This window comes from Kitasatospora sp. NPDC087314 (assembly GCF_044744365.1).
Classification (GTDB): Bacteria; Actinomycetota; Actinomycetes; order Streptomycetales; family Streptomycetaceae; genus Kitasatospora.
In genome coordinates this window covers 1-56,097 of record NZ_JBIUYE010000006.1, presented here as the reverse complement: position 1 = coordinate 56,097, position 56,097 = coordinate 1, and the positions used below count along the sequence as shown (strand labels likewise).

The 56,097-nt window shown below is 70.5% G+C and carries 55 protein-coding genes and 2 pseudogenes; 29 read left to right on the top strand and 28 right to left on the bottom strand.

Going from position 1 to position 56,097, the window contains the following annotated elements; all coding sequences use genetic code 11:
- Positions 1-830 precede the first annotated feature (830 nt).
- On the top strand, positions 831-1,307 hold the full coding sequence (locus ACIO5E_RS14315; protein ID WP_400667188.1) for a hypothetical protein: 477 nt from the start codon (positions 831-833) through the stop codon (positions 1,305-1,307).
- A 30-nt stretch (positions 1,308-1,337) separates the two neighbouring features.
- Positions 1,338-1,844 carry a hypothetical protein gene (locus ACIO5E_RS14310; RefSeq protein ID WP_400667186.1) on the top strand — a complete coding sequence of 169 codons (507 nt, stop codon included), beginning with the start codon at positions 1,338-1,340 and terminating at the stop codon, positions 1,842-1,844.
- Positions 1,845-1,908: 64 nt separating this feature from the next.
- Here ACIO5E_RS14310 and ACIO5E_RS14305 read toward each other — a convergent pair whose 3' ends face one another.
- From ACIO5E_RS14305 to ACIO5E_RS14295, 3 genes are all read right to left on the bottom strand, one after another.
- Entirely contained in the window at positions 1,909-2,688 is a 780-nt protein-coding gene (locus tag ACIO5E_RS14305) for a hypothetical protein (RefSeq protein ID WP_400667184.1), read from the bottom strand.
- A gap of 33 nt (positions 2,689-2,721) precedes the next feature.
- On the bottom strand, positions 2,722-3,087 hold the full coding sequence (locus tag ACIO5E_RS14300) for a hypothetical protein (protein WP_400667182.1): 366 nt from the start codon (positions 3,085-3,087) through the stop codon (positions 2,722-2,724).
- Between the two features lie 328 nt (positions 3,088-3,415).
- The gene (locus ACIO5E_RS14295; protein WP_400667180.1) at positions 3,416-4,135 is read right to left on the bottom strand and encodes an IS6 family transposase; all 720 of its coding nucleotides are present in this window, start codon (positions 4,133-4,135) and stop codon (positions 3,416-3,418) included.
- Positions 4,136-4,278: 143 nt separating this feature from the next.
- Between ACIO5E_RS14295 and ACIO5E_RS14290 the strand changes: the two genes are divergently transcribed.
- The 3 genes from ACIO5E_RS14290 to ACIO5E_RS14280 are packed head-to-tail and all read left to right on the top strand — an operon-like array spanning position 4,279 to position 6,247.
- The gene (locus tag ACIO5E_RS14290; protein ID WP_400667178.1) at positions 4,279-5,043 is read left to right on the top strand and encodes a tetratricopeptide repeat protein; all 765 of its coding nucleotides are present in this window, start codon (positions 4,279-4,281) and stop codon (positions 5,041-5,043) included.
- The gene (locus tag ACIO5E_RS14285; RefSeq protein ID WP_400667176.1) at positions 5,024-5,848 is read left to right on the top strand and encodes a hypothetical protein; all 825 of its coding nucleotides are present in this window, start codon (positions 5,024-5,026) and stop codon (positions 5,846-5,848) included. The genes ACIO5E_RS14290 and ACIO5E_RS14285 overlap by 20 nt, the downstream gene beginning before the upstream one ends.
- Positions 5,849-5,905: 57 nt before the next feature.
- The gene (locus ACIO5E_RS14280; protein WP_400667174.1) at positions 5,906-6,247 is read left to right on the top strand and encodes a hypothetical protein; all 342 of its coding nucleotides are present in this window, start codon (positions 5,906-5,908) and stop codon (positions 6,245-6,247) included.
- A gap of 257 nt (positions 6,248-6,504) precedes the next feature.
- Here the strand turns inward: ACIO5E_RS14280 and ACIO5E_RS14275 are convergent, their stop codons facing one another.
- Entirely contained in the window at positions 6,505-6,909 is a 405-nt protein-coding gene (locus tag ACIO5E_RS14275) for a hypothetical protein (RefSeq protein ID WP_400667172.1), read from the bottom strand.
- Positions 6,910-6,953: 44 nt separating this feature from the next.
- Positions 6,954-8,300, bottom strand: a complete 1,347-nt coding sequence (locus ACIO5E_RS14270; protein WP_400667170.1) for a serine/threonine-protein kinase — start codon at positions 8,298-8,300, stop codon at positions 6,954-6,956.
- An 862-nt stretch (positions 8,301-9,162) separates the two neighbouring features.
- On the opposite strand from ACIO5E_RS14270, the gene ACIO5E_RS14265 reads away from it, so the two are divergent.
- A complete protein-coding gene (locus ACIO5E_RS14265; RefSeq protein WP_400667168.1) occupies positions 9,163-9,480 on the top strand; it encodes a hypothetical protein in 318 nt (105 codons plus the stop codon).
- Between the two features lie 613 nt (positions 9,481-10,093).
- Here ACIO5E_RS14265 and ACIO5E_RS14260 read toward each other — a convergent pair.
- Complete coding sequence (locus tag ACIO5E_RS14260) at positions 10,094-10,552, bottom strand: transposase (protein ID WP_400667166.1); 459 nt, start codon at positions 10,550-10,552, stop codon at positions 10,094-10,096.
- 175 nt (positions 10,553-10,727) lie between these two features.
- Positions 10,728-11,108 (bottom strand): annotated as a pseudogene (locus ACIO5E_RS14255) (transposase); the annotation flags it as partial.
- 435 nt (positions 11,109-11,543) lie between these two features.
- Here ACIO5E_RS14255 and ACIO5E_RS14250 point away from each other — a divergent pair.
- Entirely contained in the window at positions 11,544-12,389 is an 846-nt protein-coding gene (locus tag ACIO5E_RS14250; protein ID WP_400667165.1) for a replication-relaxation family protein, read from the top strand.
- A gap of 254 nt (positions 12,390-12,643) precedes the next feature.
- Here the strand turns inward: ACIO5E_RS14250 and ACIO5E_RS14245 are convergent, their stop codons facing one another.
- The 3 genes from ACIO5E_RS14245 to ACIO5E_RS14235 all read right to left on the bottom strand — a co-directional run bounded on the left by ACIO5E_RS14245 (position 12,644) and on the right by ACIO5E_RS14235 (position 15,282).
- Positions 12,644-13,525 (bottom strand): TniQ family protein, encoded by an 882-nt coding sequence (locus tag ACIO5E_RS14245; RefSeq protein ID WP_400667924.1) that lies wholly within the window; start codon positions 13,523-13,525, stop codon positions 12,644-12,646.
- Between the two features lie 240 nt (positions 13,526-13,765).
- Positions 13,766-14,368 (bottom strand): TniB family NTP-binding protein, encoded by a 603-nt coding sequence (locus ACIO5E_RS14240; RefSeq protein WP_400667922.1) that lies wholly within the window; start codon positions 14,366-14,368, stop codon positions 13,766-13,768.
- The gene (locus ACIO5E_RS14235; RefSeq protein ID WP_400667163.1) at positions 14,317-15,282 is read right to left on the bottom strand and encodes a hypothetical protein; all 966 of its coding nucleotides are present in this window, start codon (positions 15,280-15,282) and stop codon (positions 14,317-14,319) included. Before ACIO5E_RS14235 ends, ACIO5E_RS14240 begins: the two co-directional genes overlap by 52 nt.
- Before the next feature lie 20 nt (positions 15,283-15,302).
- Here ACIO5E_RS14235 and ACIO5E_RS14230 point away from each other — a divergent pair, with 20 nt between their 5' ends.
- Entirely contained in the window at positions 15,303-15,551 is a 249-nt protein-coding gene (locus tag ACIO5E_RS14230) for a hypothetical protein (RefSeq protein ID WP_400667161.1), read from the top strand.
- A 139-nt stretch (positions 15,552-15,690) separates the two neighbouring features.
- Here ACIO5E_RS14230 and ACIO5E_RS14225 read toward each other — a convergent pair whose 3' ends face one another.
- Positions 15,691-16,467 (bottom strand): TnsA-like heteromeric transposase endonuclease subunit, encoded by a 777-nt coding sequence (locus ACIO5E_RS14225; protein WP_400667159.1) that lies wholly within the window; start codon positions 16,465-16,467, stop codon positions 15,691-15,693.
- 38 nt (positions 16,468-16,505) lie between these two features.
- On the opposite strand from ACIO5E_RS14225, the gene ACIO5E_RS14220 reads away from it, so the two are divergent.
- Positions 16,506-16,808: a hypothetical protein gene (locus tag ACIO5E_RS14220; protein ID WP_400667157.1), complete on the top strand. Its 303-nt coding sequence runs from the start codon at positions 16,506-16,508 to the stop codon at positions 16,806-16,808.
- 114 nt (positions 16,809-16,922) lie between these two features.
- On the opposite strand, the gene ACIO5E_RS14215 is transcribed toward ACIO5E_RS14220, so the two are convergent.
- The 4 genes and pseudogenes from ACIO5E_RS14215 to ACIO5E_RS14200 form a co-directional block, all read right to left on the bottom strand.
- Positions 16,923-17,711, bottom strand: a complete 789-nt coding sequence (locus tag ACIO5E_RS14215; RefSeq protein WP_400667155.1) for a hypothetical protein — start codon at positions 17,709-17,711, stop codon at positions 16,923-16,925.
- Between the two features lie 427 nt (positions 17,712-18,138).
- On the bottom strand, positions 18,139-18,726 hold the full coding sequence (locus ACIO5E_RS14210) for a hypothetical protein (RefSeq protein WP_400667153.1): 588 nt from the start codon (positions 18,724-18,726) through the stop codon (positions 18,139-18,141).
- Between the two features lie 410 nt (positions 18,727-19,136).
- A complete protein-coding gene (locus tag ACIO5E_RS14205; protein ID WP_400667920.1) occupies positions 19,137-19,409 on the bottom strand; it encodes a hypothetical protein in 273 nt (90 codons plus the stop codon).
- Between the two features lie 31 nt (positions 19,410-19,440).
- Positions 19,441-19,683: pseudogene (locus tag ACIO5E_RS14200) on the bottom strand (DUF4328 domain-containing protein); the annotation flags it as partial.
- 112 nt (positions 19,684-19,795) lie between these two features.
- Between ACIO5E_RS14200 and ACIO5E_RS14195 the strand changes: the two are divergent.
- Entirely contained in the window at positions 19,796-20,296 is a 501-nt protein-coding gene (locus ACIO5E_RS14195; RefSeq protein WP_400667151.1) for an HIT family protein, read from the top strand.
- Between the two features lie 687 nt (positions 20,297-20,983).
- Here the strand turns inward: ACIO5E_RS14195 and ACIO5E_RS14190 are convergent.
- Entirely contained in the window at positions 20,984-21,106 is a 123-nt protein-coding gene (locus ACIO5E_RS14190) for an ATP-binding protein (RefSeq protein WP_400667918.1), read from the bottom strand.
- A gap of 227 nt (positions 21,107-21,333) precedes the next feature.
- Between ACIO5E_RS14190 and ACIO5E_RS14185 the strand changes: the two genes are divergently transcribed.
- From ACIO5E_RS14185 to ACIO5E_RS14165, 5 genes are all read left to right on the top strand, one after another.
- Positions 21,334-22,359, top strand: coding sequence for a tyrosine-type recombinase/integrase (locus ACIO5E_RS14185; protein ID WP_400667149.1), 1,026 nt, complete (start codon positions 21,334-21,336; stop codon positions 22,357-22,359).
- On the top strand, positions 22,356-22,670 hold the full coding sequence (locus tag ACIO5E_RS14180) for a helix-turn-helix transcriptional regulator (RefSeq protein ID WP_266301128.1): 315 nt from the start codon (positions 22,356-22,358) through the stop codon (positions 22,668-22,670). Before ACIO5E_RS14185 ends, ACIO5E_RS14180 begins: the two co-directional genes overlap by 4 nt.
- Before the next feature lie 109 nt (positions 22,671-22,779).
- A complete protein-coding gene (locus tag ACIO5E_RS14175; RefSeq protein WP_400667147.1) occupies positions 22,780-24,303 on the top strand; it encodes a tyrosine-type recombinase/integrase in 1,524 nt (507 codons plus the stop codon).
- Between the two features lie 42 nt (positions 24,304-24,345).
- A complete protein-coding gene (locus ACIO5E_RS14170; protein WP_400667145.1) occupies positions 24,346-24,795 on the top strand; it encodes a DUF6228 family protein in 450 nt (149 codons plus the stop codon).
- On the top strand, positions 24,792-25,262 hold the full coding sequence (locus ACIO5E_RS14165) for a hypothetical protein (RefSeq protein WP_400667143.1): 471 nt from the start codon (positions 24,792-24,794) through the stop codon (positions 25,260-25,262). The genes ACIO5E_RS14170 and ACIO5E_RS14165 overlap by 4 nt, the downstream gene beginning before the upstream one ends.
- Here the strand turns inward: ACIO5E_RS14165 and ACIO5E_RS14160 are convergent.
- Both ACIO5E_RS14160 and ACIO5E_RS14155 read right to left on the bottom strand, forming a co-directional pair.
- On the bottom strand, positions 25,219-25,968 hold the full coding sequence (locus ACIO5E_RS14160; RefSeq protein ID WP_400667141.1) for an ATP-binding protein: 750 nt from the start codon (positions 25,966-25,968) through the stop codon (positions 25,219-25,221). The two genes, ACIO5E_RS14165 and ACIO5E_RS14160, sit on opposite strands and share 44 nt — an antisense overlap.
- On the bottom strand, positions 25,965-27,323 hold the full coding sequence (locus tag ACIO5E_RS14155) for a Mu transposase domain-containing protein (protein ID WP_400667139.1): 1,359 nt from the start codon (positions 27,321-27,323) through the stop codon (positions 25,965-25,967). Before ACIO5E_RS14155 ends, ACIO5E_RS14160 begins: the two co-directional genes overlap by 4 nt.
- A 429-nt stretch (positions 27,324-27,752) precedes the next feature.
- Here ACIO5E_RS14155 and ACIO5E_RS14150 point away from each other — a divergent pair, with 429 nt between their 5' ends.
- From ACIO5E_RS14150 to ACIO5E_RS14120, 7 genes are all read left to right on the top strand, one after another.
- Positions 27,753-28,082, top strand: coding sequence for a hypothetical protein (locus ACIO5E_RS14150; RefSeq protein ID WP_400667137.1), 330 nt, complete (start codon positions 27,753-27,755; stop codon positions 28,080-28,082).
- The gene (locus tag ACIO5E_RS14145; protein ID WP_400667136.1) at positions 28,079-29,743 is read left to right on the top strand and encodes an alpha/beta hydrolase; all 1,665 of its coding nucleotides are present in this window, start codon (positions 28,079-28,081) and stop codon (positions 29,741-29,743) included. The genes ACIO5E_RS14150 and ACIO5E_RS14145 overlap by 4 nt, the downstream gene beginning before the upstream one ends.
- 181 nt (positions 29,744-29,924) lie before the next feature.
- On the top strand, positions 29,925-30,377 hold the full coding sequence (locus tag ACIO5E_RS14140) for a hypothetical protein (RefSeq protein WP_400667134.1): 453 nt from the start codon (positions 29,925-29,927) through the stop codon (positions 30,375-30,377).
- 1,161 nt (positions 30,378-31,538) lie between these two features.
- Entirely contained in the window at positions 31,539-32,468 is a 930-nt protein-coding gene (locus ACIO5E_RS14135; RefSeq protein WP_400667133.1) for a hypothetical protein, read from the top strand.
- A 1,103-nt stretch (positions 32,469-33,571) separates the two neighbouring features.
- Positions 33,572-34,174, top strand: coding sequence for an RNA polymerase sigma factor (locus ACIO5E_RS14130; protein WP_400667131.1), 603 nt, complete (start codon positions 33,572-33,574; stop codon positions 34,172-34,174).
- Positions 34,171-34,893 carry a hypothetical protein gene (locus ACIO5E_RS14125; RefSeq protein WP_400667130.1) on the top strand — a complete coding sequence of 241 codons (723 nt, stop codon included), beginning with the start codon at positions 34,171-34,173 and terminating at the stop codon, positions 34,891-34,893. Before ACIO5E_RS14130 ends, ACIO5E_RS14125 begins: the two co-directional genes overlap by 4 nt.
- Positions 34,894-34,947: 54 nt before the next feature.
- Positions 34,948-35,112, top strand: a complete 165-nt coding sequence (locus ACIO5E_RS14120) for a hypothetical protein (RefSeq protein WP_400667128.1) — start codon at positions 34,948-34,950, stop codon at positions 35,110-35,112.
- 43 nt (positions 35,113-35,155) lie between these two features.
- Here the strand turns inward: ACIO5E_RS14120 and ACIO5E_RS14115 are convergent, their stop codons facing one another.
- The 3 genes from ACIO5E_RS14115 to ACIO5E_RS14105 all read right to left on the bottom strand — a co-directional run bounded on the left by ACIO5E_RS14115 (position 35,156) and on the right by ACIO5E_RS14105 (position 38,904).
- Complete coding sequence (locus ACIO5E_RS14115) at positions 35,156-35,422, bottom strand: hypothetical protein (protein WP_400667126.1); 267 nt, start codon at positions 35,420-35,422, stop codon at positions 35,156-35,158.
- A gap of 125 nt (positions 35,423-35,547) precedes the next feature.
- Positions 35,548-35,805 (bottom strand): helicase associated domain-containing protein, encoded by a 258-nt coding sequence (locus ACIO5E_RS14110; protein ID WP_400667916.1) that lies wholly within the window; start codon positions 35,803-35,805, stop codon positions 35,548-35,550.
- 87 nt (positions 35,806-35,892) lie between these two features.
- Positions 35,893-38,904 (bottom strand): NACHT domain-containing protein, encoded by a 3,012-nt coding sequence (locus tag ACIO5E_RS14105; RefSeq protein WP_400667125.1) that lies wholly within the window; start codon positions 38,902-38,904, stop codon positions 35,893-35,895.
- 214 nt (positions 38,905-39,118) lie between these two features.
- On the opposite strand from ACIO5E_RS14105, the gene ACIO5E_RS14100 reads away from it, so the two are divergent.
- Positions 39,119-39,313, top strand: a complete 195-nt coding sequence (locus ACIO5E_RS14100; protein ID WP_400667124.1) for a hypothetical protein — start codon at positions 39,119-39,121, stop codon at positions 39,311-39,313.
- 188 nt (positions 39,314-39,501) lie between these two features.
- On the opposite strand, the gene ACIO5E_RS14095 is transcribed toward ACIO5E_RS14100, so the two are convergent.
- Positions 39,502-39,996: a hypothetical protein gene (locus tag ACIO5E_RS14095; RefSeq protein ID WP_400667122.1), complete on the bottom strand. Its 495-nt coding sequence runs from the start codon at positions 39,994-39,996 to the stop codon at positions 39,502-39,504.
- Between the two features lie 138 nt (positions 39,997-40,134).
- Positions 40,135-41,397 (bottom strand): Helicase associated domain protein, encoded by a 1,263-nt coding sequence (locus ACIO5E_RS14090; protein WP_400667121.1) that lies wholly within the window; start codon positions 41,395-41,397, stop codon positions 40,135-40,137.
- A gap of 254 nt (positions 41,398-41,651) precedes the next feature.
- Between ACIO5E_RS14090 and ACIO5E_RS14085 the strand changes: the two genes are divergently transcribed.
- Both ACIO5E_RS14085 and ACIO5E_RS14080 read left to right on the top strand, forming a co-directional pair.
- On the top strand, positions 41,652-42,113 hold the full coding sequence (locus ACIO5E_RS14085) for a hypothetical protein (protein WP_400667119.1): 462 nt from the start codon (positions 41,652-41,654) through the stop codon (positions 42,111-42,113).
- Between the two features lie 762 nt (positions 42,114-42,875).
- Positions 42,876-43,672, top strand: a protein-coding gene (locus ACIO5E_RS14080; protein WP_400667914.1) for an IS5 family transposase whose coding sequence is annotated in 2 segments (ribosomal slippage) — positions 42,876-43,221 and positions 43,221-43,672 — 798 coding nt in all. Because the reading frame shifts where the segments join, the coding sequence is not laid out codon by codon here.
- Positions 43,673-44,211: 539 nt separating this feature from the next.
- Here ACIO5E_RS14080 and ACIO5E_RS14075 read toward each other — a convergent pair.
- From ACIO5E_RS14075 to ACIO5E_RS14065, 3 genes are read right to left on the bottom strand one after another with little or no spacing between them, the layout of a single operon-like run.
- Positions 44,212-45,588, bottom strand: a complete 1,377-nt coding sequence (locus ACIO5E_RS14075; protein WP_400667117.1) for a hypothetical protein — start codon at positions 45,586-45,588, stop codon at positions 44,212-44,214.
- 52 nt (positions 45,589-45,640) lie between these two features.
- Entirely contained in the window at positions 45,641-46,408 is a 768-nt protein-coding gene (locus tag ACIO5E_RS14070) for an AAA family ATPase (RefSeq protein ID WP_400667115.1), read from the bottom strand.
- Positions 46,408-48,006 carry a Mu transposase C-terminal domain-containing protein gene (locus ACIO5E_RS14065; protein ID WP_400667113.1) on the bottom strand — a complete coding sequence of 533 codons (1,599 nt, stop codon included), beginning with the start codon at positions 48,004-48,006 and terminating at the stop codon, positions 46,408-46,410. The genes ACIO5E_RS14070 and ACIO5E_RS14065 overlap by 1 nt, the downstream gene beginning before the upstream one ends.
- Before the next feature lie 280 nt (positions 48,007-48,286).
- Between ACIO5E_RS14065 and ACIO5E_RS14060 the strand changes: the two genes are divergently transcribed.
- Positions 48,287-48,469, top strand: a complete 183-nt coding sequence (locus ACIO5E_RS14060; protein WP_400667111.1) for a hypothetical protein — start codon at positions 48,287-48,289, stop codon at positions 48,467-48,469.
- Here ACIO5E_RS14060 and ACIO5E_RS14055 read toward each other — a convergent pair.
- A complete protein-coding gene (locus ACIO5E_RS14055) occupies positions 48,454-48,789 on the bottom strand; it encodes a hypothetical protein (RefSeq protein ID WP_400667109.1) in 336 nt (111 codons plus the stop codon). The genes ACIO5E_RS14060 and ACIO5E_RS14055 overlap by 16 nt on opposite strands.
- Positions 48,790-49,043: 254 nt before the next feature.
- On the opposite strand from ACIO5E_RS14055, the gene ACIO5E_RS14050 reads away from it, so the two are divergent.
- The 3 genes from ACIO5E_RS14050 to ACIO5E_RS14040 all read left to right on the top strand — a co-directional run bounded on the left by ACIO5E_RS14050 (position 49,044) and on the right by ACIO5E_RS14040 (position 53,237).
- Positions 49,044-50,231, top strand: coding sequence for a tetratricopeptide repeat protein (locus ACIO5E_RS14050; protein ID WP_400667107.1), 1,188 nt, complete (start codon positions 49,044-49,046; stop codon positions 50,229-50,231).
- Positions 50,232-50,275: 44 nt separating this feature from the next.
- Positions 50,276-50,947 (top strand): recombinase family protein, encoded by a 672-nt coding sequence (locus ACIO5E_RS14045; protein WP_400667105.1) that lies wholly within the window; start codon positions 50,276-50,278, stop codon positions 50,945-50,947.
- Positions 50,948-52,070: 1,123 nt separating this feature from the next.
- Positions 52,071-53,237, top strand: a complete 1,167-nt coding sequence (locus tag ACIO5E_RS14040) for an alanine--tRNA ligase-related protein (RefSeq protein WP_400667103.1) — start codon at positions 52,071-52,073, stop codon at positions 53,235-53,237.
- A gap of 257 nt (positions 53,238-53,494) precedes the next feature.
- Here the strand turns inward: ACIO5E_RS14040 and ACIO5E_RS14035 are convergent, their stop codons facing one another.
- Positions 53,495-54,616, bottom strand: coding sequence for an NADAR family protein (locus ACIO5E_RS14035; protein ID WP_400667101.1), 1,122 nt, complete (start codon positions 54,614-54,616; stop codon positions 53,495-53,497).
- Positions 54,617-56,097: the final 1,481 nt, after the last annotated feature.

The following is a 56,097-nucleotide window of genomic DNA, read 5'->3' as shown; positions in this document are numbered from 1 at the left end:
GCTCGGCGGAGACGGCGGGGCGCCCAGCGGGCGGGGGCAGTGTGGCGTCGGGTCCGCTCAGCCCTGGGGCGGACCCGGCAGCGGGGGGTTTCCCAGTGTCACGTCCCCCATCCGAAGGGCGGCCACCGACCCGTGATCGGCCCGAACGTCCACGCTCCCGCCCACCGCCACACCATGGTCTCCCGCCGACACCGCGCCGCTGGCAGTGTGCTCCTGGACCAGGGCCCGCAATTCTGCCGCAGCGTGCTCACGCTCTGCGCCGGCCACGCCCTCCAACAGGCTCTCGAACCTGGTCTGCCAAGCTACTTCCTGGCGTAGCCGTACCTGCTCGGCCCCGGCCGATGCCGACGCTTGCAACGCGCTGGCCGTACTGTCCAGCCGCTCCAACTCCACGCGCTCGCGCTCACCGTCTCCACGGCTCAGCAACCGGGCTACCCGGGCCCGCAGCCCGTCCCACGCCTGCGTCCCGGCTGCCTGGACCACAGCCGTCCCACCCGCCGTGGCCAACGTCACCAGCACCTCCTCCAGCATCCTTGCCCTCTCGCTCGCACCGATGTGATAGCCCTTCGACCCTAGCCCCGTGACGGCGCCCTTCGGGGCGACTTCGAAAAGACACCACGACCACTGCAGGGCTCGGACAGGGCAAGGGATCTCACGTTCCAAGAGCACCCCTGCCTCTCAGGCTCACCCGTCAAGGTCCGCGACAACGACCCGGCCCTCTCCGCCCAGGAGCCGGCCGACCTGCTCCGCACGACCCGCCGCCGTCCCGGCCCACCTCGGGTCGGGACGGCCGCCCGCACCTCGTTCCCGACTTCCGGAGGTACCGTGCGATGACCGACACCACCCGCCCAGACCCGGACCCCGCCGCCGCACCCGCGCGGCTGGAGCTGGCCTCGTGCGGCAGCCGGCCCGCGCCCGCCGACCGGGACCTGGGCCGCCCGATCCTCGACTCCCCGCTGGTGCGCGGCGCGATGTGGCTGGGCTGGACCGGCTACGACGGCATCCGCACCCTCCACCAGGGCGCCGGCCTCGCCCGCGGCTGGACGGAGCGCGACGTCGACGGCCTCGACAGCTGGGTGGCCCTGGTCGACGGCGGGTCGTCCTCGGCACCCGCCCGGGCCTCGCCGTGCGGGAGCCCGTCGTGCACGCCGAGGCATGGCAGGCCGGCGCGACACTGCACGCCGCCCTCGCCCAGCACCCCACCCGCCCCGACCACACCCAAGACGAGGACGAGCCCGACGACGACCAGGAGCACGCGCTGCTTGGCGACGTCCCCCACCGGGTCCGCCGCCGCGCGGCCGGGATGACCCTGGAGAACATCCAGCAACCTGAAGGCGATGGCGAGCTTGCCGACCTTCAACGACGCCGCCCACGACTACGGCCAGAAGGCCGCCGCCGACAGGGACACCCACCCCAACGCGTGGAGCGCCGTGGACTGGGACAACAGCACCAACTCCACCAACGAGACCTATGCGTACGCGATCTGCAGCGGCAGCGGGATCAACGTCAAGGTCCGCTTCACCGAGGCGCCCGGCCCCAGCACCGGAGGCACCGGCCAGAACACCACCGCCACCTGCGGCAGCGGCGACGGCAACCTGATCTCCGGCGGGCGCGGCCGTCAGCGGCGGCTCCGTCACCACCACCGACGTCACCGGCCCCGGCTCGGCCGGCGACCACCTCAACGGCAGCTACCCGAGCGACGCCGACGCCACCCGGCCGAGGACGGCACCGACAGCCCCGACCACTGGAGCGCCACCCTCCACGTCGGCGGCTCCCCGTCTCCGAACACCTACACGGACGTCTGGGCCCTCTGCCTGACCACCCACCCGGCCCAGGGGGACTGACCCCTTCGTGGTTGTGCGCAGGAAGTCGGCCCGGCCGACTTCCTGCGCACAAGTCCGGCCCTCGTCAGGCCGGGTAGACGATCGAGCCCAGCGGCGGGCAGGGGATCAGCATGGTGACGATGCCCGGACGTTCGACGAAGGCCCGGGCTGCGGCGGCCTGTTCGCGTCGGGTGTCCAGATCGTCGGCGTGCCAGGCGTCGTGCCTGGCACGGGTGTAGTCCCACGAGTCGTCGATGAGGCTGAGACTGACGTTGCCGGCGCTGCGCTGGAAATCCGCCTTCACGGCGGCCTGTCGCAGTGCGGTCTGCGTGGCGGCGAGGTCGAGGCGGGTGATCAGCACGCCGGGGGTGTTCGGCTCGCGGGTCGGCATGGGGGCGTGCGGGAACAGCGAGACCCCAGTGTCGAGGCGGCCGATGTTGTCGACGGTCGCCTGCTGGGCATCCCGCGCCATGATCTGTATCTCCCGGTGCAGCCAGAGGAACTCGTCGAGGTCGGCCGGGGTGACGCGCATCCGCTCGTACAGGGCCCGGAAGCGGGGGTCGCGGTGCAGCGGGCGCACAAGGGGCATGTGGAACGCCACGCAGTCGTTGAACCCGTTCGCCACGGCGGCGTCGAAGTGGAAGAGGCCCCGGTCCACCTGCCCCTGTGCGATGGCCAGGCCCCCGAGGCCCGAGTGCCCCGATGCGACGAGCCACCTGCCGTCGGGGCCGAGCGCCGTGGCGCGCGCGACGACGTCGTGGAGGCCGGCGACGACGTCGACGCCCCGTGGGGTAAGGCCATTGGTCATGACCGCTACCAGAAGATCGTGCACGCGGGCGGTCAGTGAGGTGACGCTGTCGGCCATGGATCTCCTCGGTGGTGGTGAGGGGGCAGGTACTCAGGCTTGGGTCAGCCAGCCTTCTTCAAGACCGTCGAGGACGAACCCGTTGTCGAAGCGCACCCGGTAGGTCGTCCGAGCGCTGGCTCCGGCGTCGAACGCTCCCAGCCGGGCGACGTTCTGGCGGAGGTCATCGATCAGGCTCGCCGCGAACGCGTCGAACCGGTGGCCGCGAACTTGCTGATCGAAGCTCGCGAGGTGGTCCTGGCCGGCACGGCCGACTTCCGTGGTTGAGCCCATGACCGTTCCCGCCAGCCCCTCGGCGAGGAACAGCGGGCCGGGAACGCCACCCCTGGTCACGGTGTCACCTGTGGTGACCTGCGCATCCCTGGTCAGCCTGACCCTCGTGCCGGCCTCGTACGGCATGGGCGCTCCCCCTCGTTCGATCTCGGGTTCGCAAGCGTAGTCGAATTGCCTTGGGGAGAAACGGTGTTCGGCAAGACGCGGGAGCTTCGTGATCAGCTGTCCGCGTTCGTTGACTGTGATCAGGCGTGGTGTGTCTGAGCTGGGGTTATCGGATGGGTCGCCGGTGTCTGTCCGTGGGGTTCTTGGGGTGCCGTCGGTGGGGGTTGCGGGTGTCGCGGACGGTGGGCGGACGGCGGGCCAGGAGGTGGTGCGGCGTTGTCACGTTGTTGGGTGCGAGAGTGCCTGAGGGTGTGTCGGGGTGTGGTGGGGCCGGGTTGCAACTGTGTGTTCAGGCCGTGGTGGGCGGGCTGGCGGCTCCGGTGACCTGCTCCCAGATGGTGAAGCGGAGGGTCGTCTCGGCTCGGTAGCCGGTGGCGGCCATCAGGTGGCGTCGGGGTCGGAAGTGGGGTGAGATGCCGCTGAACGCGGACAGGAACCGTTGGGCGGCGCCGGGTGAGCGGAAGCCCTTCATGGCGCGTTCGCGCTGGCGGGTGGGCTGGTGGGAGTTCTCGGCGCGGTTGTTCAAGCCCTTGTGCGAGCGGTGCTCGACCGAGGTCATGAGCTCGCGGTGGGCGACGCCGTAGCTTTTGAGCTTGTCCGTGACCAGCACCCGCGGCACACGGCTCTGCTTCTTCATGAGCCTGGCCAGGAACCGCTTGGCGGCCCTCGTGTCCCGCTTCGACTGGACCAGGATGTCCAGGACGTCGCCGTGCTGGTCGACGGCCCGCCACAGGTACCGCCGCTCGCCGTTGATCTTGACGAAGACCTCGTCGAGATGCCATTTGTCACCGGAGCGCGGCCGGCGGCGACGCAGCCCGTCGGCGTAGGCCTGCCCGAACTTCAGGCACCAGCGGCGGATCGTCTCGTGGGAGACGATGACACCGCGTTGGAGCATCAGCTCCTCGACCTCGCGGAAGCTGAGCGGGAACCGGAAGTACAGCCACACGCAGTGCGCGATGATCTCCACCGGGTACCGGTGGCCCCTGTACGACGGCGAAGCGCTCTCCACTACAGGCCCTTCCCAGCCACGACCAACCCGAAGATCATCTCACTCACCGATCAACGTGACAGCACCGTCCGAGGTTGTCCGGGACGGCCAGGACAACCCCGCGACCGTCGAGTTCCTCGCCACGCTCTGGGGGGAGTCCCGCAGTGCTCGCGGGACCGGCGACTACCGGAAAGCCGTCCGCCTGCTCGGACCTGGTCCAGAGGTGCGAGCGGGTCCTGGGCGGCGATCATCCTGACACCCTCGAGGCCCGGCATCAGCATGCCTGCAACGTCGGTGAGTCGGGTGACCGGGCCGGGGCGGTGCGTCTGCTCGCTGCCTTGGTCGTGGACCGCGAGCGGGTCCTGGGCGGCGATCATCCTGACACCCTCACGACCCGGCATCAGCACGCCTATAACGTCGGTGAGTCGGGTGACCGGGTCGGGGCGGTGCGTCTGCTCGCTGCCCTGGTCGTGGACCGCGAGCGGGTCCTGGGCAGCGATCACCCCTATGTCCTCATCAACCGGCATCAGCACGCGTACAACGTCGGACAAGGGGGAGACAGGGTGGGCGCCGTTCGGCTCTACGCCGAAATTGCGCAGGACGAAGCCCGACTAGGGGGCTCCGTCCACCCTCACGCTCTCCTGGCCCGCTCCCAACAGGCCTACAACCTTGGACGAGCGGGGTACTGGGCCGACGCTGCCCAGATCTACGCCAGGCTCGCTGCGGACTGCGCGCGGGTCTTGGGCCCCGACCACCCCGACACCCTCGTCAACCGCTATCAGCATGCCTTCAACCTCGGTAGGTCCGGCAAGGTCGCCGAAGCCGCAAGGCTTCTGCAAGGGGTTCTGCACGCCCAGACCCGGGTCCTCGGACCGAACCACCCCAACACCGTCGCCACCGGCCGGTGGCATGACCACTTCGCAGGATGAAGACGCCTGTCTTCGGCAGTCCGCGCGGGGACCGGCACGCCGGTCGTGCACCGGCGCCCGGTGGGGCGAGGACAGCCGCCACCTGCTCAGCCTGGTCGACGCGCTGCGCCGCAAGCTGACCGCCTTCCTGGAGGAGACCGAGAACGGCGACCCGGTCGCCGCGTTCCGCGAGCTGACCCTGCGACTGCCCGGCTACAGCTCGCGCGTCTTCGCCACCGCGCAGAACATCCGGGACAAGACCCGCTGGCCCGACCTCACCGAGTCCGAACGCGTCCGCCGGCGGATGCTTGAGCGGATCGACGTGTGGGGAGACGACGTCGACCCGGACGGCGCTTCCGCCTCGCGGGGCGAAACCCCGGACGACCACGGCGACCAGGAGCAGCCCGACCCGGTGCCCGCCGACGTCCAACCAGCCCGGGCCATACCACCCGCCGTACTGCCCCGCCGGCAGGACCACGACCCGCTGCGCCCGCCGCTGGAGCCGTACCTGCGCAACCTCGGCCGCTTCGACCTGATCCGCAACATCAGCACGCTGATGGGCGAGCCGGGCTGGGACCTCGCCGGCTGGACCCGCGCGCCCGGCCTGTTCTACATCCGCAAGGACGGGCGGGCGCTCGCCTGGACCGAGCACGGCGTCAACCGCCTGGACGGCTGGGGAGTGGTGATCGAGGGGTCCTTCCTCTCCTACACCGCCGACCAGCAGCGCCCGCTGGCCGCCGACACCGTCGAGCAGGCCGCCCTGCTCGTCCGCGACGCCCTGGCGGCGGGTTTGGTCGACGCCGACACCGCGCCGACGCACAGCTGACCACAGGCGCCCTGTCCCCGCGCATACCCCACCGCAGCTTCGGAGAGGAACCATCCCGTGCCCATCATCGGCCCCGGCCACGACGACCCCGAGTACGACAACTACGACCCCGCCTGGAAGACCCAGGACACCCCGTTCCGGCGATGGCTGCTGGAGAAACTCACCGAAGCCGGCAGTTCCGCCGACATCGCCGCCAGCTACGCCCCCGCCAACCGGTACCACGGTCTGGACGATCTGGACCTGGACCTTCTCGCCACTCTCACCGACACCACCACCGACGACGTGAAGGCCGCGCACAAAGCCGACCTCGACGAATGGGCGCGTGAGCAACAGCTACGAGAGCACCCCGACCTCGCCGTCCTGGACGCCGACCTGGACCGCATCCGACACCGCTCCTGACCTCGAGCCTGTTCTACGTCCGCGGTCGTCGAGGCCGCCCCGGGACCGGGCCGCCGGTCCCGCGCCGGTTCTCCGTAGGCACCACCGCAGGTGCCACCGAGGGCACCACCGCAGGTACCCCGCGACCTCCGCCCGTCGCCGAGCGTTTCCGCAGCTCAGAAGCAGTTCTCAGCCTGCCGGAAAATCAGACAACCCCCTCCTGTCTGTCCCTCTCCCCTGTTTGCTGGTGATGTGGTGGGTGCGGTTTGGGTGACGGTTCAGACGGCGGGGCTTCCGCCCTGCCGGGGGCTGTTGGTTGTGGTGCGTCCGGCGGTGCCGGCCGCGTCGTCCGAGTCCCGCCCGCCACCGGGGCGGACGGGACTCGTTGAACGGCCGTGAGTAACCCGTTGTCCGCCCGACGCGCCCTCGGCCCCGGCGCTGCCCGCGTCCTCGGCCCCCAGTGCCCCCAGAGCCGCCAGCAACCGCCCTGGGCGGGCCCAGCAGCCGTCCCGGACCCAGCGGCTCACCCGGACGTCCCGCAGACCGCCCAGCAGGCCGTCGATGCCATCGCCGCGCTGCGCCCACATCCGTACCCCGGCCGCCGTCCTGGAGAGCGCGCTCCACTCGCCCAGGTGCAGCCCCACGCCGACCCGCTCCTCCTGGAGGCCACCGAGGGGGAACATCCGGCCCCTCGCCGTAACCCGCTCGGTCGATCCCCAGCGCGCCGTCATACAGATCTGACGCAGAGCACCCAGTACGGTGGCGACGTGGACTTCAGGATCGAGGTGTCGGCGTCGACGACCGCTCCGGGGACACGGCCGCACTGGGCGTAGTCGCTGGTGCGGTCGATGCGTTCCACCACGACGTAGTGCCGGTTGCCGAACATCCGGAAGGGCAGTGCGCACGGTTCCGTCTTCGCCACGTCCTGGTAGCCGTATCCGTACTTCGCGCGGTCCGCCTCGGTATCGAACCAGAGGCAGTCGCCCGCTTGCGCATCCTTCAGATCGCCCCCGATGACGAACGTGTACATGCCGATGTATCCGAAGCCCAGCGCGATGGCGAGCACGACCGCAACGAGGGCGACGGTACTAGCCCTCCCGGGTGTGACACCCCGCCGGCGGGGTGAGGCGGCGGTTTGGGCGCGCGGGGCGGTGGGCGCGGGCCGGAGCGGCGGCGTGGCCGGTGTGGTGGGGAGATCGGTCCCTCTGTGCGGCAGTGGCGCGGGTACGAGGGAGGGGCCGAGCCGTCGCAGCGCCTCGGCCAAGTCGCCGGCGTTCGGGTAACGCTGCGCCGGGTCCTTGTGCAGCAGGGTGAGCACGAGGTCGTCCCAGGCGGGTGGGATGCCAGCGGCCACCGAGCCGGGGGCGGGCGGTTCCTGGGTGAGGTGCGCCGTGAGGTAGCCGACGGCGTCGGTGGCCTGGAACGGCAGCCGGCCGGTGATCAGCTCGAAAAGCAGGCAGCCGAGCGCATACAGGTCGCTGCGCGGTTCCGGGAAGCCGCGCGCCTGTTCGGGAGCCATGTACGGGGGAGTGCCGACGATGAATCCGGTCTGGGTGAGGCGGTCGGCGGTCGCGGAGGCGTCGGCGGTCCTCGCGATGCCGAAGTCGAGGACCTTCACGGCGCCGGACGGCGTGATGAGGACGTTGGAGGGTTTGATGTCCCGGTGCATGATCCCGGCGTTGTGCGCTTCGGCGAGCGCCTCGCAGATCCGTACGCCCCACCGTGCCGCGTCCGCCAGGGGCACGGCCCCACGGCGCACTATGGCGTCGAGGCCCTCGCCCCGGACCAGTTCCATCACGAGGAATGGGACCTCGTCGTTCTCGGGGCCGCTCTCGCCGAGGTCGTGGATGGTCACGATGCTGGGGTGCTGCAGCTGCGCGGTGATCCGCGCCTCACGTAGGAACCGCTCCCGGGCGTCGCCGCTGTGGCTCACGCCGCCGGCGAGCGAGGTGATCACCTTGACCGCGACCGCCCGGCCGAGCCTCTCGTCCCGCGCCTCCCACACCTGCCCCATCCCGCCCTCGCCGAGCTGCCGCACCAACCGGTAACGGTCCCCGAAGAGTTGTTCCCCCACGGTCGCGCCTCCCTCGCGTCGAGCATTCGCCCCCCACCGTCGGCGAACCGTCTCGATGGCGATAATGACGTACCCGTCAAGGCGCGCGCACGGCCGGGCGAGGCGAAAGAGCCCGCCGGAGATCCCCGAGTGTCTCCCCAGGGTCGTCCCCGGGTGGTGCCCCGGGGGGATCTCCTCACCAACGTTTCGACATTTCCCCAGCTCAGCCCGAAGGTTTTGGCCCCAGGGATTGCCGACGTCTGTCCCTCTGCCCTGGTTGCTGGTGGTGTGGTGGTGCGGTTTGGGTGACGGTCCGGACGGCGGGGCTTTCACCCTGCCGGGGGCTGTTGGTTGTGGTGCGCCCGGCGGCCGCACCCCAGCCGACCCGCAGCGGGCCGACCCCGGACTCGAACGGGCCGTGAGCAACCCGTCGCCAGCCCGGCGCGCCCTCAGCCCCGGCGCCGCCCGCGCCCTCGGCCCCCAGCACCCCAAGGCCGCCAGCAACCGCCCTGGGCAGGCCCGGCCGCCGCCCCGGAACAACCAGCCCGCCCGGACGCCCCACAGCCCGCCCAGCGGCCCGCCGAGCAAGCCGTCGACGCCAGCTGCTGCGCTGCGCCACGTCCGCACCCCGCCCCCGCCCCGCACCGCCGCCCGCCCTGCTGCGCCCGGTGCCGGAGCCGACGGCCAGCGGCACCGGCCAACCGGCCGCGTGAAGGCCGGCCCCTACCCGATCAGCGGCGGCGGTGACTGCCGGTCGACCGATCCCGCACGCGCGGTGTCTGACGGTGCGTAGATTGGCGGGATGGGACAGAGCCTGAGGTGCGGACGTTGCGGGAGCGGGGTTCCGAACGACCTGACGAGCGAGGAAGCCGCGGACTGGAACATGCGGTGGCAGAAGGGCCGCCCCACCGGGGTGATCTGCCCGGGCTGCCAGACGCCGTTCGACGCGGCGGAAGCCGAGGCCAACGCCGCGGAACTCCGCGTCGCGGCCGAGGCCGGCGGCCAGTTCGTCGCGGACCCCGTGATCTGCATGACCGGCACCATGACCGACCCCGGCAGCATCCTGTACGGCGAAGACCACCCCCACAGGGTGCTCCGGACCGGCCAGGCCGAGAACCTCGGGGCGATCGAGCACCTGCCCCTGGGCACACGCTGCGTACCCACCGTGGGCGGCGTACTGATCCACCCGACCCGCTCCTGAGACCTCGCGCCAGGTACTGTCCAACCAGCACCGCCCGGCCGCCCGGACGGCCGCCCGCCGGGGACCGGCGAGAATCGCCCCGCGACCCGTTGTCCCGGGCCCGGATCGGTCCAGCGGCACGCGTCCGATACCGCTTCCGGTCACCCCACCCCTTGATGGGGCATCAACGCACCCATGAGGGCCGGGCCTGTCAAGCGCGCGTAGGTTCTTGGCCTCGGGTTTCGTCCTGTTGTTGCCGGGGCTGCGTGGTCTTCGGGGCTTCCTCGTAGTCGCTGGTGCTGCCGCCGCGCGGGAGGAGTCCAGTTGGAGCGCCCGGAGCCCGACGAGGGACGAGCGGGCGAGGACGAACGAGCTGGACACCGATGCGCGGCGGCAGACAATGGACAGCCGATGAAGCGTGAAGTTCTTCTGGGATGTGGATCGTTGGCGTCCCCGGCAGGTGGTCCGCGTGTGGTGTCACATGCACCCATCCGGCGTCTGGCCGGTGTGGCCGGCGCCATGACCGTGGTCCGGGGACCGGGCTGCTCAGTCAGGTCATCGAGCGCGGCGGAGCCGTCTCATGCGAAATTGCGAGCGCACCCGGGGTCTGCGGGCGATCCGCACGGTGGCGGTTTCATCGGGCTGGTCGCTTGCGCTGGTCCCGCTCGAAACGAGGGTCGCGCAGGAGGTGGTAGGCGCGGGTGAGGAGCTTGCGGGCGATGGCGGTGGTGGCGATCTTCTTGCCGCGCCTGGCGGCGATGGCCTGGTAGGTGTCGGCGAAGACGGGGCTGCGCTTGGCGGTCTGGGCAGCCTCGCACAGGATCCAGCGCAGCCAGGCGGAGCCCTGTTTGGAGATGTGCCCCTGGTGGACGGTGAGGTCCGAGGCGCGGACGGTGGGGGTGAGGCCGGCCCAGGCGGCGAGCTTGCGGGCGGAGGGGAAGCGGGTGACGTCGCCGACCTCGGCGAGGATCACCAGCGCGGTGAGCGCGCCGACACCGGGCAGCTCCATGAGGGCCTTCACCCGCGGGTCGCCCCTGGCGTGCGCGGCGAGCTGCTTGTCGAGGGCGTCGATCGGCACCTGCAGGGCGTCCATGACCTGCAACAGGGTCGTCCACCACGCGACGGGAGGCGTCCGGGAGCTCCAATGACGCGAGCCAGTTGCGGCCGGGTCCGGTGAAACAGCTGCCGGGCCGGTCGTGGCCAAGGTCGGCCAGGACCGCGTGGACGCGGTTGCGCATGAGCGTCCGCAACCGCACCAGCTGGAAGCGGTGGCGGAGCAGGGCCCGCTGCTGGCGTACCTCCAGCGGGGCGATCCACGCCTCCGGCAGGAGGTCGGCCCGCAGCAGCCGGCCCAGGATCGCGGCGTCGACCTTGTCGTTCTTCAGCCTGGCCGAGGCGATCGCCTTGCACCGCAGCGGGTGGACCAGGTGCGGCTGGTATCCGTAGTCCTCCAGGAGTTCGACCAGCCAGCCCCAGCCGTAGGAGGCCTCGAACGCGACCGGGGTACCGATCGGCAGGTCCCCGATGACCCCGAGCACCGTCTCCACGCCGTTGGGGACGTTGCGGTTGACCCGCACCGCACCGTCCTCGTCGATCACGGCGATCTGGGACCTCTTGCGGTGCACGTCGATACCGACGTAGACAGACATTGAGGGCCTCCTTTCCGAGCCCGTGTACATACCCGGACGATAGGCACCGCCCGGATGAGCAGGGAAGGGGGGCCCGGCCCTCATATGGTCAGGTCAGGCCCCTTGTCCAGGCCCCCCAGAAACGCCGACAACCCTTCTGTCGCCTGGCGCGGCTCCATCAGGGTCTCGCTCCGCCACTCCGGCCCTTCGCCCAACCCCCGGGCCGTCCCCCCGGCCCCCAGGGGCGGTGCCCGGGGCTCGCGCCGCGGCCGGGCAGCCAGGCGTTTCGGTTGCTGCGGGGCGGCCGGGCCCGCGGGGCGGGCGGGCCCGCGGGGCGGGCGGTGGCCGGGCGGGCCGGTGCTGCGGGCGGGCCGGGGCGGGCGTGATCGACTTGTCGGCGCCGTGCGGTATGCAGAGCAGTCAGCAGCCGCACTGCAGACAGCGAAGGGGAGCGCCGTGAGCAGCCGCCCAACCGACCCGCCCGCACCCGATGCCCCAGACGGCCCGGACCCGGCCGCCGCGCCGCGCAAACGCGTCCGCAAGGCGTCCAAGACCAACCCGGGCGGCTCCAACAACAAGGTCCGCGCCGACGTCCAGCGCGCCATCGCCGTCCTGAAGATCGTCACAGGCCACCAGCTCTGGCGACTGCTGCGCCCGAACGCCCTGGAGAACAAGTTCGCCCGCGGCGCGCTGAACGATCTGGAGAAGAAGCGGCTCACCGTCAAGCACGGCACCGGCGAGGACGGCCGGGACATCTGGGGGATGACCACGGCCAGCCGCGACGCGGCGAAGGCGCTGTTCCTTAACGGCCGGGACATGGGCGGTATCGCCCGCAAGGCCGGAGCCAGCTCCGCCGCCGGACACGCCCTGGCCGTCAGCGAGACCATCATCGCCTTCATCGCCGGCGGCACCGGCCCAGGCATCCCGAAGGACAAGGTCAACGGCGACCGCACCGCCCCGGGCGTCGGACCCGGCTTCGGCCGGATCGACCAGTGGGCCACCGAGATCGAGCACCTCACCCCGCACAAGCCCAAGGTCCGCGCCGACGCCGTCCTCCAGGCCCCGGACCACCGCATCCCGGTGCTCCTGGTGGAAGTCGACCTCGACAACGAGTCCAACCCCATCGTCGCCAAGAAGATCGACGACTACCGCGGATTCTTCGAACACACCCACCTGCTGCCCAACCCGTACCCGCGCGGCAGCATCGGCCACCTCGAGTGGGGCAACCGCCCCGAGCACCGCGAGCAGCACTGGCGCCGCACCTACGCCGACACCGGCTGTGGCGGGTCGGTGGTTGGCTGAGGAGCCTTGTTCCCGGGCTGGGGGTTCATGGGTTGGTTGAGAAGGATCAGGCTGTGGTGGGGGCGTGTTCGGGTGGGGCTGGTTCTGCAGGGGTGTTGCCGGCTAGGTTGCAGGGTGGTGTGACCTGCTGGTTTTGGTGGTTGGTTGAGAACTTGCAGGTCGCGTGAGAAGTAGTGGGGATTCCCGCAGTCTGGATGAGAGCCCTGTATGTGCCGGGTGGGCTGGGGGTGGCTGGCGCCCGGTTGGCCTGGGGTTTAGTGGGTGCGGTGGCGGGTCCAGGTGGTGAGGAGATCACCGGGCAGCGGGGTGAGGTGGGGCAGGTCGAGCGCGGTGGCTGTGTGGTCGAGGAAGGCGTGGACGGCCGGGTGGGGGCGTCCGTGGAACGGTGCGGGGAACATGGCGGTGGTGGCCAGGGCCCGGGCGAGGGTGACGGTTTCGGGGTAGGTGACGGCGTCACGGGCCAGGAGTGCCCAGGAGCCGGTCACGGGCCGTACACCGGGGTTGGCGGCATGGAGGAGCCGTCGGCGGTGCTGCCAGCGGGCGGCGAGGGCGGTGTGGGTGGAGTGGTCGTGCCAGCGGGTGGTGATCGCGGCGGCCCAGGTCCACGCGTCCGCGGCGCCGGGCCGGTGTCGTAGGCGCCGGTGGCCAGCGTGGGCGTGGGTGAGTTCGGGGAGCGCGGCGGTATTGAGGCTCTGGTGGGGGCCAGCGGCCCAACGGTGGTGGCGCGGGCACAGGCGTGCGTGGTCGGGCAGGTAGGCGAGAGCGTGGTTGGTGGTGCCGCCCGTGCGGCGAAGCGTGCAGGAGGGGCAGGCCCGCATCGGTGCGTGGCGGGGGTCGAGCCTGTGCCAGGAGGCGTGGCCGCCCCCGTGGCCCGCGGGGGTGTGGCCGGGGTCGGCGGGGTCCGGGCAGGGAGATCCGAGATAGGGCAGCGCGTGGGTGAGGTGGTGGTGGGGGAGGCGGGTGAACGCCGCCAGGCGGTGCTGCGCCGGGTGGTCGAGGTGGAGTTCGCTGCCTCCCGGGGTGCGGCTGGGGCGGCCGGTCACGGTGATGGCGAGGCCGTCCAGCAGGTGGGCCTGGGACAGGTGGTGGGCGGCGGCGACGCGTTGCAGCCAGGATGCGGTGCTCTCGGTGGGCAGGGGCCGGATGTCCAGGAGGCTGGGTGCCGGTACCGGCCATCTCTCACCGGCCCGGTCGGGCGTCTCGCCGGCCGTCTCGCTCGCCCTGGTGCCGCTGCCTGCCGATGGCGCGGCGGGGGCGTGGCCGGGAGCGGGTTGTGAGTTGCCCCGGGCGTGCTGTGGCCGGTGCCGGTGTGTTCGGCTGCCATCGGCGTTCGTGGCGACCGGCTGGGTGGCGGTGTCGGGTGCGGGGCGGATGGTTCACCGCCGCCTGGCCGTGGGCCGGACCGGTCGGTGGTGTTGTTCGGCGAGGTGGTCGAGGGTGATCGCGTCCAGGGAGGTCTTGGTGACTTTCTCGGTGCCGTCGAGGATCGCGGTGATCGCGGCCTGGCGGATGAGACGCGAAAGGCTCCAGATCCTGCCCGCGGTGCGTTGGTGGAGGTACGGGGCCAGCCGCCGTAGGGAGCCGGGGCGGTGCGCGGTGAGGTCGAGGGCGTTCTCGAACGCGGCCACGGTGGAACGGAACGGCGTCTGGTCGCCGATACGGGCGGGCAGGGGGTCGCAGTCGATCAGCGAGGTACGCCCGGCCAGCTGAGCGCCGCGCACCCCGGAGAACAGCGGGGTGTCGGCGACGTCGATGCCGGCGTAGACGAAGGTCGCGGGCAGGCGTTCGGTGAGGTCTTTGAGGAAGTCGGCGGCTTCCGAGCCGTTGGTGGTGCGGGGGTTGAGGCGGTGGATCTCGTCCACGAGGACCAGGCGCACCCCGACGCTGGCGTACATGCTGCACACGGTGGCGGTGAGCAGGGCCTGGGTCATGCGCGGAGTGACGGGCAGGCCGATGAAGCGGGCGAACTCGGCGGCCAGGGTCTTGGCGCTGGCTGGCTGTCGGATCCGCGGCGCAGGGCGTTGGAGCCGGTGTGGCCGGCGACGTGCTGGCAGAACAGGGTGTTGACGGACCCGAAGGCGCGCTCGACGTGGCCCTTGGCGGTAGGGCGCCGGGGCGGGGTGGGCTGCACGCTGATGCCCAGGCTCTCGCAGGCGGCCAGGAACGCCGCGGAGAGGAAGATCCGGCCGCGGTCGACGACCACGCTCTCCGGCACCACGACGGGACGGCCCACGGCGGTCTCCAGACGCGGGTCCGCGTCCAGGAGGTCCTCGTACGGCACGGGCGCGCGGGACATCGCCAGCGCGGCCGGCCAGTCCGGCCGCAGCGGGTGCGGGACGGCCATCTCGGCGAGCAGCAGCGCCGCGTCGACGGCCTTGGTGCTCGCCGGGCGCAGGACGGCGGCGAGGATGGAGCGGGTGGCGACGTCCAGCGCGATGGTCAGCTCCGGGCGGCCGGTGGTGCCGTCGCCGAAGACAGCCATGACGTCCAGGCGGGTGGAGTCGAGCATGACCTGCTCGCCCGGCCGCAGCGCCACCGCCGGCGTGAACGGCCGCCCCGGTGAGGCGGTTGCGGTGCGCGCAGGCCGGCCGGGCAGCTCGGCGGGGTCGGCCAGTGCCTTCACCAGCCGGTAGAACGTCGCCTGCGCCGGCAGCTTCACCACCCCCACTCCGTACCGCTCGTCCAGCACCTGCCTGGTGAGCTGCATCAGCCCCTTCACCGTGCCTGTGGAGCGGCCGCGCTGGCGCCGCAGCGCCTCCAGCACCGCGGCGACGACCTTCTCGTCGGCGCGCCCGGTGCGGCTGGCGGGCTTGGTGGTGCGGTGGTCGACCAGCCCCCACAGCCCCTGGCGCCGGTAATTCAGCCGCATCCGCTGCACGGTGCTGACAGCCACGTGTTCCCCCCCCCAGGGCCGTGAGCTCTGCGGCCTTGGCCTGCTCCCGCTCGGCCAGCGTGCGCGAGAGCGGGTCGTACTGCGGCCGCGGCACCCCCGCCGCCCCCTCCCCGCCGACGAGCCCGTACTCCACTTCCTGGATGTGCCGCTGCCAGGCCAGCGCCTTCTCCTGCTCGCGCACCGGCACCGTCTGGAACAGCCCCCACTGCGGCACCCCCACCTGCGGCCGCGCGCCGGTCACCGCGAAGTCCGGCGCCGCCACCAGGTGACCGGCCAGCACCGTCGCGACCTCCCCGCGCTCGCCGGCCAGCCGCACCAGCTGCCCCTCCACCCCGACCACCTGCCAGGCCCGCCCGTCGAAGACGATGTGCGCCCCCACCGCCAGCACCCGCCGACCCGACCCGCCGCTCACGCCGCCACCCCCCGGCCCACCACGGTCCCGGCGTCCAGCGGCCGCTTCCCCAACCCCGCGGTCAGAGCGCCGGACCACAGCAGATGGAAAGCCATCGGCCCCGCCCGCAACGGCACCCCCACCGCCGCGACCCCCTCCGCCAGCGCCCGCGGCTCGGCGAACGCCGACAGCACCGCCTCACGCAGCACCCCGTCAGCCCCGAACCGCGGATGCCGGTAGCCGGCCAGCCACCGCACATTCGCCGCCACCACCGGCGACGGCGGCTCCAGCCGCCGGTACACCCACCCCACCCCCTCACACACCTGCGCCAGCACCCGCGCCGCCCGCTGCGCCGCCGGCCCGCCCCCGCCAGCAACGGCAGGGCAGTCGGCCAGCAGCGCCCCGCCGTCCGCGTAGCGGGCGAACAACTGCGGCACCCAGGAACGCACCGTGCCGTCCTCCTCGCGCCACAGCAGCCGCACCGGCCGCCCCGCCAGGCCGGTCACCGAACGCTCGCGGTCCAACAGCACCGCCTCGGCGCCCCGGTGGCCTTGGTCGCTTCGGTCGCTGCCGCCCGCCCGTCCGGCCTTGCCGTGCAGCAGTGCGGGTGCCCGGGGCGGCCGCCGGCCCAGCCTCGGCGGCTGGAGGAGATCGCCGTCGGGGTCGAGCGCGCCGGCATGTACCCGGGGCGCATCCACCAGGCGGGACCCGAGATCACGGCGGCCATGCGGAGGGAGAACCTGCGGATCGCCGCCGTCTTCCGCGCCCACAAACGCGACCTTGCCCAGGCCCACAGCGCCGCCGCGGTCGACGAGGTGACCAGAGATCGCTCGTGAATGGCCTGCGGGCGCTCCTCGCGGGGGACCGCGCCGCCCTGCTGACGGGAGCACCGTCCGACATCGTGATCCCGGGCCCCCTGGCACGGTGGATGCCCCGCCTGGCACCGGCCGCGGTATTCGCCGCAGCCGCCGTCCTGCTGCCGATGGTCCCGCTCATGGCGGACAGCCCCGGGATGGCCACGAGCCTGCGCTGGACCTTCGCCGTGATGGCCGCCGTCTCCCTCGCCACGATCCGCCAGGACGTCGCAGCCCAGGTCAACGAGGTCTTCGCCCGCGCCGTCCCCTGGGAGAAGTAACGCACCTGGGCGGGGTCGTGCAGCGCCTGGACGGCCTCGAATCCGTGATGGGGCACGGGGCCGCCGTTGCTCGCGGTGCCGAGGCAGAGGACGGATGCGTGCTGTTCGTGCCTTTCAGGGGTTCCGCAGGCCGTTGGCCACCCGGAGGAGCTCGGAGGGCGAGAGCGCCGCGTGGTGCGGGTCGATGCTCACCACGGTGAAGGTGCTGACGCCGTCGGACCAGGTGAGGGCGCGTTCGGAATCCGTGTCGCACACGAGGGATGCGCTGTGGCCGTTGACGGACATCGGTGGACCGGCATGGGTGCCCGGTGCCGGGTCGTGGGTGCCGGCTGCGGGGAGGTTTTGGGTGATGCTCAGCGCGGGTTTGCCGACGGTCGCGTAGTAGCGGGTCCAGGAGGGCACGGTGTCGCTGCGGTTGTACGGATTGGGAGTCCAGGGTCCGGCCACGGAGCCGAAGACCTGTGGGACGTCCGATATCGCGGTGAAGCCCGGGGGGAGGTAGCCGACGTCGGCGAGCCGGGCGGCGGGGAACGGGACGAAGGGCTTTCCCGTGTTGGCCTCCGACAGCTGTCTGGTCCCCAGAGGGGCGTGGAGTGTGAGACTGACCAGACGGCCGGCTGAGGGGCACTCGTGGGTCTGGTCCACGGTGCGCCCGGTCTTCAGATCCGCGGCGACCGTCTGCGGCGTCTCGCGCGCAAACAGCCGCGGTTCGGCCTCCTGGCACGGTGCCCACATGACCGGTGTTGTGAGGGTGCGGCCGTCGGCGCTGAGGAGCACCTGGCTGAACAGCCCCGCGTCAGCTCTGGGCTCGCGGTCCGCATAGCGCACCACTGCGGACAGAGCAGCCAGGGCGACGACGGCGCCAACGACGAGGAGGGCCTTGCGGCGCCCCGGTGATGGCATTCGACCACTCCACGTTCGACGGCACGGCCTGTCCTGTTCGACCCGATGTCACCACAGTTCCAGCGCTTTCGCGGTGGCCCGCCCTCCGGCGAGCGACCGTGACACTGTTGGGCATTGGGCGCGTCGGATGATAGTACACACGTCCCCGTGGAGCGCCCGGCGCAGGTGTGCCGGGGCGGGGGGAAGGCGTTCGGTGCCGCGGTCGACCGTCCCCCGTGGACGTGGCGCCCGATGGTGTGCACGCCCGCCCGGGATCCCCTTCTTCCCGGCCCTGCCACGACAGTACCGCACCCGCCTTCGACCCGGCCCGGCGAAGCGGGCCCCACCGCACCCGCCGTCACCTTCCATACCGCCCACCGCTCCGCACGGCCCGCCGACGTGCCCGCGATCTCCACCACGGCCCAGGCGGCTCCTCGAGGCCCGGCTACTACCGGCCGGCTGGGGGACCGGGGCGGCCCGCGCCCTGACGGGCGAGGGCGGCGGTCCACTGCGGGAACTGCGTGATCGGTACGCAGGACGCGGCGGCGGCCTCGGGGCGCACTGCTGCGGCGGGGAGGAACGCGACGCGGCAGTGGCGGCACAACCAGGTCTCCCGCCACACCCGTTGGAGCTTCTGCCACTGTCCATGGTCGTGCGGCCACTGGTCGGCCGTGTCCCTGCGACGGCTCCGGTGGTCGGAGTGGACGGTGAGTCCGATGCCCAGAAGGACCGCCGCAACGAGCAACGCGCCGTAGTGGTAGCCGACCCGGTACGCGGCCTCGGAGCTCCCACCGTCGTCACGGGGGAGCAGGGTGCGCAGGCCCAGCAGGCCGAAGAAGCCGGCCAGAACGAAGAAGGTGACTGCGACCCCGGTCGTGGCCCCGCGCTCCGGCGGCACCGCCAGCAGCTCCCGGGTCGGCGGGTCCAGGGGCCGATCGGCGTCCAGCAGGGCGTCCTGTACGGCGGCGGTGTCGTCCGCGGCTGCGCACGTCGGGCAGGTGATGCTTATCGAGAGGTGGCTCCGGGGGTGATGCACGGTGGGTGTGGGAAAGCACGTAGTACAGAACAGAAAACTGACTGCCCGTATGGCCGACGCCGGACTTCACCGGGTCCGTCGGGGCCTGTTCGGTGCCTGCCGACGTTCCCGACGTCCTGGTCGTCGTCCTCGCGCAGCTGCGGCCGTGAGGACGACGCTGTGCCACGCGTTTACGAGCTGGATGAGGGCGCTCGACCTGGTGAAGGACCGCCTTTGTGACGGTACGTGGTGCGGCGGCAGGCGTGGATGGCGGTGAGTCCAATGGTCGGCGGCAGGGCTGCGCGGCGGCGTCCGGGTCGGGTGTGCTGCTGGGCGGCCGGAGGGTCCCGGGGTGTCGGCTGATGCGTTGAGGCCGTGTCTTCGCCTGGTGGGGGAAGACACGGCCTCGGTCCTGTCGGCGGTGTCGCTTGTCAGCGGTTGAGTGTTGTCTGGGCGGGGGTTCCGTATGCGCGGGTGGTGGATTCGGTGGTGCGCTGTTCCTGCAGGGCGGTCAGCTTCCGCACGACGAGGATGGCGAAGACGGCGGCTGCGAGTTCCAGCAGGTCGGAGGCGGTCAGCCAGGCGATCGCTTCCTGGTAGGAGTCCGGGTATCGGGCCTGGCCGTAGAAGTTGGCGTCCAGTCGGCCGATCACGATGGTGGCCCAGAGGGTGCCCCACCAGAGGCTGAGGAGCGTGTGAGTGATCGGGGGGGATTCCGGACTCGTCGGGGCGGGTGCTGGCCTGCCAGGTGTCGGCTGCGATCTGCCGGGGGAGCCAGAGGCCTGCGACGGGGGTGAACCAGGCGCCGATCGCCCATCCGCGCTTGAGTCTGTGGCCGTGGGGGTTGAATCTCTCGGCGTTCACCCGTACCCGGTAGAACCAGAGGATGAAGGTGACCGCCGAGGCCAGCAGGGCCACGAGGTGGAGTTGGCTTGCGTGTGATGAGGCTGGTCGATTTTGGCCAACGCTGCTGTTCACCTCACTTCGTCCGGCTTTGAACGGAGTGGGGAATATGGGGAGCGACGAGCGCCCGCCATCGGGAGCGATCGGCTGAGTCCTGCTTGATCACGCGTGTGTAGGGTGCGCTCTCATGATTGACAATTGGCGGGACGACAGGATCGGCAGCGCCCTGAACGGCGCGAACCCCACTGTGCTCCGGCGGCTTGACGCCGGCTTCGCGGTGATCGGCGACGTGCAGTTCCTGCCGGGGTATTCGGTTCTGCTGGTTGACGAGCCCGGCGTGGAGCGCCTGTCCGATCTTCCGCAGAGCAAGCGAATGGCCTTCCTGGCGGACATGGATCGGCTGGGTGAGGCCGTGGAGCGGGCCTGTCGGCGTCTGGACCCGGAGTTCCGGCGAGTGAACCTGGAGATCCTCGGCAATACCGACGGCTTCCTGCACGCGCATGTGTGGCCCCGGTTCGAGTGGGAAAGTCCGGATCTCGTCCGTCGCCCGGTGTGGCTGTATCCCGCGGAGAACTGGCGCGATCCCGCAAGCGCGCTCGGACCGCAGCATGACGCCTTGCGCGAGGCGATTGGCCACGAGCTCGATGTGCTGTCCGAGCTGGCTGCCATGCCAGAGAGCGCGGGATGAGACACGTCAACGAGGGACGACCCAACGGTCGCCCCTCGTTGACGATCGGTGATTCAGTTCAAGGGGTCCTCCGCAGCGGGATGACGTCGGTGCGGAGGTGGGGCATCGTCGGCCGCGCGGCCTCGGGAGTGGCCAGCAACGCGACGATGGTGATTGGCCGTTGGCAGTGCGGGCAGTCCCGGGTCGCGGTCGGCTCCAACGGATCGCGCGCCGCTGCGGGCTGCCGCGGGGCAGGGCGGGCCGGAGGCGGCGGGGGGAGTTCGACCCGGGCCGGCGGTGCGGGTGGTGGAGCCTGGCCGAGCCGGCGGGCCCGTTCCTCGTCCAGGGCCTGGTCGCGGCGGTGCTCGGCTTCGCGGCGGCAGACCATCGAGCAGTAGACGGTGCGGACGGTCTTCCCAAGCCTGGAAGGGGTTCTCGCAGACGGGGCAGGTCCGGGTTTCCATGTGGGCCGCGCTGCGGCGCGAGGCGGTCCGGCACTCGGGCGAGCAGAACTTCCTCTTCCGGCTCAGGTCGGTGGTGAATTCCTTGCGGCACTGCGGGCAGTTCCGCAGTTTGGGCAGGTGCGCGGTGCCGCGCTCGCGGCAGGTCGGCGAGCAGTACTTGCGGCGGCTGGCCGCGGACTCGACGGTGAAGCCGATCCCGCACTCGGGGCAGGTCCGCTCCAACTCGTCGTTGATGGTGCCGAGTTCAGGAGACACGGGCGTTCACTCCCTGGCGAAGGTTGTCGGCGTGGCCCTGGTGGTGGCGGAGCCGGTAGGAGGGGCCGTCGATGCCGACGACGGCTGCCCGGTGCAGGAGGCGGTCCAGCATCGCGGCAGCGACGGTCGCGTCGCCGAAGGCCGAGGCCCAGTCAACTGGGGCTGGCACTTGTTCCTCGGGGAGAGGATGCCCTGCGACCTGGCCGTTTCATGGGTCTGAATGTCTCTTTGATTGTCTTGCTGACAGCGCGGTTTTGTAGGCGCTACCTCCATTCGTCAGGTACGAGGAAGGTGTGCCGGATGGTGGAGTCGCGTCTGCGGGTGATCGAGGGCCGGACGGTGCCCGAGGTGCCCGTTGCCTGGGATCCATGGGAGTTCCAGGCGCTGTGTGTGGAGGCGTTCGTGGCCTCGTGGCGGGCCCGGGGGTTCAGTCCGGTGACGGTCGACAACGACATCGGCCTGCTGGAGCGAACGTTGAAGGCGCTGGGACGGCCGGCGTGGGATGTCACGCCCGAGGACATTGATCGCGTGGTCGGCGGCCTGGCCGTGGAAGGGCGGGCGCCATCCACCCGCCGCGGGTACGTCCAAATCTTCAAGGGCTTCCACCGGTTCCTGCAGGCCCGTAAGGCCGTTGAGATCGAGGCCGCGTTCGGGGTCCGGCTGGTCTGCCCGGTGGACGAGTTCAACGCCTCGCGGCATGTCGGCGACGACTCCCCGGCCCTGCTGCCGCCGCCGACCCCTGAGCGGGTCGAGGAGTTCTTCGAGTTCCTCAAGGCCCGGATCGCCACCGCCCGCAAGTACGCGCCTGCCGCCCGTGACTACGCACTGTTCCGGACTCTGTATCACGCCGGACTGCGCTCGGAGGAGGCCTCGCTCCTGGATCGTCCGGACGTGCACTTCAGCCGCGGACCGTTCGGCAAGCTGCACGTGCGGTTCGGCAAAGGTGCCCACACCTCCGGGCCCCGTCCGCGCTGGGTGCCCATGCTCGACCAGCTGGACCTGATCCTGCGCTGGTTCCTCGACGACGTCCGCGGCAAGTTCCCCGACTCGCCCGCGCTGTTCGCCGACGAGTCGGGCGGCCACCTTCACCAGGGCACTGTCCGCAACCGCCTGCGATACCTGATGGAGCTGGAGGGCCGTCCGGCCGCCGACCGGTTCAGCCCCCATGCCCTGCGGAGAGCCTGCGCGACCCACAACTACGAACGCGGAGTGGACCTGGTGGCCATCCAGCAGCTACTCGGTCACTGGACTGTCAGTTCGACCATGAGATACGTCCGGCCATCGGCCACGTTCATCGAGGACGCCTATCGACGCGCCGTGACCAGCACACTCGGCGAGCTCACCGGAGAGGAACCCACGCCGTGAACATCAAGTGGAAGCTGCGGATGGCCGCCGCCCAGCGCGAGGTCTGGACCGGCGCCCAGCTACGGCGGCTCCTGGCCGAGAAGGCCGGCCTGGAACTGTCCTCCGCCTCGGTGTCGGCCCTGTTCACCAAGGAACCCTCCCAGGTGAAGATGTCCACGCTCGCAGCGTTGTGCACCGCGTTGGAGTGCACCCCCAACGACCTGATCGAGGTCGACACCACCCCTGTCGAACGCCCTGCGGCTCCTCCTCGACCGGCAGCAGATTTGCCCCGGGTCGCCTCGGCCCGGGGCCGGTCGATGCCGCCGATCTGACCGAAGGAGGCGCGGGCGAGGTATGGGCAAAAGGCAGCGGGACTGTGTCGGGTGCGGTGCGCCGGTCGGGTTCATCGACCGGCAGCACTGCTGCCGCTGCACGGCCCGGATGAAGGACGAGGCCGCCCGCGCGTCCTGCCCTGGCTGCGGGAGGTCACGCGTCCTGCAGGCCGAGACCGGACGGTGCATCACCTGCTCGCGGACCTGCGCGGGCTGCGGCCGCCCGGTCCGGTCACCGACCGCCAGCCACTGCGGGATCTGCCGACGCGAAGCGGACAGGCAGGCCGCGAAGCAGATCTGTCCTCGCTGCCAGCGGCCCGGCTTCCTGCAGACCGGCACCGGATGGTGTGGCCACTGCTCGCGCCAGCGGCAGACCAAGCAGCCACCGCGGCAGTGCGCCGCCTGCGGCCAGTTGCGGCGTCATGCCGGGCTCGGGCTGTGTTCAGCCTGTTGGCAAAAGCACCCCGACCGACCCTTCACCGCCGCCGAGAATCTGGCCGCGCGGCTCGCCGAGCCCGTGCCCTGGCTGGCTGACTTCGCTGGCCATCTCGCCGAACGGCACTGCGCGAGTCGCGCCTGCACCGTGGGCAGGCTGCTGGAGGACGAACATCCCAACCACCCCCAGGCCCTGCTGGACCGCGCCCGCCGCCCCGGTCGGTCGATGGGCTCCCTCGCCCGGGCGCTCGAAGGCTTCTTCACTCAGCGCGGCCTTGCCCTTCCCACCGACCAGGCGCAACGGCTTGCCGCCGGACGCCGCCGACGCCGCATCGACGCCACCCCGCTCCCGCTGCGGCCGCAGGTCCAGGCGTTCGCCGAGTCCATGCTGCGAGCACGCGAGCGCGCCCTCAAGGCCGGCACCCTGCCTCGCACGGACAGCACCATCGAGGCGGCCCTGGCCATCGTCCGTGACCTCGCCCGCTTCCTGACCAGCACGCGCAACAAGCAGGACTGGGCCCTGACCGACGTACACGATGTCGAGGCATTCCTGGCGACCATGCCCAAGGCCCGGCAACGCCGGCTGACCGTGCTGAGGCAGTACTTCCGCTTCGCCCGCTCCCGCAAGGTCGTGCTCATCGACCCCACCCGGGGAGTGAAGGCCAAAGGCCCGTCAGGGTTCAGCGGCACCACCGTCGCTGTCGGGCAGCAGCGGCAGCTGTTCCGCCGCTGGACCACCGGCACCGACGCGCACCCGCATGAGGCACTGCTCGGAATCCTGGCCCTCCTCCACGCGGCCTCCAGCAGCGAGGTCCGGCTCCTGCGCGTGGACGACCTCGACCCCGTCAACCGCACCATCCGCCTGGATAAACGGCCGCATCCGGTGCCTATGGACCCGGTCAGTTGGTCGGTGCTGCAGCGCTGCCTGGCCCACCGCACGGACCAGCGCACCGACAACCCCCACGTGATCGTCACCAAGATCACCAGGAGCGGCCGGGCACCGGCGTCGACCGCCTATGTCAGCCACCTCCTGGACCCCTGCGGCGTTCCGCCTCGGACTCTGCGATGCACCCGCCTTGCCGACCTCGTGAACACTCTGGACCCCAAACTCGTCGCCGCAGCCCTCGGCATGGACCCCGAGGGCGTCATGATCTACCTCGCCGATCACGTCGACGCAGGACGCCTCCCCGACGCGTAATCTCCGCGACGGGTGGGGCCTCCGTGATCTACCGTTCAACCGATGAACTCCCACGACACGCCGACCGCCGTGACCGTCCGCTGCCAGAACAACCGCTCCGTCAGCGTGCGCCTCTGCGACTCCTCCCGGCCCGACGAGGACCGCGTGAAGTACGCCGTCGAAGCGTCCGCGCCGGGGCTGACCATTCGGGTTGACGAGGTGGTCGCCTGGAACTGGGGCACCGACCTGGCGCCCTTCCTGGAGGGACTGGCGGTCGACTTCCGCGGCTGGGACGGGCAGCGGGTCTGGCAGACCAACGACCGGGATCTCACCGTCAGCGCGGTCTTCCGCTCCGGTGGTCACGTCGGGCTGACCTGGACTCTTCGCCCGTGGAGAAGTGCGGCCGGTGGTTGGGAGGCATCCGTTACGACCTGGCTCGACGCCGGCGAGCACATGTCTGCCCTCGCGGTCGATGTCCGACGCTTCCTCACCCAGCAGGACGGGCGGCCGTGACTGATCTGCGGCTTGTCTGGACTCTCAACGGACACGGGTGGGCGGACTGCCGGATCGCTGACGGGCATGCTGATGCCGAAGTCACAGCGTCGTACATCACCAGCGCCCCCGAGGATCTCCTGACGGCGATCGCCCGGCTGGTCAGCGGTGAAGCCGAGACGCGTGCCCAGTTCCAGGCAGAGCCCACCGCTTTCCGGTGGATCTTCTACCGCGCAGGCGACGACGTGTGGATCCGCGTCCTTCAACTACCGGACGGGTCCAAGCACGACAACGCTGGCACCGAGATCTGGTCGACCCAGCAGAGCGTCGACGCCGTGGCACGAGCGGTGATCCGCTGCTTCGACGAAGTCGCCACGAAGTACGGCGAGAGCGGGTACCGCGGCAAGTGGGGCGAACACTTCCCCCGAACCGAGCTCGAAGCCCTCAGGTCGCTCTGGCGCACGCACCGGTCCGACCCGCCAGCCTGACCCCCGAACCCGTCGACATTCGGCGCTGCCTCGCACAGGTTGAGCGGAACATGTGCGCTTTGGCGATGCCGACGTTGGTGCTCAGGATCGTGCTCGACTTCAGATACCTCTGGTTGATCACCTGGAAGAGCGCCGAGGCGCCGTCCTCGGGCAGCGGCAGGTAGCCGAGCTCGTCGATGATCAAAAGCCGGGGGCCTGCGAAGAAGCGCATGCAGGTCTTCCAGCGGCCCTCCAGCGCGGCCTTGTGGCACTTGGCCGCCAGCTCGGCCGCGGTGGTGAAGTAGACGCGGTGGCCCGCGTCGACCGCCGCGCGGCCGAGCGCGACCGACAGCATGGTCTTGCCGACCCCGGGCGGGCCGACGAACAGCACGTTCGATGCGTCGTCGAGGAAGCGGAGGGTGGCCAGGTCGCGGATCAGCTTCTCGTCGACGCCGGGCTGGGCGGAGAAGTCGAAGTCCGACAACGTCCAGGGCTCCGGGAGACAGGCGAACCTTTCCCGGGCCGCCAGGCGCCGGGCCTCGGTGGCCTCGACCTCGATCTCCAGCAGCCGCTCCAGGGCGGCGGTCATCGACAGGTTCTCGGAGCGGGCCTGGTCCAGCACCCGCGGGAGGGCGTCGAACGCGTCGTTGAGCTTCAGGTAGGACAGGTGGGCCCGCAGCTGCGAATAGCGGCGCGCTTCACTCATCTGCGTGGGTGGGGTGCTCACTTGCCGAGTTCCTCCTCAGGTGTCGGAGCGGTCCGCAGCCGGTCGGCCACGGCGGCATAGGTGTCGAGGTTGATCACGACCCGCTCGGCCGGGTTCGCGCCGGCGGCCTGGCCCCGTAGTCGGTCGGCTTCCGCGAGCGCCGCGGCGGACAGCGGGCGACGAGTCTTGGTCTTGCAGGGCGCCCGGTCGCTGACCTGTGCGAGGACCGCCCGCTCCAGCGCGATCACGTGGCCCGCGTCGCGGATCGTCCGCCCGGCGCCGCGCGGCGCGAGCTGGTGGCGGGCGACCACCGCCCGGCCGGCGGTGACGATGTGGAGGTAGTCTTCGCCGAGCCGGTGTCGGACGATGACCTGCATCCCCGGCATCCCAGGCGGGACCGAGTAGAGGTTGCCCTCGAAGGAGACCAGGGCCTGCGGGCTGACCGTCCGGGTGGCCTCCAGATCGGCGGGGAACGGCAGCGTCGGAAGGTCCAACATCGGTTCAGCAGCAGCGAGTTCGGCAACTGTCACCTTCATCCCGTCCACGTTGCGGCGGCGGTCGTCCATCCGGATGGCGAGCTTGTCGACGCCGGACTGGGCCTGCTCGACGGTCAGGGCGTCCGGGACCGTTCGCCACCACCGTTGCGCGGCACTGTGGTTGGCCTTCTCCACCACGCCCTTGCGGTTGCCCCGCCGTGGCGGGCAGATCGCGACCTGGACCCCGTAGAACTTCGCGACCCCGGCGAACGCCGGGGTGACCTGCCCGCTCGACGGGTAGCAGACCGTCGCCATCCGGTCGAAGCGCCAGCGCCTCGCGGTCCCGCCGAGCTTGCGCAGCACCGCATCGAGGGCCTGGTTCAGGTGCGGGAAGTCCTCCGAGTCCGCCAGCACCGCCCGCCACCGGCCCGAATGCGCGAGCGCGCCGACCAGCAAGTGGGCGTGCGCGCCGACACCCCAGCCGGCTGGCGGGTCGGGCAGCTCGACCCAGTCGAACTGGATCTCCTCCCCGGGCGGGTGCGCGATCACGGCCCGGTCCCGGCCCTTCGACGCCTGGCACGGCTCGCAGTGCGGCCGCACCTGGTAGCGGCGAAGCGCCTCCGTGAACGTCGAGTAAGCGCCCCGGTAGTCGAGCTGGACCACCTCATCGAACAGTGCTGAGGCCCACAAGTGAGGGTCGTCAGCCAGGCGTTGGCGGCAGTAGTCCAGGAACGGCACGAAGGCGTCGGGAGCCTGGCGACGCTGCTGCGGAATCCGCTCGCCGTTCAGGTAGGCCCGGATCGTCTTGCGGTCCCGGCCCAGATGGCGGGCGATCGCCGAGATCGTCCAGCCCTGACGGCGCAGAGCGTGCGCGTCGAGGTCTTCTTCCACTGTGAGCACCCAGCCCCTCCGACGAGGCCCAACCGTTGCTCACGCAGGCTTGCCGCAGCCCACCCCAGCTATCCAGACACGCCGGAGAGGATCACCCAAAGGGTGGGGAACCAAGCCCAGCATGTTTGGCCCAACCCCCAGCACCACCTGGGGAGATTCAACCAGCGCCATCAACAGGCCGAGCTTCTGGAGGCCTTGTATGCCACCTAGACCGGGTGGGCTGTCCGATGACGGGTTCGGTACAGCGGACGGTGCCGACCCCCCGTCGAACCGCGAAGGACACAGGCCGGCGTAGTCGCAGAAGCGGCGCAAAAGCCTTGTTTCGCTGGAAGCGAGACTAATCGTCTAATTTCGGATGAGTATCTATGCGGATAGAGATGGGGGCGATCACCGAAATAGGCTTCCTGCTGGCCGAAGGTTTGTCGGGAGGGGAAAGCAGTGGGCGATCTCAAGGTTGACCCGGGAGAGATCTACAAGTCCGCGGGTGTGGCGCGGGCCATCGGCGAGGACTTTGCGAAGCCTTGTCAGGCAGTGGCTACTGCCAGTCAGACGGCTGTCAGTCAGCTGACGGGTTGGTCGGTGGCCGCGCGGCTCGGCCAGGTGGCGGGTGGCTGGGCGCCCGTGCTGTCGAGTGTCGGCGACCGTCTCAAGAAGACGGCTGACAATCTCACCGCCACGGCGCAGGCCTACACGAACAACGAGCACGCCAACGTCGAGGTCTGGCACAAGCAGAAGATCGGCGAGGCATGGGAGAAGCCGGGCCAGTGAGCAACGACTTTGAACTGCTGTTCAGCTTCGACCCGACCGGGCTGCACGACGCTGCCAAGGCGTGGCGCGAGCTGTCCAACGGGGCCCACTCCGCCGACACCAGGCATCGCAACCAGGTCAACGGACCGCTGCGACACTCGAACTGGGAAGGGGAGGACGCGAAACTGGCGTTCACCACCTTGGGCCGGACCGAGCAGATCCTGGAGATCGTGCGGGTCGAGTCCGCCGCTGTCGCACTCACCCTGGACACCGTCGCCGACCGGATCTCCCAGGCACAGACCAACCTGAAGAACGCCGTGCACCGCGCGGAGGAGTGGGGCCTGAGTGTCGGCTCCGACGGGACGGTGAGTCTGCCGCCGCTGAGCAAGGGCGAGCAGAATGACCCCGAGGCCAGAACCGACCCCGAACGCAAGGCGCTGGCCACCCTGCGGGGGGACGCGCAGGACTGGATCAACAAAGCGTTGGCCGATGCGAAGGAGGCGAACGACCAGGGGGAGCGTGCCCTCGGCCGCCTCGATGCCGACATCCTGACCCAGCCGCGGGTGTTCGGCTCCACCGCAGAGACCGCCACCGATGTGAAGGACGTGGCAAAGGACCTCGGCCTCGCCGGTCTGGACGTCCCGGACAACAAGGACCCGCAGAAGTCCGCCGACTGGTGGAAGTCGCTGACCCCTGAGCAGCAGAGCAGCTACATCGCGCTCTACCCGGACAAGGTCGGGCAACTGGACGGCCTGCCCGCAACGGTTCGGGACGAGGCGAACCGGCTGGTCCTCGACCAGCAACTGGACGCGCTGAAGGCCGGCAGCCCGCGCGGAAGCGGCATGACGTATGACGAGTACAACGCCCTCCAGGCAAGGCTGGTGAAGTTCAAGGAAGTGCTCGACCAGCACGACAACGCGGCCGAGGACAAGCAGTTGTTCCTGCTCGGGCTCGATGCCAAGGCCTACGACGGCGACGGTAAGACGATCATCGCCATGGGGAACCCCGACACCGCCGACCACACCGCAGTCCTGGTGCCGGGGACGGGAACGACGATCGACAGCACGAACGGGAACCTCGCACGCGTCAACGACATGCAGGACGCCGCGAAGAAGGCGGCGAAGGGGACGATTCCGAAGGTGTCGGTGGTCTATTGGCTCGGATACGACGCCCCCGAGGTCCCGGTCCTGGAAGCGAACAACCTCTCCGTCGCCTGGACGGGCCGGTCCGACGACGGCGCTGAGGCCCTGCGCCAGTTCACCCAGGGCACCCGGGTCGCCCAGGGCGACCACCACAGTCATCTCTCGGTCTTCAGTCACAGCTACGGGACGACGCTCGTCGGTGCGGCCGCCGCGGGTGGGAACGGACTGGGCGCCGACGACATCGTCGCCATCGCGAGTCCCGGAATGACCGTCCAGCGTGCCGACCAGCTCCACATCGACCCGAGCCACTTCTGGACCGGCAGGGCGGCGGACGACCCGATCGAACTCGCCGCGGGCCTGACCCTCGGCGACGATCCGATGATCGACCGGTTCGGCGGGAACAACTTCGAGGTCGACACATCCGGACACAGCGGGTACTGGGACGGCGGCAAGAGCCTCGACAACCAGGGCCGCCTCATAATCGGGAGACCGCCGACCACGGTTCCCAAGCTGCACGACAGCCCGCCACCTCCCCCGTGACCGCTGAAGCTGGGCCGACCAGGGCCAGCCTGGCTGTTCCGGTTGCTCACCCCCCGTCCCGGCCGCAAGGAATCTCACTGTGCCGTTCCCCCTTCCACGACCCGCCGCACGCCGTGTCGGAGCCCGACGTCTGGGCGCTGCCGCGATAGCGCTCTGCCTGCCACTGATCCTCGGAGGATGCATGTCCACGCCCGGCCCCAACGATCCTCTCCCCGTCAAGGCCCGCCAGGACGCCCAGGACTGGGCCCAACACATGACCGAGTACATGGCGCAGACCGCCGGAGCAGCCCTCGACCCCGGCAGCGCCGAGCCGATCTTCAGCGACTGCGTCGGCAAAAACGACGAGGTCCGGGAGGACGGCCGGTACAAACTGATGTACGCGGTCTACAGCTCCACCCCACTCGAACAGCATCCTGAGGCCGTCCGCAAGGTCCGCACGATGCTCGAACAGCAGGGCTTCAAGATCGACGGCTACCGGGAGAGCGTCAACGGCAAGGTGGACACAGTCCTCGACGCATCCCAGGCATCGAGCCGATACCTGGTCACTGTCGAGACCACGAGCGGAGGGCTTCTGGCCTTCAGCGTCAGAACCCCCTGCTTGATGCCCCCCACAACAACAGAGACTCCTCACTGACACCGCCCCGTTCTGGCCGCGCCGACCGGCGCTCAACCGCGGATCCCGGCTGCCCACGCCTACGCCCGGGCTCGCGCCGCCGCCGGCGACCAGTAACCGACCAGCCAGAGCAACCGCCAGCTCCGCTGCAGGCGAGGATCTCCTCTGTGGTGACGGCGATGTCGTTGGCGATGCAGGCGAGGATGTCCTCGGCCTGGGCTCGCCGCGAGCGCGACGGCCCGGGCACGGCGTTCTCCGAGCACGCCCTGGACGTCGTCGCCACCGCCAGCCTCCTCGCCCGCGCCGGGTTCGGCCACCTCCAGGCGATCTCCACCGAGGTCGAGCACCCGCTGCCCGGCCGCCCCGCCCGCTACGCCGACCTCGTCCTGCGCGACCCCGGCGCCAGCGTGCCGGTGCTCCTGGCCGAGGTCGACCGCGACAACGAGACGGTCGGCCAGCTCGTGGAGAAGCTCGCCTCCTACACCGCCTGGTGCGAGCCCCGCGCCACCGGCAACGGAAGAGGGTGGAAACGGCGTTTCCACCCCGACGCTGCCGGACCAGCGGGAAGCCCACACCGGCGACTCCTCCGCAGTCACAGTCCGGCTGGTCCCCTCCGATCCCCGGGCAACCGCACAGCTCCTCGTCGACGCGATGGACCACCGCCAGGCCGTCCAGGTGGCGTCCGAGCTGCTGGAGATCCTGAAGCGCGAGGCCGAGCCAAAGCACGGTGAGCGCTGACGCACCCGCCCGACACCCTCATGCGACGCCCGGCCCTCGCCGGGCGTCGCACGGGTTTCCGCCAGCCTGCGCGAGCTGCGGGGCACGCGGCTTTCGCTTCGAGGGGCTGGATCCGCTTCGAGTGAAGTTCGTTGGCATCGAGTGATGGACTGTGCCCCCTTCTGTCGGAACGCTCGCCCTCGGGGTCGACCCGAAATCGCTCTTTAGGTCGCATCGGGGAACTGTTCGAGTGTGCGCGATCATCCGGAATTAAAGAATCCCCCAAGGGAATTCAGGAAACCGGATCAGCTAAATCCGGATCTTAATGGTGTGGAGGTTCGAAAGTTCGTGCCAATTTTTCGATTGGCGTGTACGTTCTAATCACATCCGCCGCACTTGAGGCAGGGGGCCTCAGATTTTTCGCGGCTAAGAGGGGGTTACATCTCAATGCGTACACGCCGCTCCGTGGCTGCTGTCAGCGCCACGGCACTCGCACTCGCGCTCGCCGGCCTGGTGGGCGCCACAGGCGCCCAGGCGGCGCCGCAGGCCGGGGCAGCCGGCCAGGCGTCCCGCGCGGCCGACGTCGTCCAGCGGGCCACCGGAACCGCAGACATCGCCCGCAGCACCACCGGCGCGGGGGGCGCCACGGCCCAGGTCTCCAAGCCCAGCGGCAGCGTCGTCGTGACGGCGCCGACCACGGCCTCCGGGAGGGTCGCGGTCACCGCTGCGAACGGCAGCACCGTCACCGTGGCGCTGCCGGCCACGACCGGCACTGCGGGCGTCACCACGGCCGAGGGCACCACCGTCTATCCGGGCGCTGCCCGCGGTACCGACCTGGCGGTCCAGGCCACCACAGACGGCGGCGCCCGCGCCCTCGTCACGCTGAAGGACTCCAGCGCGTCCACCGAGCAGCGCTTCGACCTCGGGCTGCCCGACAACACCCGCCTCGTCCCGGCCGACGGCGGCTACGACATCGTGCAGAACGGCGCGTCCGGCGCCGCCTTCTCCCTGGGCCACATCGACGCTCCCTGGGCCAAGGACGCCACCGGCAAGTCCCTCCACACCAGCTATCGGCTGGAGGGCAACACCCTGATCCAGTCCATCGACACCGACAAGAACACGGCCTTCCCCGTCGTCGCGGACCCGAAGTGGACCTGGGGCTGGGTCACCGGGACCGTGTACTTCGACAAGAACGAGACCGGCCACACAGCAGCGGACTCCGCGTTCGTGGCGGCTGTCTTTGCTTTCGCCCCGCCGCCGTTCGACGTTTACGGGGTCCTGAACGCCGCGAACATTTCGCGCGTCGCCTGGAATGCCCAGAACGACAACCAGTGCGTGGAAATCAAGATTCCGACTTTCCAGGCCTACGAGTACAGTGGCGGGTACTGCAACTAGCAGTCCAGAAGGGCGAAGGCTATGGGGATATCCGCGCATGTGATGGCACCGCCGCTCCTTGCGGTGGCGGTGGTTCTGCTCGCCGTGAAGTGGGTCCGACGGCGGAGGGCCGGTAAGCCCGTGCCGCTGCTGCCGCGGTCGCCGCAGGCCTGGGCGGTCGCGTCCGCCGTGCTCGTCCTGGCGACGGTCTCGGGAGCGATGGCCGGTCAGCTCTGGACGGCGGTCATACCCGCTGTCGCGCTCGGTGGGCTGGCGGGTGCCGTCGCGGATCTTCGCTACGGCTCCCCTCGCTAACGTACATCCAGGGTGCGGCCCGGACGGTTCGACCGTCCGGGCCGCACTTTTAGTTGTGGCCGAAGCCTGGGCCCGGGCTTTCGCCCGCGGCCCGCGTCAAGCCCTGCACGCCTGGACAACTTCACCGCACAACGGCCGTCCAAGAAGGAGGCGCCGTCCTGGTTGCCTCGCCCGAGCGCAGGGGACGGACACAGATCCTGCCGACTACCTGACAGGCCGGGCGGTCGTCCGCCTTCACGACCGCCTGGACGACCTCGCTGCTGGGAGCAGGAGCGGCGGAAGGGTGTGGACTGCCGAGATGCAGGCCGAGATCTACGGCGACAAGCAGGCCTCTGCTGGCCGATCCGGCCCCGGCACCACCAAGGTGCCGGGGCCGCGGCATGTTTGCGACAGGGCTGTTCGAACGAGGCGCGCCCCCACCTGGCCTGCTTCCAGGAGTTGAACGGGCAGCGCGGCAGGCAAGCGGAACGAGGGCGGCTCTGACTGCCGGCGTGCCGTGCAGGGTTCGGATCGCGGCACCTAAACGTCGGAACATGACGTTCCGTAAGTCTTTACCTTCGGGTCGTGAACCTTTCGTCTGTTCGAAGGATTTGATGCATCTAACAGCACAGCGCGCTCATGCCCCCCAGCAGAGCGTGATCATGTGCCGTTCCCTGCCCAACGGAGAAGGATTCCCAACGCCCATGTGTATCCATCCCCCCATCCCACCGCGGCCCGCCGCCGTGGCCACCGCACCCGTCCTGCCCTGCCCTGGCCGCTCCCGCCGCCCGCGCGGCAGCGGTCCCGGACCCGGCCGGGGAGGCGTCGTCGTGACCGAGCAGCCCTTCGCCGACACCGCCGGCACCACTCCCGGCGTGGAACTTCCCATAACCCTGGAGGCGTTCCAGCGGCTTCACGCCGACGCGTACTTCGACTACACCTACGCCTGCCTCGGTGACGCCCGCCTCGCCCAACAGCTCGTCAGCGAGGCCTTCCTCGAACTCGCCGACTGCTGGGACCTCGTCCTGACCTACCCCCAGCCCGCCGCCACCGCCTGGGCTGCCCTGCGCCACCTGGTGGAGGCGGAACGGGAGCGCCTGGACCGGCTGGACGAGCGCGTCGCGTTCTCCGTGGCGCTGCGCCTGGAGTGGGAGCCGTGGCTGGACGACCTGGACGCCATCACCACCGGCGTCGACGGCCTGGAAGCGGGCATGGCGCTCGGCGCCGCCATCAAGGAGCTGCCCGCAGCGAAGTTCGACGTGATCGTGCTCCGCTTCGTTGTCGGCCTCAAGGTCGCGGGTACGGCCCAGGCCATGGGCACCGACGAGGGCACGGTGAAGTCCCTGACGACGCAGGCCCGCACCAAGCTGGAGGCCCGGCTCCGATCCCGTCGGCTTCTCCGCCCCGGCACCACCAAGAAGGATCAGGAGTGACTGTGACACCACGCGAGGACGGCCCTCACTTCCCCGACATCGACTTCCTGCTAAACGCCGCGGGCCCCTTGCCCGCCGACCGCCCCCGCTACGACATGAACGCCGGCCGCCGGTACGTCGCCGAAGGCCTGGCCGCCCGCCGGACCGAGCGGTCCGCAGCCCCCGCCCCCCAGCCGCAGCCGTCTCCGGGATCGACGGGCATCCACGCCGACGCCCGCCGCGACCTGCGGGCCCTGGCCACGGTCGTCATCAACGAACCCGGCTCCTGGGAGGAGATCGAGACCCTCGCCAAGGACTGGGAACCCAACGGCGCCCTGATCTTCGGCTGCCTCCTCGACCTTTCCGGCCGGCACCACTCCGCCACCTGGTGGTGGCAGTTCGCGGCCGGCGCCGGAAGCCACCTCGCCGCCTACTGCATGTACCTGCACCACCTGCGCCGCGGCGAACTGCGCGACGCCGAGAACTGGTTCAACCAGGCCGCCTGCCTGGAGGACGGCACCAGCGCCCCCCTCGCCCCCAAGCTCCCCGACCTGCCCGGCTACGCGCGCCTCGCCTCCCGCCTGGCCCCGCCCCTGCCCGACCCCGCCGGGCTGCCCCGCCCCGACCGCGCCCTGCGCGACGCGATCAACGGGTTGCCGCGCGAGGACGAGGCCGGTGGCCTCCTGAGCCTGCCCACCGACGCCATCGCCGACCGGCTCCAGGAACTGGCCTCCCACTGACCCGCTCCCGCCCGCACCCGACGGGCGGCGCCCACCGGAACGGAGAAGACCTCGATGCACACCGCCCACGACCCCGCCACCATCGCCCTGGCCACCTCGGCCGCCGGCTACCTCCTCACCCTCACCGCACTCGCGATCACCGCCATCGCCGCCCCGACGCACGCCCGCCGCCGCGAGGCACGCACCCTCCTCACCCTGCTGCTCAACCGCAGGACCTGACCACTCTTCGCTTTCATTGAGTGGCGTCGTCGGGTGTGCCGTCTCAGAGCCGGCGGAGCATCGTTTCGCACTCCCGGCACCGCCTGTCGTAGAACATGGGCGGGTACCACGGCTCACCGGGCCGGGTGGGGCTGTAGTGCGCGTGCTCCATCGGGGTGGTGTCCTTACCGCACAGCGTCCACGCCTGGGGGTCTTCCAGGGCGTCCGGATCGGCGCCAGCAGCGTGAACCATAAGGACGGCGGGCCCAACTCCCTCCGCCCCAAGATCCCGGTCAGACTCCAGCTCGAAGAGGACAACGATCGTGGCCATGCCCCGACCGTGCGCCACGGTGGTCCCGTTCGCATCCCGGCCGCTGGACGAGCCGACGCTCTCAACCGTCCGAGGACATGAGAAAGGCCCCGGCGGCACCAGACCGGGGCCGATGGGAAACGGACCTACCAGGCCACCCCGAGAGCCTCCAGCTGCCCGAGCTGTTCCTTGGTCAGCTTGTCCCGTCTCGCCTTCTGGTTGTTCAGCCAGGATCCGAGGGACACCCCGCCCTCCTTGTGGGTGCGCGGCACCCGGACGTGCCCCTCACGCCCGACGAACGCGGCCAACGCCGCCAGGCCGGCACCGAACCGGTCCGCGCGGGAGGCCTTCGGCTTCGCCGCGGCCGCCGTCCGCGCGGCGGCGAGCTCCTGGTCCTCCTCGATGCTGAGCGCGGCCGGCAGGTCCCGCGCTGTCCAGTCGACATCTACCGGCCGTAGCCACTTGAGTCGGAAGTGAACGAGGCCAGCCGATCAAGGCCGCTGCTCCAACAGCGTCCGGGCTTCTCCTGCGGTCTGCCTCACGTCCTCGTCATCGTGCTTTTCCATGGCACGGATGAGTGCGAGGCTTTCCGGTTCCTCCGGCCACAGCAACGCGAGCAGCTTGATCACATGGACCCTGATGACGGCCGGATAGTCCTTCTTGGTGTGCTCGCATACAACAGGCCATGCCAGGTCGGGGAATCCTGCTGCGAGTACTCGGAGCGCGGTGCTGCGGACGTCCGGGTCGGTGTCGGTGGCGGCGGTTAGGACGGTTTGGTGGGTGTCCTGGTGGTCCGGCCACCGCTCTCCCAGTACTTGAAGTGCGGTCCTGCGGACATTCGGGTCGGTGTTGGTGGCGGCAGTTAGGACGGTTTGGTGGGATTCCTGGTGGTCCGGCCACCGCTCCGCCAGTACCCGCAGTGCGGTGCCGCGGACGTCCGGGTCGGTGTCGGTGTTGGTGGCGGCGGTTAGGACGGTTTGGTGGGTGTCCTGGTGGTCCGGCCACCGCTCCGCCAGTACCCGCAGTGCGGTGCCGCGGACGAATGTCGTGTCGGTCGTGTTGGTGGCGGCAGTTAGGACGGTTTGGTGGGATTCCTGGTGGTCTGGCCACCGCGCCCCGAGTATTTCCAAGGCGGCGCCGCGTAGGAACGAATCCCAGGGGATGCGCGCCTGGCACACCGTCTCCTTCAGGTCTCGGCTCAGCGCCGCAGCGATTTCGCCGCCCCGAAACGCGCTTTCCCCTGACTGGGTCGCGTAGTACCAGCGCAGGTAGCGTTCCCGGCCGCTCCAGAATCGGTCGAAGGTCCCGAAGGCTGGCAGGGCTTCCTCGATGGAGACAAACGTCGACTGACGCAGCGTGGTGGTGAGGGTGTTGATGACGGCATCGCTTTGCGCGGCCACGGAGAGGTGCCGGTCCTTGACTCCCGGGGCCGGGGAGGCGCCGATTTCCTTGACCTCGGCCAGGACACGGATGGCCAGTACCAGCATCGGCACCAACCAACTACTGTGACTCTCCTCGCGCCGGTGTTGGTGAAGGAGGTGCGCGATGAAGGCCGCCACACCACGCTGATGAAGGTTGCCGGCTATGAGGAGCAGCACCTCGTGCCACCCGGGGTCGCCGGCACGCTCGGCCAGGACCCCGACCATCTCGTCGCGGGTCCATTCCTCCTCATAGGAACGGTCCAGGAGTTCGGTGGCGGCGAGGTACTCAAGGAAGGTGCGGTGGACGAACCCGTAGATGCCCCCGCCGTAATGGGCGAGGAGGAAGTTGCGGGTACGCAGCCGGTCGACGACGTGATCGGCGGCGATGTCGGCAGCAGTGCGGGAGATGTTCTGCTCAGTCAGGTAGGTGCTGATGATGCCGGTCAGCTCGTCGTGCTGGATGAACGTGCCGGCGGGCCGGCCCGCGCCTTCCTGCATGCGGCGGGCGATGCGCTGAAGCACCTTGAGGCGTTTGTCGACGTTGAGCCACTCCAGTGCCTGAGCGGCCTCCCCGGTGACGGGCGAGTGGGGGGTGAGGAACTTGGCGTCCTTGTCCCACTGCTCGATGAGCACCTCCACCGCGTGGGCGTAGACCTCGCGCCGCTCGCGGGGGATGGTCTTCCCGAGTCCCATGGACGCCAAGACGGTCAGCAGCAGCGGGTTACCGGCCAACTCCGCCACCGCCCGAACTCCCCGCACCGCCCCCAGAAGACGCTGCGTGAGCTGGGATGCCAGGGACGGGTTCTCCGGATGGGCCGCGGTGTACCAGCGGCGGATGAACTGCTCGACCTGCCCGTGCTCCAGGTCCTGGAGCATCACCTGCGTGAACCCCGCCGCAGTGAACTCACCCGCCCGGTAGCCGTACTCCCGCGACGTCACCACCACCCGCACTCCCGGGTGATCGGAAGCGAAAGCGGTGATCCGCCGAGCGGTCTGCGCACGCACAGCCGGATCGAACACCTCGTCCAGACCGTCGAAGAACACCACGGCACGCCCCTGCGCGAGCAGATCCTCCAGCACGGACCGCGTCAGACACATCCGGTCCTGACGGTCCACATACTCCAGGAAGTCCTCGATCGTCCGATCACGCCACTGCGCCTGCGCGTACTGCCGCAGCTCCACCACCACCGGCACCAACCCGTCAAGCTCGACGAGCTCGGCCGGCAACTCCTCCAACGCACCGGCCAACGCCAACGCCGTGTACTTCGCCAGCGTCGACTTTCCAGCACCAGGATCACCCAGCACCACCACCCGCCGATCACCCTCACCCGCCAGCACCTCCAGCACCGGCCGGGTCGGCTGTGACCGGTAGGTTTCCTGCAGAGCGCGAACCGCTTCCGCCTCCAACCCCGGCGGCAGATCGGCGTCCGCCAACTCGCCCGCTGCCAGCAGCCGACGCACCTCACCCGGCACGTGGGCCACGTGCGGGCGGCACGACTGCGGCATGAACACCTGACGCACCTCGATCTTCGGCTGCTCACCGGCGCTGCCGGAAGCGCCCAGGACGTCGAGGTTGAGCCGCCAATGCACCTCCCGCACCCGCCGCCGGTACGCCTCCAGGGCCGCAGCCCACTCAGCGGCACGCACCTGGCCCTGCGCGGCGGCATCGCCGCCAGCGGCCATGCGGGCAGCCTCACGTTCTGCCCGAGCCCTGTCCAGCAACCGCTCCCACCGGGGACGCTCCGCGCGCAGCCACCGCTCCTCCACCCGGCCATCGGCCGCCAGCGAGGGGGCCCCGGCCCAGGCCGACCACACTGCTACCACCGCCAGCAGAACCTCGGCGTCCTGCGGAACCTGCGCCTCGCCCGCACGACCGGCCGGCGGCACCCATGAGCTGATCCGCTTCCCGGCGAACCTCTCCGTCCCGGCCCGCCCGGTGCGCCGCACTGCCTTCTCCAACTCCAGCTGCCCACACAGAGCCTGCTGAGCCTTGCGCTCCTGCTCCGCCCGCTCCTTCAGCTCAAGCAGCCCCCCGTGCAGCGCTCGCCGCCTCGGACCCAGCTCCAGCTCGTTCTCCGGCATCGTCCGCCGCCTCGCCTCTCGCCCGCGCGTGCCCGCCCCACCCGCAACCGGGCCGCCGGGCACCCGTGACCGATCACCGCTGACCAGCAGCGTAGTGCCCACCACGCCCTCTCCGCCCGCAACTTGGGACACCCCGGACACCCAGATGCCACATTCGAGACCGACGCCGGGCCCGGCATCCCAACACCACCGACCACCGACAAGGACACCCGCCATGAACGACGACATCACCCACAAGCCCAAGCCCGCCGACGCATACACCGGCGCCGACACGGCAACGGACGCCGCGCCCGCCCCTGCTGGGACCTTGGTCCTCCGCGAGATCGGGCGTACCGCCCTGCTCTCCCTGGCCGCCACTCCCGCCCCGATCCTGGTCGCCGTCGTCGACTGGTGGCTGAAGACCCACTGATGCCTGGCCCCGATGGGCGTGACGGCTGCGTAGCACTGGCCGGCCACGCCCATCAGAGGTCCAGTAGCTCCCACTCGTGCCGCGCTACGCCCACTTGACATTCCCCTCGTAGCGTGGAGTCGTGACCAGAGGGGAAGTTGAGGGTCATGGCGGGGAAGAGGCGCTCGTACGGCAGGCGGCCGGTCCCCTTACGAGGGATTGCCGAACCAACGGGTCCGGTAGTGCTCCTCCTCCGGTGGCCACCCGATCTGCAGCCCGTTCTCGTCGGCAGCGTTGTACACCCACAGCGCCGTATCGCCCAGTTCGAGCGCGAACCCCGTCAGCATCCACGCCGGCGGACGCTGACCGCCGCCCGCACTGGCCACACCCGGGCTCCACTCGGTGACACCAACCGCGGTCACCGTCCGTCCGACCACCTCGTCCAGCACCGGATGCGCGTCGCTGCGCCAGGTCAGGGACCAGTCGTTCCACCACATCGGCGCCGTGCCGGTGTCGATCGCTGCCGGGGTGGCAGACAGGAGGTCGAGCCGGTTCACGCAGACCGCGGCCTGCCGGCCGCCGATGGCGAGGAGCACGGGCAGGTCCGCGAACCACTCACCCTCCTCGCCGATCCAGACACCCCAGGCCCCGGTGACCCGTTCACCGACCAATGAGCCAAGCCACTGCCCCTCACAGCCCGCCATCTCAGCGGCGCTGCTGTGCCAGCAGGGCCGCCACCCTTCAATTCCCCAAGTCGCTTCCACACGGCCCAGCCCACACCACGATCCAAACACGCCGCCACTCCATTCCCGCCGCGCAGCCTCCCGGAGCCGGGACCAGGTCTACGCCCACTCGACTCCGTGCTCGGCGAGTTGTGCGAGCTGCCCCGGGCTGAGCTTCGCCCGGCGTGCCTTCGTGTTGTTCAAGAACGCACCCAACCCCACGGAGACGACCTCAACGCTCTCCTCCCCGCCGGGACCGGTCACCACGATCTCCAGCGGCTCCTTATGCGGCCGGGGCACCTTGGCATGGCCCTCGCGTTCAACGAAGGCGGCCAAAGCGGCCAAGCCCTGCTGGAAGCGGTCCGCCCGCGGCGCCTTGAGCTTGGCCTCAGCGGCGGCCTTGGCGGCCACGAGCTCCTGGTCCTCCTCGATGCCGATCGCGGCGAGCAGGTCCCGCTGGCTTGCCTCCAGGCCGGGCCAGTCGGCGCGCTGCGCCCGCACCCAGCGGCCGAGCTGCTCACCCTCGAACACGACGTCGGCGGGCAGCTGCGCCCAGTCGACGCGGCCGTCGGACTCCAACCACCACTGTCGGGCGGTCGCGTACGCCCGCTGCCAGGTGATCGGCCAGGCCGGGCACCACCACGGGTCGATCTCCTCCAGCGCGGCCCGCCGTTCCGACGCCAGAGCCCCCGGCTGGTCGACCGGCACCTGGGCCGCGGCCCGCAGCTCGGACAGCCACGTGCCGATCGGATAAGAACCGATCGAGGCCCGCGCCGGACAAGCCAGAGATCCACCGTGCTCCTTCGCCCAGACCCGCGCCCAGGCCAGTCCGGCCTCGAACCGGGCGTCGCCGCCGATCACCACGTCTGCCGTCTTCAGGTGTTTGATCTTGACCCAGTCGCGGGAGCGGGCGCCGGGGCGGTAGGGGGAGTCGGAGCGTTTGGCGATCACGCCTTCCAGTCGGTATTCCTTCGTCCAGCCGTAGGCGTCGGGGACTGAGGTCCAGGCTGGCGGGACCCGCAGCCTGGGGTGGTCCAGGTCCAGGTTCTCCAGGATGGTGCGGCGCCGGCGGTACGGCTCGGCGAGCAGCGGGCGGGCGTCGTGCAGCACGTCGAAGGCGACGAACAGGGCGGGCGTGCTCGTTGCCGCTGCGCGGACCGAGGCCGGGCGGGTGCGGTGGATCCGGGTCTGCAGAGCGGTGAACGAGGGCACGCCGTCACGCATCACGACGATCTCGCCGTCCAGGACCAGCGGGCTGGCCACCTTGGCGAGTGCCTCGGCGACCTCGGGGAAGCGGGCGGTGTAGTCGGTGTCGTGCCGGCCGGTCAGCCGCACCGAATCCCCGTCCCGGTAGGCGACGGCCCGCGCGCCGTCCCACTTCACCTCCGCCTATGTGGGCTCAGCGGGACTGAAACGCGGTGAGGTCGCTGATGGCTTCTGACCTGCTTTGTTTCACGGGTTGAGAGAGCGTATAGGCGTGCTGTAAGAGGGCGCTGGCCTGGGCATTTATGGGACGGTGTGTCAGGGGGTGCCTCGTGTGTGGCGTCTAACCTGGGGTGTTTCAAGAGCTGCAACTGTGTTCCGAACAGCGCCAGTAGGCCCGGGAGAAGAAGGCCAAGCAGGCCCACCACGAGCTGATGCGGACCCTGGCCTGTGCCGACTGTGGCCAGGTCCCGAAGGCGGAGAGCACCTACGAGTACGGGATCCACGGACAGTGGACCCGCCGCCCCGGGGGCCGCTGCTGGCCCTGTCACGGGAAGCACCAGGAGCGGCAGGAGAAGGAGGCCGCCGCCGCGCTCGAGCGCCTGGAGGAGGCCCGCGCGGCGAACGCGGAGCTGCGCTCGTGTTGGACGTTTCGGGGCTCTATCGGCGGGGAGGAGGGCTCACTGCTGGAGCTCGCGGAGAAGGCCGGCTCGGACCGGTTGGAGTGCCCGCAGTGCGTCAGCGACCGGGAGGTGGAGGGGCTGGGCCCGTTGGTGCTGCCGGTCCCGACCAGGCGGGAGCTGGTGGCCGCGCTGGTGTCCGCTCCGGGCGATCTGTGGTGGGAGGAGCGGGTGCTGCACGCGAGGCTCTACCCGGTGAGGGGCCGCTGGGTGTGACCTGTTGGTGGTTGTGGGCGTGGAATGGCCTCTCATGTCGGGTTGTCTGGACCTTTGTTTGTGCCTGTTGGGGTGGTGGGTGGGTGGCTGGGGTGGTGACTGTGTGTGGTTGTTGGTGGGGTCGGGGGTGGGGTCGGCTGTTGGCGGGGGTCGGTTCGGTGTTGTGGGTTGTGTTCGGGTGTGAATTCGGCCGGGTATTCCGTGCTGCTGCTTTTATGGATTGGTTGCTTGTGGTGGTTTGAGTTCGGGTTGGAATCGCGGGGTGCGGGGGTGGGTGTTCGGTTTGGTGGTGAGGGGCTGGGCTCTGGTCGCCGTGCCTGTCGGCGGGTGGCTGCCGTCCGGGCCGCGCCCGTCCAGGCGGCGCCCGTGCTGTGGATTGTCGTGGGGATGGCAGTGGGGCTTGTCGTGAAGTGTCAGTGGGTTTGTCACGGGGTGGTGTCAGCCGCGGGGGCGGGGGCTGGGGGTAGGCCAAGGCTGAAGAGGACGTCGTCGGTGAGGTGGAGTTGGTTGGTGGCGGGGTGGTGCTGGATGAGGCCGGCGGTGAGGAGGTCGTAGGCGGCGTGGTGTTGGAGTGGCTGGTGGGGATCGGTGGTACCGGTGCGGTGGATCTGGTGGAGGGTGCTTATCTCTGCGCCGGTGAGTGGGCCCGGCTGGGTGGAGGGCGTGCCGTGCAGGGTGTGGTGGCGGCTGGCCAGCCGGTCTGCCTGGTGAGGGGTCAGTAAGAAGACATCTCATTTGGACTTGTAGGCTGCTCCCGTGACGATCGTGGAGCGCTTGGTACCGGACGAGTTGTGGGAGCTGTTCCAGTTGGTGGTGCCGGAGGCGCCGACTCGGCCGCAGGGCGGTGGTCGGCGTCGCTACGCGGATCGTGAGGTGTTGGCGGCGATCGTGTTCGTCGCGACGTCCGGGTGCACCTGGGCCCAGCTTCCGCCCTGTTTCGGCCCGTCCGGGCCGACCGCCCACCGGCGATTCGCCGAATGGAGCGGGGCCCGGGTGTGGGCCAAGCTCCACCGGGTCGTCCTGGACGAGCTCGGCGTGCGCGGCGAGCTGGACTGGTCGAGGTGCGCCGTCGACTCGGTGAACATGCGGGCCCTGAAAAAGGGGAGCTGACGGGTCCGAATCCTGTCGATCGGGGCAAGTACGGGTCGAAGATCCACCTGCTCACCGAACGTACCGGTTTACCCCTGTCGCTCGCGATCTCCGGGGCCAACGTCCACGACAGCCAGGCCCTGATCCCGCTCGTCGACGCCATCCCACCGATCCGCTCGCGACGCGGCCCGAGACGGCGCAGACCCGGCAAACTGCACGGCGACAAAGCCTACGACCACCGCTTCATCCGCTCCTACCTGCGCCGCAGGCAGATCCCCGCCAGTATCGCCCGCCGCGGGATCGAGACCTCCAGCCGCCTCGGCCGGCACCGCTGGGTGATCGAGCGCACCGTCGCCTGGCTCGGCGGCTTCCGCCGGCTCCACCGCCGCTACGAACGCAAGGCCGACCACTTCGCCGCCTTCGCCAGCATCGCAGCAGCCATCATCTGCGCCCGCAGACTCCCCAAATGAGATGTCCTCTAAGTCGAGGCGGGGCTGCGCCCGCCAGTGGTCGGGGGGTTCCCAGACGAGGTCGAGCGCGCCGGCGCATCCGATGTGGCCGTCGCCGTAGTCGATGGCGGCGTCGATGCGTTCCAGTGGCCAGTCGAGGGCGTCGGCGAGTTCTTCGGGAGTCATGGCCCGTGTTGCGTGTGCGAGGGCGGTGATCAGTACGAGCGCGTCATGGGCTTGGTCGGGGCTGGAGCCGGCGGTGTGGGCGGTGGTTCCCTGGAGCCGGGGCAGGGCGAAGAGGTCTTCGACGCCCTGGATCAGATCGGCGGGGTTGAGGGCCAGGCGGCGGGCGAGTTCGTAGACGACGCGCACGGGCTGGGCGGCGAGTTCGTCCACGTCGATCTCGTGTTCGTGGACGCCGAGGAGATCGGCGAGCTGCCAGCTGGTCATGCCCAGGGCGTGCAGGCGTTGCTTGATCGTGTTGGAGTTCCAGCCGGCTTTGTAGCTGCGCCGCGTGAGGCTGGTGCTGTGCTGCTGGTCTTCGGCGGTGTTCGCGTCGTTCACCAGGTGGCGGACCACGGCTGCTCCTGGGTGGGGATGTGGCCGCGGCCCAAGGCGCGATCGGTGAGCCAGCCGTCGGGGTGCTGGGCGAGTTGGTCACCGTGGCGGCAGTGGGAGCGGTGGAGCCAGCCGGGGGAGAGGTGCAGGCGGTGGCTTGTCCGTACGACGCACTCGCGCAGGGACCGTTCTGGGGAGATCCGGCCGGGCTGATGGGGATGGATGAAGTACGGGTCGTCGGGTCCGGCGCCCTGAGCCTGGCGGTAGGCGAGGTGCGCGGCGAGGACGGGCCACACGGGTGCCGGCATCTGGATCGGGTACCGGGTGCGCAGGCCAGCGCTGTTGGAGCTTGGGGTGTAGTGGTCGTGGGTGGAGGTACCGGTCCACAGACCGGGCAGCGGGTCGGTCGGGTCTTTCAGGAGCGGCAGGTGGAAGGTGCTGCCGTCGGGCGCGATGTCGCGGTAGCGGATCATGTCGAAGCCGATCGGGGCGCTGGAGAAGTACAGGGCGAGGGCGGTCGCTGCGGCGGCGGTGGTGTCCGTGACGGTTCTGAGTGTGCTGGCGGTGCGGTGGTCGAGCCGGGTGAGAAGTCGCGCGGCGGGGTCGGGACCGAGGAGAGCGGGTTGCCAGCTGAGGTGGCCGCCGGCCAGGAACAGGGCGCTCTGAATGGCGCGGAGCCTGATCAGGGCGTCTTCGCCGGTGGGGGCCGTACCAAGCCGCACGTCCCGCAGGTAGCCGGTGAGGCTGCCGCGTGCGTTGGAGCGCAGCCAGGTCCGGGTGTGGCGGGCCTGCTGGTGGAAGACGAGAGCGAGGGCGTCGAAGATTTCGCCCGGCAGGTGGCGACGGCAGACGGCGAGGAAGAGCGGGAAGTCGGTCATTGGCAGGCGGGGCCAGGCGGTGACGGGCTGGCCGGCGTCCTCGTCGGGTTGGCGGGGAGCCGTGCGGGCCGGATCCGGGAACGGCATGTGCCGGTAGAAGGCGTTGAGTGGAAGGTGCGCGGGGTGGCGGCCGGCGGCTTCGAGCTGGCGGGCGATCTTGTCGAGGGCTTTCGGCCCGGACCAGATCAGCCACAGGTCGGCACCGGTCCGCGTCGCCAACTCGATGACCTTGACGGTGTGGCTGGTGGTGAGCCGGTGTGCGCGGTCGACGAGCAGGTGGTCGATTCTCCCAGCCCGCACCCAGGCAGCGGCGGTCATCCAGGCGGCGTCACCAGCCAGACGCGAGGAGATGTCTCCGGGAGACTTCCCGCACGCTTCCAGGGCATTGCGAGCGATGTCCAGGGCGGTGCCGCCGGGGCTGGGCCGCAGGACCAGTCGGCCCTGCCCGGTCAGGGCGTCCAGGCGACGGGTGACGGCGACATCGTCGTGGGGGTTGTGCACGATCCATGTCCGCGGCGGAGTCCCTGCCGGCTCCACGCGGTCGTGGGCGAGGTCAGTCATGCAGACCACCGCCGAGCAGCGCGTAGGCGTTGGCAACCACGGCCTCGTCCGGGACAGCGCGGCCCGTGTCCTCGCACAGGCCGGCGGCGGTGTGGGTGAACACCGCCCAGTCGCGCATGGTGCCGTGGCCGTAGGCGTTGTCGACCTCGTAGAGCAGGTCGTCACCCACGCCTTCGTAGATCGGGTGGTAGCGGCGCATCAACTCGGGCACCTGCGCCTGGGGCAGCGGCTCGAACCGCAGCCGTCGGAAGACCCGCGAACGGAGCATCGGCTCACGCGAGAGCACCTCCCAGCAGCCGTCACCGCCGACGTACAGCAGCGCGAAGCGGGTCCGCCGATCGTCGTGCAGGTGCCGCAACAACTCGATGCAGTCGCCGGTCAGCCGCTGCGCCTCGTCCACGACCACCAGCCGCATCGGGGAGGCGAGCAGACCGATCAGCTTGGTCATCAGGTCGAACCGGTTCTGGCTGGCTGGTGTCTCGGCGCCGGTGAGCTCCTGCAACAGCTGGTTAGCGATCAGCCGCATGGAAGGGCGAGAAGGGAAGTTCAGCAGTACCACGGAGGGTCGCTCGCTGGCCGGGCGCTGTTCCAGGTCCTCCAGGGCGGCTTCGACGGCGTACGTCTTGCCCGTGCCGGCCGGGCCGTGGACGACACCGACGGCTGCGTTGGCCACCAGGTCGGTGATGACCCGGCCGGTCAGCTGGAAGTGGCCGGTGGGCAGCGTGGCGGCCCCGGCGAGGTCGACGAACTGGCGGGGCATCAACGCTCCGGTCGGGTGTCGGTGACGGGGGTCAGGCCGAGCAGGTCGGTGCGCGCCCGCGCCGACAGCAGGGCCTGGCCGGCACGCTGGACGGCCTGGGCCGCGTCGGTGGGGTGGACCAGACGCGAGGGCTCGGCCGCCCCGGTGCCGGTCATCGGTGCGAGCTCGCGCCGGGCCCGGCGCGAGGCCCGGCGCCGCTCCCGGCCGAGCCGGTCGGCCTCCTCGCGGGCGTGCTCGCGAAACGCCTCGCTCTGCTCCGCGGTGAGATGCCCCGCCGGGCGGGCGGTGCACAGGTGGCGTCCGTGGAGATAGACCTCGATCCACCGGTCGTCGTGCGGCATGTACCGGACCTCGACCACCTGGCCGCCGCGCCCGCGCAGCTCGGGGGCGACGTAGGCCCGGCCGCCGAAGCGCACGCCGTCCTTGCCGACCTTGCGCTCGGTGCCGGCCAGCAGCAGGTGCCGCAGCCGCGCGGCGTCGATCCGCTGCACCGGCGCCTCGTCCTCACGCCAAGCCTGCACCGGGGCGCGCCCGTCCAGCGCGCGGTGCGGGCGTTCGGTGTTGTACCAGCGGGCCCAGGCAGCGAACCGCTGAGCGAACGCCTCGATCCGCATCGGCTTCACCGCGGCGCTCTCGGCGTCGCGCTTGGCGGCGGTCGAGTCGCCGAGCGGCCCGTACAGCCGCCCGCCGGCATCGCGGGGGCCGGCGGTGAAACCGGGCAGCTGGGACAACAGCTGCTGCTCGATCGTCAGGTTCAGGCGCTCGACCTTGCCTTTGCGGTGCGGGGTGAAGGCCGGCAGCCGGTGCACGACCACGGTCAGGGCGCCGAGCACCTCGGTGACCGAGGCGGCCGCGAACTCCAGGCCGCGGTCGATGCGCACCCGCTCGGGCACCGCGCCGAACGGGGAGACGGCCGGCTCGTGGACCATCGCCATGCGCATCGCGGTCAGCACGGTGCCCGCGTTCGGATACAGGGCCAGCGCCCAGCCGAGCAGTCCGCGGCTGCCGTCGTCCACCACCGTGGTCAGCCACGGGCTGATCGCCGCGCCCCTGGGCGGCAGCACCAGCAGCGGCAGCTGCTTGTGGTCCATCTCCCAGACCCGCCCGCGCGGTGCGTCCGGGCGGCGCAGGTACACGTCGGCGGCCCGCCGGCCGCTCTCCCCGGTGCGCCAGGCGGCCCGTTCCGCGGGCGTCATGCCGTCCTCGAAGGCCCGGTACAGCGTCCGCTCTGCCACCGGCCGGGCTTTGGCCCAGCCCTCGGCGAGGAAGTCGGGGACCGGGGCGCCGGCGGTGGTCCCGTCGCCGGTGACCACCGCGTCGCGGGCCCGCAGCACGGCCAGCACGTTGCCGCGGTAGAAGGCGAACGCCTCGCGGTCCGTCTCGCTCAGCTCGTACCGGGCCCGCGCCCCGGTCCGGAGGTCGGCGAGTGCCGGGGCCGGTGCGCTCTCGCGGGCCAGCCACCGCCACACGGTGCGCTCGCTGACGCCCAGACTGTCGGCGACCACCCGCACGTGGCCGGAGGTCAGCGCGTCCTGCTCGCGAAGCTGCTCCAGCCGCTCCACCGACGCGTGGCGTTGCTCGGCTGACACCTGTCCCATGGCGGAGAGTGTCAGCGAGATGGCGAAGCCCGCGCCGAACAACAGCTCGCCCGACCTTCGTTCGAGTGAATGGCGGTCGAAGGGGTTGCAGGCAGGTCGCGAAGGGCTCACAGATCTTCAGGAAAGGGCCTCGGGAGGTTGTTGAGGCACCCAGGTTTTTGAAGGAGTTGTTGAAGGCTCCAGGGGGGTTCGGACCGGCTCCGGTCCGGTGCCGTCATCAAACGATCGGTTGTTGACGATCAGGCCCTGTTCGAACGGACTGGGTGGGACGATGCGAGGCGTGACCGAGGCCTTCCTCGGGCGCGTGGGGCACTCGGACGACTTCCTCCTCGCCCGCCTGCGCACCCTGAGCAAGATTCGGGTCGGCTGCACCTGGTTCGGCCGCTACGGCCCATCCCTCAAGGACCTGGGGCCAGCATGGTCGGCGGTCGTTCACGACCGTTGCCGTCACGGAGTCTGCTGACGCCGGCCCCGACGGGACCTGGTGCGTCGTAGTTCGCGGTGCAGGCGTGCCGCTCCGGCCAGGCCCGCGACGCCGCCCGCGCCGATCCCTGCCCGGATGACCCACCCGGTCGCGCCAGCAACGGTGTGGCAGAGCAATTCGATCAGCGCGGTGCCCGTGGTCAGGACGCCGACGACCAGGAGGAGCGTGTCCAGGACCAGGGAGCGGGCCAGCCGCAGCACTCGCTCCAATCCCGCCTTCGTGCTGGCGTCCGCCCCCACCCAGCGCTTGAGCGTCGACGGGCGCCGCGAAGCCTCGCGTCCCTGCTCGGCGTTGTCCATAACACCCTCCACCCCTCAGTTCGAGGCCGGGAAATCTCCGGCAAGGGTTGAGAGGAACCAATGCGTCATGGTTTGTTGACACCGTGGCACCGAAGGACGCCTCAGATCCGTGGCCATGGTTGTCGCCGACCCAGTCGGACTGGACGCTTGGAGGTACACACGCGATCCGGGCTTTCCTGCACGATCGCCTGATCACGACCCCCAGGTGGCCTGCCCGGGAGCGTGTCCTGGAAGCCCTGCTTCACGTCGATGCGGTGACTGACGCCCTGCGCTTGGCCACATACGAGTGGGTCACCTGGTGGCGTTCTTCCGGCGAGTCGTGGCGGGGGATCGCCCGCCTGCTAAGCGACACCGAACATCCGTGGACCCCGCAAGGCGCACACCAGGCCTTCAGACGGCCACCAAAGCGGATCCGCGCCGAAGCCGAGACCCTCGTGGACGGCCGACACCGCGACGCCCTTTTCGACCTGATGTACATCCTCATTGGGCACTTCGGTGTACCCGGGACGTTCAGCCTTCTGACCTGGGAGACGGATGCCCTAGTCCTCGAAGCGCGGACCCGCGGATGCGGATGGCAGGAGATCGCCACATCCCTGGCATGCAGCCGCCAGTACGCCCACCGCACGTACCGGGACCTCACGCCGGACCGCCTAACGGGCGGCGACATGGATGTCCTCCTCCCGCCAGTACAGGGCGACGCGGACGAGGAAGACGAGGAGGAGTTCGAGGAGAGCTACGAGTCGTTGCGCCGTGCACGAGTTGCGGCATCGGTTCTTGAGGTACTTGTGACACCCCCGAATCCCGGCACGCCACCCCCCACCCGCACCACGACCAGCCCCCTCCGCCCCAATCACCCCGATATCCTCGCCGCCCGGAGCGTCATCTCCCAATGGCGGAGAGAGGCAGGGGATGAGGCCACGTACACCGAGCTGCTGCCCGACCGGATCCGAGGGCTGAGGCGCAGTTACCCGAACCACTCCGACGCCCTCGCCGCCCGGGACAACCTCGCCAGGTCGTTGGGGCGAGCGGGGGACGCAGCAGGCGCCACGGCCGCGTACGCCGAACTGCTGCCCGACATGGCGCGGGCTCTGGGCCCGAAGCACCGCGACACCCTCATTGCCCGGGGCAACCTCGCGCACTGGCGGGGCCAGGCGGGAGATGCGGCCGGTGCCGCAGCGGCCTTCGCTGCGCTGCTGCCCGACCTTGTGCGGGTGCTCGGCCCGGACCGCCGCTTCACTCTCGACGCCCGGCGCATCCTCGCCGAGTCGTTGGGGCGAGCGGGGGACGCAGCAGGCGCCGCAGCCGCCTTCGCCGAACTGCTGCCCGACATGGCGCGGGTGCTCGGCCCGGACCACTCCGACACCCTCGCCGCCCGGGAGAACCTCGCCCACTGGCGGATGCACGCCAGCGAAGCAGATGTTCATCAACCTACTGATAGTTGATGTTCCAGCCCTGTCCGAACGGCCCTGGTGGGACTATGCGGGGCGTGACCGACACCTTCGACACGCCCCACCTGGACGACTTGCTGACCGCCTGGCCCCGCGTCCTGAGCGAGATCCGAATCGGCTACGCCCGGATCAGCACCGGATCCCAGAACCTCGACCGGCAGCTCGACGCGCTGAACGCAGCCGGGTGCCGGCGCGTCTTCGCCGACACCAAGTCCGGCAAGAACGACCAACGCCCCGAGCTGAAGGCGTGCCACGCCTTCCTGCAGCGCGGCGACACGCTGGTGGTGCCCGCGCTCGACCGCTACGGCCGCTCGCTCAAGGACCTGGTGAACATGGTCGGCGAACTGCGCAACCGCGAGGTCGGGTTCCCCTCGCTGCACGAGCAGCTCGACACCACCACCCCCGGCGGCCGGCTCGTCTTCCACGTCTTCGCCGCCCTCGCCGAGTTCATCCGCGAGCTGATCGTGGTCGGCACCAACGAGGGCCTGGCCGCCGCCCGCGCCCGCGGCCGGACCGGCGGCCGGCCGACCGTCGCCACCGAAGAGCTGATCCGCGCCGCGCGCGACATGCTGCCCAACCCGGCCAACAGCATCGAGACGATCGCCAAGCTCCTCGGCGTCTCCGTCGGCACCCTCTACAACCACATCCCGGACCTGCGCGAGCTGCGCACGTCCCGGGTGCCGAACCAGCTCGCCGCCGGCTTCCACTGACACCCGCCGCGGAGAACGGCGCTGACACTTCCACGGCAGCCGACAGGTGCGGGGTTGCTGCGTCCGGCCTGGCCGCCTGCTGCGCCGTCGGCGTCTTGATCTGCGGTTTCGGTCACTTCGGTCACTGGTACCGGCTCTCACCTGCGAGAACGTTCGGTGATCAAGGGGCCGGGACCGGCCCTGGGGCACGGTGGGCTGGGGGTGCCCGGTTCCCGTGGTCGGGGTGGTGGGCTGGCCGCCGCCCTCGTCGTCGTCCGGGGCCGTGGCCGTCGTTCTGCTGTGCCTTCGGCGGCCTCGCTGCGACGCTGTCCCGGCCGGGTGGCTGGGTGGCTGGGTGGCCGTCAGGCCGCCCTGGAGGCTGCTGTGGTGGCTCTGGTGGTGGTCCGGGGAGGCTGCTGCGGGTCGGTCCGGGAGTAGGTGCTGGTGCTGTCGCGTTGCCCTGTCGTGTGGGGTGCTATCGCGTGCTGTGACGTGGGGGGGGATACCCCTCAATCCCTGTCTGTGGTCTGGGCGCGACAGGTGGGTGCGACAGGGGGCCGGAGCGGGGCCGCGGCTGCTGTTCGGGTGGTGGCTGCGACCGCCAGGTGCCGGTTGTCCTGGCCGCCGTCCGGGGCGGCGGGGCACGGCCAGGACGGCAGCCGCTGTCGGGGCCGGCCTTGTTCTGGTGGTGGTGTTCGGCGGCCGGGTGGCCGGTGGCTGACCTGTGACAACGAAGTTGGACCAGCTGTCATCGAAGTCGGACCGACGGCAGTTCGTGACAGCGAAGTTGGAGCGCCCCAGGTCAGAGGAGCTGAGCGAGTCTGTCGGCGTGGAGCGAGCCCAGGCCGGCTGTCCGCCCCGGGCGTCAGTTGGCGGGTTTTGCCAGGACGTCCAAGTGGCAAATCGTGTGCCCCGGGGGCACCGGGCGCGTTACCCTCGGCGCTATGAACGTCACCGGCCGAAGCATCACCGCGACCGCGCGAGCGACCAGCTCGCCGGTTGCCGCCGCCTGACGTACTCCCTACTTCCACCGGCGACCGGAAACGGTCTGCCGGTGGTTCCATGGCGTTCCCGCCCCGGTTCCGATGATCGTGCGGACCCGTTGTCCGGTGCCTCCCCGCTGCACACGCGAAGGAGCCACCCCATGAACACCGATCAGATCGTCCGCACGTTCGTCGAGTACTTCGAGGAGCGCGGCCACCGCCGGATCACCGGCTCGACCCTGCTGCCGCCGCCCGGCGACCCGGTGCTGTTCACCACCTCCGGCATGCACCCGCTCACCCCGTACCTGGAGGGGCACCCACACCCCCTCGGCAGGCGGTTGGTCAATGTGCAGCGCTGTCTGCGCACCACGGACCTCGAGGAGGTCGGCGACAACACCCATCTGACCGTCTTCGAGATGCTCGGCACCTGGTCGCTCGGCGACTACGAGGGCCCACTGAGCCTCGACTGGGGTCACGGCCTGCTCACCGAGGGGTTCGGCATCGATCCGGGGCTGCTCCATGCCACGGTCTTCGGCGGCGACAACCAGACCGGCCCCGACACCGCTTCGCTGGAGCTGTGGCAGGAGCGCGGGGTGCCGGTCGAGCTCACCGTCGAGGACAACTGGTGGTCCAACGGACCGACCGGCCCGTGCGGCCCCGACTCGGAGATCTTCCTGTGGACCGGCGACACCCCGCCGGAGTCGACGCCGACCGGTGACGACCGCTGGGTGGAGGTGTGGAACCACGTGATGATGCGGCATCGACGGCTCGTCGACGGTTCACTCGTGCCGCTCCCGCAGCGCAACGTCGACACCGGACTCGGCCTGGAACGGCTGGCCTCACTGCTGCAGGGCCGGCGGTCGGTGTTCGAGTGCGACGTCTTCGACCCCTGGCGCCGGATCGTGCCGACCTTGTGGCAGCTGGACGAGCCATCGCTGCGGCTGGTCTGCGACCACCTGCGCTCGGCCATCGTGGTGATCGGCGACGGGGTGCGCCCGGCCAACACCGGCCGCGGCTACGTGCTGCGCCGGCTGGTACGTCGGGTGCTCACCGTGCTACGGCGGGACGATCCGTGGCGCGGTCTCGGAGACCTGCCGGACGAGCTGATCCAGCACACCCTGGACCACTTCCGCCAGGACGGAGACCCGGACGTCGTGCGCCGGGTGCTGCTCGAGGAGGAACGCCGTTTCAGTCGGCTCCTGGAGCGCGGCCGGCAGGTACTGGCCCGCCCCCGATTCCGAGGCCCGTTGAGCGAGGAGGACTTCCGCTACCTCCACGACACCCATGGTCTGCCGCGCGACCTCGTCCTGAACCTGCGGCCGCGGTGACGGCGGTTCACGGCGACGAATCGAGGTCCGGAGACGTGACCCCCACCTGCGTGGTGGATCCCCAGTCACGGAAAGCGGGGATCCACCACGCAACAAGGAGTGCTGATCCGCCACACCCGCTCTCGGCCCAACTTCATTGACATAAAACGCCGTCGGTCCATCTTCGATGACAACTGATCCATGACCCGTCTCACCGAAGTTTGGTCAGTCTCAACGAAGTTTGACTGGCCCTCTTGGGAGTCACGCGTCTGGTTCGGTCACAGCCCCGAGATCCCGGCTCGCCGCGCGTGCAGTTCGGAGCGGACAAGTTCGAGGAGACGGCCTGTCCAGTTGCGGCCGTGGCCGGCGTTGTCGCCCCAGAAGGCCGACTCTGCATCGTCGTAGATTACGGTGGCGTCGTCCGTCGCCAGCAGGATCTCGGCCAGTTCGGGGTGCTGGTCGTACTTGGCGCGCAGCAGGCTTGTCATGACGGCGGTCCGGGCGTGCTCCCAGCCCTCGCGGCGCGGTGTCTCGGCTGCGATCTTGCGCGCTGCGTAGGAGGTTTCCGCCGTCGCAATCTCGGCTCGGACCTCGGGCTGAGCGACCGACAGGGCCCAGTAGGCGTGGGCGACGGAGGGGTAAATGACCTCGCCCACGGTGATCGGGGCGGGGTAGTCGTTGCGCAGGCCGAGCTTGCCGGGATCGTCCACCGGCTTGTTCGGATACGAGTGGTAGAGCTGGACCGCCGGGGCGTGCGGTGTCACCGGTCCGTCCGCTGGGACACGCGTGGGCCGCTCGGCCCTCCAGCGGGCCCGCTCCTCGAAGTACGCGAGGGCATCGTCGTAGACCTCCTGGGTGACCGGCGGATCGGCCGGTATGTAGGTCTGGCCGCCGGGCCCTGCCACCAGCACCCGCAGCGGCGCGTCCTTTCTGTCCATGTCGCCCAGCGCGTAGCGGCGCCGCGAGGCCGGGATGGCCATGAACGCAGCCCGGGCCACGGCCCGGTTCTCCTCGGTCTGGTCGGCGAGGAAGGCATCGACCGCTGCCAGGCAGCGGCCGGTCGAGTCGGGCCGCCTGTTCAGCCGGTCAATGGTGTCCCGTACTTCTGCGACGAGTAGCTCAGGGGTCCGCCAGCTCCGCGGCTCGCTGAACTTCCACTCCGCCAGGTCGTGCGCGGACGCCTCCCCGCCCTCGGGGAAGCTGGTGGCCACCCAGCCGGTGCGCAGCTTCTCCTCGAACTCCTCGACGGTGACCAGGCCCCAGCAGTCGATGAGCCCGTCGGCGAAGATGAAGAGGTCAGTGAGGAAGTAGTGGCCGCCGTTGCGGATGAAGACGTGCCGCCAGGTTCCGGGTATGCGGACGCCGTCCGCTGTGCGATGGGTGATCCGGTTGCCGATCATCCTGTGATTGTGGCGCAGTGGCCGCCGAGGAGACCTTGATTTTCCTCGGGCCGCCCTGAGAATGATCCGCGCTGACCGGGACGGGCCCCACGGACCCGTGCCAGCACTTCAAGACCCCCGAAAGCGTCAGGCACCAAACCGGGCGGTCAAACTTCGATGAGACAAACCGCCAGCAGTCAAACTCCACCGAGACTGGTGAGACTTCGCTGAGACGCGACACACCGGGCTGCGCCGGTGCGCCGGCCTCGGCTTCTCCCCGCCCCCCGCCCGCGTCGCCCGGTGCCGGGCTCCGCTGCTGGGCCCTGGCCGCCGTCCTGGTCGGCCGCCAGGCCGGTCCCGCTGCGCCCGACTTGGCGGTCCTGCCCGCCGTGCCCGCGCCCGCCCTGGTGGTGGCCCGGACCGGCCGTCCCGCCCGCCCGGTGCTGCGCCTTGGCCGCCCGTCCTGGCTCGGTGTTCGGTTTGGTGTTGCTGTTCCGGGAATTGCTCCGTTGACGTCGAGTGGGATTTTTTGGGTGGCTTGGAACGGCGGCCGTGGTGTCGGCGGAGAGGGCCGTAGGCCACTTTCTGGCGTGCCTGAATTCTATTTCCGTCCGCTGCGCCTCGCGGGGCTTTATGATTTCCTCCCGAAAGAGAGTGGAAGGGCATTCGCATTCTCGCCGTGAGTGCCGCCGGATAGAGCCGGGATGGAAGGTTGACACGAGGTTGGATGTTCGCGTCTCGCGCCCGTCTAGGGACCGGTAGGATAGAGCTGTACGGAAGCCTGGGAAACGCCGCCGGATACGCTTCGGATTCCGGTCCGGAATCTGCGTTTGAGGGCCCGTCAGGGACCGCCGCTCGGGGTGCCCGTGAGGGCCCGCCACCCGGGCCGGTCAGGCCCGAGCCGGACCGGTGGCTCCAAGGTGCCTCCTGAGGGCCGCAGGCCCCGCCCCAGGGGCGGAGGATGGGCCGCCAGCCCAGCAACCAGGCGGTGGACCGGCCACCGGCCGGGCCCGAGGGAGGGGGCCCGGGGGTGAGGTTGTGACTGATACCCGAAGCCCGCGACACATCGTCAACGCCCAGGGCCGCAGGCCCCGGCCGGCACCCCCGCCCGATCGGAGGGATGGGCTACTACCCGAATTCCGCGTCACATCGTCAACGCTCACCCCCGGGCGCAGCCCGGGAAACGCTGCCAGCAAACCGGACCGTAGGGCCGTGAAAACACCGGACGAACAAGGCGGGAAAGGCGGCCGATTGACGGTCCGTAGGCCCGGGAAAAAGCCACCGAAAGGTGGAGCGCAGCGACGCCCACGCCCGTCACCAACTACCCGCACAAGCCCGCGAATTCGCCACCGGCGAATTCCCCAAACCACCCACTCGCCCGCCCCGGCGCAGCCGGGGACACGCCACGCACGGTGACGCCGTAGGCGACACCCCCGCACCTGGCGGTGCGTCAGCGCCGCCGCATTTCCGCCAGGAAATGCTCAAGCCGCAGGCTTCCGCCC

What these genes read in the sequence shown, in the direction of transcription:
- ACIO5E_RS14315 (WP_400667188.1), top strand. Translation starts at nt 831, where the DNA reads ATGACCGACACCACCCGCCCAGACCCGGACCCCGCCGCCGCACCCGCG.
- ACIO5E_RS14310 (WP_400667186.1), top strand. Translation starts at nt 1,338, where the DNA reads ATGGCGAGCTTGCCGACCTTCAACGACGCCGCCCACGACTACGGCCAG.
- ACIO5E_RS14305 (WP_400667184.1), bottom strand. Translation starts at nt 2,688, where the DNA reads ATGGCCGACAGCGTCACCTCACTGACCGCCCGCGTGCACGATCTTCTG.
- ACIO5E_RS14300 (WP_400667182.1), bottom strand. Translation starts at nt 3,087, where the DNA reads ATGCCGTACGAGGCCGGCACGAGGGTCAGGCTGACCAGGGATGCGCAG.
- ACIO5E_RS14285 (WP_400667176.1), top strand. Translation starts at nt 5,024, where the DNA reads ATGACCACTTCGCAGGATGAAGACGCCTGTCTTCGGCAGTCCGCGCGG.
- ACIO5E_RS14275 (WP_400667172.1), bottom strand. Translation starts at nt 6,909, where the DNA reads ATGTTCCCCCTCGGTGGCCTCCAGGAGGAGCGGGTCGGCGTGGGGCTG.
- ACIO5E_RS14265 (WP_400667168.1), top strand. Translation starts at nt 9,163, where the DNA reads ATGCGGTGGCAGAAGGGCCGCCCCACCGGGGTGATCTGCCCGGGCTGC.
- ACIO5E_RS14260 (WP_400667166.1), bottom strand. Translation starts at nt 10,552, where the DNA reads ATGGACGCCCTGCAGGTGCCGATCGACGCCCTCGACAAGCAGCTCGCC.
- ACIO5E_RS14215 (WP_400667155.1), bottom strand. Translation starts at nt 17,711, where the DNA reads ATGCCATCACCGGGGCGCCGCAAGGCCCTCCTCGTCGTTGGCGCCGTC.
- ACIO5E_RS14195 (WP_400667151.1), top strand. Translation starts at nt 19,796, where the DNA reads ATGATTGACAATTGGCGGGACGACAGGATCGGCAGCGCCCTGAACGGC.
- ACIO5E_RS14190 (WP_400667918.1), bottom strand. Translation starts at nt 21,106, where the DNA reads ATGCTGGACCGCCTCCTGCACCGGGCAGCCGTCGTCGGCATCGACGGC.
- ACIO5E_RS14175 (WP_400667147.1), top strand. Translation starts at nt 22,780, where the DNA reads ATGAAGGACGAGGCCGCCCGCGCGTCCTGCCCTGGCTGCGGGAGGTCA.
- ACIO5E_RS14170 (WP_400667145.1), top strand. Translation starts at nt 24,346, where the DNA reads ATGAACTCCCACGACACGCCGACCGCCGTGACCGTCCGCTGCCAGAAC.
- ACIO5E_RS14140 (WP_400667134.1), top strand. Translation starts at nt 29,925, where the DNA reads ATGTCCACGCCCGGCCCCAACGATCCTCTCCCCGTCAAGGCCCGCCAG.
- ACIO5E_RS14120 (WP_400667128.1), top strand. Translation starts at nt 34,948, where the DNA reads ATGCACACCGCCCACGACCCCGCCACCATCGCCCTGGCCACCTCGGCC.
- ACIO5E_RS14115 (WP_400667126.1), bottom strand. Translation starts at nt 35,422, where the DNA reads ATGGCCACGATCGTTGTCCTCTTCGAGCTGGAGTCTGACCGGGATCTT.
- ACIO5E_RS14105 (WP_400667125.1), bottom strand. Translation starts at nt 38,904, where the DNA reads ATGCCGGAGAACGAGCTGGAGCTGGGTCCGAGGCGGCGAGCGCTGCAC.
- ACIO5E_RS14100 (WP_400667124.1), top strand. Translation starts at nt 39,119, where the DNA reads ATGAACGACGACATCACCCACAAGCCCAAGCCCGCCGACGCATACACC.
- ACIO5E_RS14095 (WP_400667122.1), bottom strand. Translation starts at nt 39,996, where the DNA reads ATGGCGGGCTGTGAGGGGCAGTGGCTTGGCTCATTGGTCGGTGAACGG.
- ACIO5E_RS14085 (WP_400667119.1), top strand. Translation starts at nt 41,652, where the DNA reads ATGCGGACCCTGGCCTGTGCCGACTGTGGCCAGGTCCCGAAGGCGGAG.
- ACIO5E_RS14070 (WP_400667115.1), bottom strand. Translation starts at nt 46,408, where the DNA reads ATGCCCCGCCAGTTCGTCGACCTCGCCGGGGCCGCCACGCTGCCCACC.
- ACIO5E_RS14065 (WP_400667113.1), bottom strand. Translation starts at nt 48,006, where the DNA reads ATGGGACAGGTGTCAGCCGAGCAACGCCACGCGTCGGTGGAGCGGCTG.
- ACIO5E_RS14055 (WP_400667109.1), bottom strand. Translation starts at nt 48,789, where the DNA reads ATGGACAACGCCGAGCAGGGACGCGAGGCTTCGCGGCGCCCGTCGACG.
- ACIO5E_RS14040 (WP_400667103.1), top strand. Translation starts at nt 52,071, where the DNA reads ATGAACACCGATCAGATCGTCCGCACGTTCGTCGAGTACTTCGAGGAG.
- ACIO5E_RS14035 (WP_400667101.1), bottom strand. Translation starts at nt 54,616, where the DNA reads ATGATCGGCAACCGGATCACCCATCGCACAGCGGACGGCGTCCGCATA.